The sequence below is a fragment of the Candidatus Desulfolinea nitratireducens genome (genome assembly GCF_982879505.1).
On sequence record NZ_CEYOSI010000001.1, the window covers coordinates 1 to 51,958 of the forward strand.

Annotated in this window: 41 protein-coding genes and 1 tRNA gene; 19 read left to right on the plus strand and 23 right to left on the minus strand. The window is 48.0% G+C overall.

Annotated features, from left to right (window positions below; all coding sequences use genetic code 11):
* Positions 1-13: 13 nt before the first annotated feature.
* From AC3DOM_RS00005 to AC3DOM_RS00040, 8 genes are all read right to left on the minus strand, one after another.
* The gene (locus tag AC3DOM_RS00005; RefSeq protein WP_487916963.1) at positions 14-2,494 is read right to left on the minus strand and encodes a GcvT family protein; all 2,481 of its coding nucleotides are present in this window, start codon (positions 2,492-2,494) and stop codon (positions 14-16) included.
* 1 nt (position 2,495) lies between these two features.
* Positions 2,496-3,962: a trimethylamine methyltransferase family protein gene (locus AC3DOM_RS00010; RefSeq protein ID WP_487916964.1), complete on the minus strand. Its 1,467-nt coding sequence runs from the start codon at positions 3,960-3,962 to the stop codon at positions 2,496-2,498.
* Between the two features lie 87 nt (positions 3,963-4,049).
* Positions 4,050-4,319 carry a B12-binding domain-containing protein gene (locus AC3DOM_RS00015; RefSeq protein ID WP_487916965.1) on the minus strand — a complete coding sequence of 90 codons (270 nt, stop codon included), beginning with the start codon at positions 4,317-4,319 and terminating at the stop codon, positions 4,050-4,052.
* A gap of 44 nt (positions 4,320-4,363) precedes the next feature.
* Entirely contained in the window at positions 4,364-5,833 is a 1,470-nt protein-coding gene (locus AC3DOM_RS00020) for a CoA-acylating methylmalonate-semialdehyde dehydrogenase (RefSeq protein ID WP_487916966.1), read from the minus strand.
* 1 nt (position 5,834) lies between these two features.
* Complete coding sequence (locus AC3DOM_RS00025; protein ID WP_487916967.1) at positions 5,835-7,172, minus strand: aminotransferase class III-fold pyridoxal phosphate-dependent enzyme; 1,338 nt, start codon at positions 7,170-7,172, stop codon at positions 5,835-5,837.
* Positions 7,173-7,241: 69 nt separating this feature from the next.
* Positions 7,242-8,552: a guanitoxin biosynthesis PLP-dependent transaminase GntE gene (gene gntE, locus AC3DOM_RS00030; protein ID WP_487916968.1), complete on the minus strand. Its 1,311-nt coding sequence runs from the start codon at positions 8,550-8,552 to the stop codon at positions 7,242-7,244.
* Positions 8,553-8,703: 151 nt separating this feature from the next.
* Positions 8,704-9,693: an ornithine cyclodeaminase family protein gene (locus AC3DOM_RS00035; RefSeq protein ID WP_487916969.1), complete on the minus strand. Its 990-nt coding sequence runs from the start codon at positions 9,691-9,693 to the stop codon at positions 8,704-8,706.
* Positions 9,694-9,916: 223 nt separating this feature from the next.
* Positions 9,917-10,402 (minus strand): Lrp/AsnC family transcriptional regulator, encoded by a 486-nt coding sequence (locus tag AC3DOM_RS00040; RefSeq protein ID WP_487916970.1) that lies wholly within the window; start codon positions 10,400-10,402, stop codon positions 9,917-9,919.
* Positions 10,403-10,650: 248 nt separating this feature from the next.
* Here AC3DOM_RS00040 and AC3DOM_RS00045 point away from each other — a divergent pair, with 248 nt between their 5' ends.
* The 5 genes from AC3DOM_RS00045 (at position 10,651) to AC3DOM_RS00065 (ending at position 18,744) form a co-directional block, all read left to right on the plus strand.
* Entirely contained in the window at positions 10,651-13,131 is a 2,481-nt protein-coding gene (locus tag AC3DOM_RS00045; RefSeq protein ID WP_487916971.1) for a GcvT family protein, read from the plus strand.
* 80 nt (positions 13,132-13,211) lie between these two features.
* Positions 13,212-14,663 carry a trimethylamine methyltransferase family protein gene (locus AC3DOM_RS00050; protein WP_487916972.1) on the plus strand — a complete coding sequence of 484 codons (1,452 nt, stop codon included), beginning with the start codon at positions 13,212-13,214 and terminating at the stop codon, positions 14,661-14,663.
* A 5-nt stretch (positions 14,664-14,668) separates the two neighbouring features.
* On the plus strand, positions 14,669-16,027 hold the full coding sequence (locus AC3DOM_RS00055; protein ID WP_487916973.1) for an NAD(P)/FAD-dependent oxidoreductase: 1,359 nt from the start codon (positions 14,669-14,671) through the stop codon (positions 16,025-16,027).
* Between the two features lie 5 nt (positions 16,028-16,032).
* On the plus strand, positions 16,033-16,275 hold the full coding sequence (locus AC3DOM_RS00060) for a cysteine-rich CWC family protein (RefSeq protein ID WP_487916974.1): 243 nt from the start codon (positions 16,033-16,035) through the stop codon (positions 16,273-16,275).
* 48 nt (positions 16,276-16,323) lie between these two features.
* Positions 16,324-18,744 (plus strand): GcvT family protein, encoded by a 2,421-nt coding sequence (locus tag AC3DOM_RS00065; protein WP_487916975.1) that lies wholly within the window; start codon positions 16,324-16,326, stop codon positions 18,742-18,744.
* A 10-nt stretch (positions 18,745-18,754) separates the two neighbouring features.
* Here the strand turns inward: AC3DOM_RS00065 and AC3DOM_RS00070 are convergent, their stop codons facing one another.
* The gene (locus tag AC3DOM_RS00070; protein WP_487916976.1) at positions 18,755-21,109 is read right to left on the minus strand and encodes an aminotransferase class III-fold pyridoxal phosphate-dependent enzyme; all 2,355 of its coding nucleotides are present in this window, start codon (positions 21,107-21,109) and stop codon (positions 18,755-18,757) included.
* Positions 21,110-21,338: 229 nt separating this feature from the next.
* On the opposite strand from AC3DOM_RS00070, the gene AC3DOM_RS00075 reads away from it, so the two are divergent.
* Both AC3DOM_RS00075 and AC3DOM_RS00080 read left to right on the plus strand, forming a co-directional pair.
* The gene (locus AC3DOM_RS00075; protein ID WP_487916977.1) at positions 21,339-21,893 is read left to right on the plus strand and encodes a pyridoxamine 5'-phosphate oxidase family protein; all 555 of its coding nucleotides are present in this window, start codon (positions 21,339-21,341) and stop codon (positions 21,891-21,893) included.
* Positions 21,894-21,976: 83 nt separating this feature from the next.
* Positions 21,977-23,140 carry a THUMP domain-containing class I SAM-dependent RNA methyltransferase gene (locus AC3DOM_RS00080; RefSeq protein WP_487916978.1) on the plus strand — a complete coding sequence of 388 codons (1,164 nt, stop codon included), beginning with the start codon at positions 21,977-21,979 and terminating at the stop codon, positions 23,138-23,140.
* Here AC3DOM_RS00080 and mtaB read toward each other — a convergent pair.
* The 5 genes from mtaB to AC3DOM_RS00105 all read right to left on the minus strand — a co-directional run bounded on the left by mtaB (position 23,115) and on the right by AC3DOM_RS00105 (position 29,254).
* A complete protein-coding gene (gene mtaB / locus AC3DOM_RS00085) occupies positions 23,115-24,407 on the minus strand; it encodes a tRNA (N(6)-L-threonylcarbamoyladenosine(37)-C(2))-methylthiotransferase MtaB (RefSeq protein WP_487916979.1) in 1,293 nt (430 codons plus the stop codon). The genes AC3DOM_RS00080 and mtaB overlap by 26 nt on opposite strands.
* 133 nt (positions 24,408-24,540) lie before the next feature.
* The gene (locus AC3DOM_RS00090; RefSeq protein WP_487916980.1) at positions 24,541-26,181 is read right to left on the minus strand and encodes a phytoene desaturase family protein; all 1,641 of its coding nucleotides are present in this window, start codon (positions 26,179-26,181) and stop codon (positions 24,541-24,543) included.
* A 98-nt stretch (positions 26,182-26,279) separates the two neighbouring features.
* Complete coding sequence (locus AC3DOM_RS00095; protein WP_487916981.1) at positions 26,280-26,594, minus strand: DUF6951 family protein; 315 nt, start codon at positions 26,592-26,594, stop codon at positions 26,280-26,282.
* Positions 26,595-26,652: 58 nt separating this feature from the next.
* Positions 26,653-27,873: a mannosyltransferase family protein gene (locus AC3DOM_RS00100; protein WP_487916982.1), complete on the minus strand. Its 1,221-nt coding sequence runs from the start codon at positions 27,871-27,873 to the stop codon at positions 26,653-26,655.
* A gap of 151 nt (positions 27,874-28,024) precedes the next feature.
* Positions 28,025-29,254: a glycosyltransferase family 4 protein gene (locus AC3DOM_RS00105; RefSeq protein WP_487916983.1), complete on the minus strand. Its 1,230-nt coding sequence runs from the start codon at positions 29,252-29,254 to the stop codon at positions 28,025-28,027.
* A gap of 97 nt (positions 29,255-29,351) precedes the next feature.
* Here AC3DOM_RS00105 and AC3DOM_RS00110 point away from each other — a divergent pair, with 97 nt between their 5' ends.
* Positions 29,352-30,014, plus strand: coding sequence for an acetyltransferase (locus tag AC3DOM_RS00110; RefSeq protein WP_487916984.1), 663 nt, complete (start codon positions 29,352-29,354; stop codon positions 30,012-30,014).
* Here AC3DOM_RS00110 and AC3DOM_RS00115 read toward each other — a convergent pair.
* Together AC3DOM_RS00115 and AC3DOM_RS00120 are read right to left on the minus strand one after the other, a co-directional pair.
* Positions 30,011-32,020: an alginate lyase family protein gene (locus AC3DOM_RS00115; protein ID WP_487916985.1), complete on the minus strand. Its 2,010-nt coding sequence runs from the start codon at positions 32,018-32,020 to the stop codon at positions 30,011-30,013. The genes AC3DOM_RS00110 and AC3DOM_RS00115 overlap by 4 nt on opposite strands.
* Positions 32,021-32,148: 128 nt before the next feature.
* A complete protein-coding gene (locus AC3DOM_RS00120; protein ID WP_487916986.1) occupies positions 32,149-34,296 on the minus strand; it encodes a bi-domain-containing oxidoreductase in 2,148 nt (715 codons plus the stop codon).
* Positions 34,297-34,723: 427 nt separating this feature from the next.
* Between AC3DOM_RS00120 and AC3DOM_RS00125 the strand changes: the two genes are divergently transcribed.
* A complete protein-coding gene (locus tag AC3DOM_RS00125) occupies positions 34,724-35,830 on the plus strand; it encodes an aminopeptidase (RefSeq protein WP_487916987.1) in 1,107 nt (368 codons plus the stop codon).
* A gap of 351 nt (positions 35,831-36,181) precedes the next feature.
* On the opposite strand, the gene AC3DOM_RS00130 is transcribed toward AC3DOM_RS00125, so the two are convergent.
* From AC3DOM_RS00130 to glgP, 3 genes are read right to left on the minus strand one after another with little or no spacing between them, the layout of a single operon-like run.
* Positions 36,182-36,529, minus strand: a complete 348-nt coding sequence (locus tag AC3DOM_RS00130; RefSeq protein ID WP_487917003.1) for a rhodanese-like domain-containing protein — start codon at positions 36,527-36,529, stop codon at positions 36,182-36,184.
* Positions 36,526-37,050: a DUF2179 domain-containing protein gene (locus tag AC3DOM_RS00135; protein WP_487916988.1), complete on the minus strand. Its 525-nt coding sequence runs from the start codon at positions 37,048-37,050 to the stop codon at positions 36,526-36,528. The genes AC3DOM_RS00130 and AC3DOM_RS00135 overlap by 4 nt, the downstream gene beginning before the upstream one ends.
* Positions 37,051-37,055: 5 nt before the next feature.
* Entirely contained in the window at positions 37,056-39,194 is a 2,139-nt protein-coding gene (gene glgP / locus AC3DOM_RS00140) for an alpha-glucan family phosphorylase (protein ID WP_487916989.1), read from the minus strand.
* On the opposite strand from glgP, the gene AC3DOM_RS00145 reads away from it, so the two are divergent.
* The 3 genes from AC3DOM_RS00145 to AC3DOM_RS00155 all read left to right on the plus strand — a co-directional run bounded on the left by AC3DOM_RS00145 (position 39,187) and on the right by AC3DOM_RS00155 (position 42,339).
* Positions 39,187-40,056: a (Fe-S)-binding protein gene (locus tag AC3DOM_RS00145; protein WP_487916990.1), complete on the plus strand. Its 870-nt coding sequence runs from the start codon at positions 39,187-39,189 to the stop codon at positions 40,054-40,056. The genes glgP and AC3DOM_RS00145 overlap by 8 nt on opposite strands.
* 95 nt (positions 40,057-40,151) lie before the next feature.
* Positions 40,152-42,233, plus strand: a complete 2,082-nt coding sequence (locus AC3DOM_RS00150; RefSeq protein WP_487916991.1) for an LUD domain-containing protein — start codon at positions 40,152-40,154, stop codon at positions 42,231-42,233.
* Positions 42,234-42,266: 33 nt separating this feature from the next.
* Positions 42,267-42,339, plus strand: a tRNA-Glu gene (locus AC3DOM_RS00155).
* A 263-nt stretch (positions 42,340-42,602) separates the two neighbouring features.
* Here AC3DOM_RS00155 and AC3DOM_RS00160 read toward each other — a convergent pair.
* Together AC3DOM_RS00160 and AC3DOM_RS00165 are read right to left on the minus strand one after the other, a co-directional pair.
* Positions 42,603-43,049: a CBS domain-containing protein gene (locus AC3DOM_RS00160; RefSeq protein ID WP_487916992.1), complete on the minus strand. Its 447-nt coding sequence runs from the start codon at positions 43,047-43,049 to the stop codon at positions 42,603-42,605.
* Between the two features lie 222 nt (positions 43,050-43,271).
* Positions 43,272-44,906: an ABC-F family ATP-binding cassette domain-containing protein gene (locus AC3DOM_RS00165; RefSeq protein WP_487916993.1), complete on the minus strand. Its 1,635-nt coding sequence runs from the start codon at positions 44,904-44,906 to the stop codon at positions 43,272-43,274.
* A 325-nt stretch (positions 44,907-45,231) separates the two neighbouring features.
* On the opposite strand from AC3DOM_RS00165, the gene AC3DOM_RS00170 reads away from it, so the two are divergent.
* The 4 genes from AC3DOM_RS00170 to AC3DOM_RS00185 are packed head-to-tail and all read left to right on the plus strand — an operon-like array spanning position 45,232 to position 47,213.
* Entirely contained in the window at positions 45,232-45,498 is a 267-nt protein-coding gene (locus AC3DOM_RS00170) for an AbrB/MazE/SpoVT family DNA-binding domain-containing protein (protein WP_487916994.1), read from the plus strand.
* Positions 45,479-45,928 carry a PIN domain-containing protein gene (locus tag AC3DOM_RS00175; protein WP_487916995.1) on the plus strand — a complete coding sequence of 150 codons (450 nt, stop codon included), beginning with the start codon at positions 45,479-45,481 and terminating at the stop codon, positions 45,926-45,928. Before AC3DOM_RS00170 ends, AC3DOM_RS00175 begins: the two co-directional genes overlap by 20 nt.
* Positions 45,929-45,933: 5 nt before the next feature.
* Positions 45,934-46,755, plus strand: a complete 822-nt coding sequence (locus AC3DOM_RS00180) for a PD-(D/E)XK nuclease family protein (RefSeq protein WP_487916996.1) — start codon at positions 45,934-45,936, stop codon at positions 46,753-46,755.
* A 44-nt stretch (positions 46,756-46,799) separates the two neighbouring features.
* Positions 46,800-47,213, plus strand: a complete 414-nt coding sequence (locus AC3DOM_RS00185; RefSeq protein WP_487916997.1) for a GxxExxY protein — start codon at positions 46,800-46,802, stop codon at positions 47,211-47,213.
* 95 nt (positions 47,214-47,308) lie between these two features.
* Here AC3DOM_RS00185 and AC3DOM_RS00190 read toward each other — a convergent pair whose 3' ends face one another.
* Both AC3DOM_RS00190 and AC3DOM_RS00195 read right to left on the minus strand, forming a co-directional pair.
* Positions 47,309-48,169, minus strand: coding sequence for a phosphodiester glycosidase family protein (locus AC3DOM_RS00190; protein WP_487916998.1), 861 nt, complete (start codon positions 48,167-48,169; stop codon positions 47,309-47,311).
* A gap of 4 nt (positions 48,170-48,173) precedes the next feature.
* Entirely contained in the window at positions 48,174-48,890 is a 717-nt protein-coding gene (locus AC3DOM_RS00195) for a sulfite exporter TauE/SafE family protein (RefSeq protein ID WP_487916999.1), read from the minus strand.
* Between the two features lie 152 nt (positions 48,891-49,042).
* Here AC3DOM_RS00195 and AC3DOM_RS00200 point away from each other — a divergent pair, with 152 nt between their 5' ends.
* The 3 genes from AC3DOM_RS00200 (at position 49,043) to AC3DOM_RS00210 (ending at position 51,923) form a co-directional block, all read left to right on the plus strand.
* Positions 49,043-49,939, plus strand: coding sequence for a quinate 5-dehydrogenase (locus tag AC3DOM_RS00200; RefSeq protein WP_487917000.1), 897 nt, complete (start codon positions 49,043-49,045; stop codon positions 49,937-49,939).
* A 406-nt stretch (positions 49,940-50,345) separates the two neighbouring features.
* Entirely contained in the window at positions 50,346-51,458 is a 1,113-nt protein-coding gene (locus tag AC3DOM_RS00205) for a polyamine ABC transporter substrate-binding protein (RefSeq protein ID WP_487917001.1), read from the plus strand.
* A 105-nt stretch (positions 51,459-51,563) separates the two neighbouring features.
* Positions 51,564-51,923 (plus strand): hypothetical protein, encoded by a 360-nt coding sequence (locus AC3DOM_RS00210; protein ID WP_487917002.1) that lies wholly within the window; start codon positions 51,564-51,566, stop codon positions 51,921-51,923.
* Positions 51,924-51,958: the final 35 nt, after the last annotated feature.

Here is a 51,958-nt window from a genome sequence, read left to right on the forward strand (position 1 = left end):
AATAAAATATTTTTTAGGTGCGCACCCTCAAAAGTTTGGGGTCATACATTGGCCTGAGAGAGGCCTTTGCAGGATAGCGTACACCTGCAATATCTATTTCATAAGTGCCGCTTTTGATGAAATCAAGGGATACTGTTTCTCCATCATTTTCAACGGGGCCAACCCCAACAGATGCACCTAATGTGTGTCCATAGCCTCCCGACATAATATATCCAACAGGCTTGTCATCCCGGTAAATAATCTCGCCATAATATAGCATTGGCTCAGGATCTTCGAGCAGGAACTGAGGCATGCGGTATCTAAATCCTGTTTCTTTTAGGCGCAAGAGTGCATCCCGACCAATAAATCCTCCGGGTTTATCAAAATCGACAAAGAAACCCAACCCAACTTCCAGGGGAGTATCTGTATTGTCAATATCGCCCCCATAATCACGATATGCCTTTTCCAGCCGGAGATTATTCAAGGCTTGTAATCCTATATGTTTCAAACCAAAATCTGCACCTGCTTCCACCAGGGTATCAAAAACATGCGAAGAAAACTCGGAGGGAATGTATAACTCCCAGCCCAACTCGCCCACATACGTTACGCGGATGGCCCTGACCAGTGCATAGCCGATATCAATTTCCTGTGATGTCAGGAAAGGAAAAGCCTCATTAGACATATCCGCATTTGTGAGTGTGCTCAAAAATTCACGAGATTTTGGTCCCTGAATGTTCAACACGCTGCAGGCAGAAGAAATATTGGTAATCGCTACATGTGCATCCACAGGAATGTGCCGTCTCAACCAGGCTTGCACAGCTGTTAAAGTAGCGTCACCAGATAAAATCAAATATTGATCTTCGGCAAGGCGTGTGACCGTTAGGTCAGCCTCAATTGTGCCGGTTTCGTTACACCATTGGGTATAAACACAGCGGCCGACCGGAACTGCAATGTTATTAGCGCAGATCAGGTTAAGATATTTTTCTGCATCTCGTCCTTGAACAAGAATTTTGCCCATCACAGAATAATCCAGCATGGTCACATTTTCACGGGTGGCCAGATGTTCTGCGGCGCTGTACTCAAACCAATTCTGCCGTCCCCAGGAGTATTCGACTTTTGGCTCAACTCCCTCCGGTGCAAACCAATCCGGATACTCCATTCCGGCATATACTCCAAAATAGGCTCCTGCATCGGCCAGGCGATCATAGAATGCAGATTTGCGCACATTTCGCGCCGTCTTGAATTGCTTATTTGGATAGGTATCTTCAAACATGAAACCGAGAACTTCAACCGCTCGATCCTTCAAATATTTCGGTGTATTCTCAAAAGGCGACATACGAGCGATGTCAATCCCGGTGATGTCAACGTCTGGTACTCCGTCTTTGATCCACTGGGCCATTACTTTCCCGGCTCCGCCTCCTGTTAGAATGCCAAGTGAGTTAAAACCAGCAGCAACGAAAAAATTGTCAAGCTCCGGAGCAAGCCCCATCATGGGTCCCAGATCCGGTGTGAAGCTTTCAGGACCGCAGAAGAATTTGTGGATACCGGCATTTTCAAGGGCCGGGACACGTTTCATCGCTTCTTCAACATAGGGCATCATTCGATCCCAATCAGGATTGATCTCGCCAAAGGTGAAGTCCTTTGGAATGCCATCCAACGCCCAGGGAGCTGAGACCGGCTCGAATATTCCCAGCAAGATGCCCCCCACCTCTTCACGTAAATAGGAATATTTATCAGGGTCCACCAATACAGGCAGATCTGCGTGGATTCCTTCAATCGCATCGGTGATCAAGTAGTAATGTTCGGTCGGCTGCAAAGGTATGTTTACACCTGCAAGTTTTCCAATCTCTCGCGCCCACATTCCCGCACAATTGACTACATATTCTGCCTGGATTTCCCCTCTATTGGTGATGACCCCAGTCACCCGTTGATCTTCCTTGGTGATGCCAGTAACAGCAGTTTCTTCAAAGATTTGAACCCCACCCATACGAGCGCCTTTGGCCAATGCCATAGTCACATCAATGGGATTAACGCGGCCATCATTGAGAGAATAGAATCCCGCCAGGATATCGTCGGTAAACGCCAAGGGCCAGAGTTCTTTGACTTTCTTTGGAGAAATTTCTTCCACTGGAACACCAAATTCGCGATCGAAGGCTGCTATGCGACGTAATTCTTCCAGCCTATCTGGAGTAGAAGCCAGGGTAACCATACCTACATTTTTATAACCTGTCGCCTGGCCGGTTTCTTTCTCCAGCCTGCTATACAATTCCAGCGTGTATCTGGTCATTTCAACTGTAGTTGCATCAAAAAAGCCGCCGGCCTCAATCAACCCGGCTGCATGCCAGGTGGTGCCAGCAGTGAGTTGGGCGCGTTCCAAAAGTACAATATTTTTCCAACCAAGCTTCGCTAAATGATAGGCAGTGCTGCAACCAATTACACCACCGCCTATAATCACAACCTTTGTTTGTTCAGGAAGCTTATCGACTGATTTTTCCGAAGTTTGGTTTTTTGCCACGCTATTCTCCCAATTCTTTTGCTTTACGATCAGCTGCAGCTACTATCTGATCCATCTCCTTTAGAGCGCTATCAGGCAATGGCTCGGGGTTATGTGTATTATATATCTTTTTGAATTCTTCAATTGCCACTTCGCGCGGTTCCCGCAAGCTACCGGCAGCATCCAGTTGGCGAAAAATTGGTGAATAATGAAAATCACGGATATGCTTTCGGGTATGTTTCTCTCGCAGAAAATGACCCTTCGGGCCTACCGCCTTGATTACATCCAGAGAAACATCAAGGTCTTGGAATTCAAACTTTTTGTACATAGTATATACATCCATGGCGACCGCATTATCAAGAATAAGTTGCTCTGGATAAAGGATCATGGAAGAACTCATCAATCCCATATAACCGCAAAGTTCACCACCGGCCAGAGGGATTTGTGAACTGCCAAAGCCCGTTTCAAAGGCAGATTGCCAACCAAGATCAGGAGCATCACTACTAAATGAGCCACCACCCAATGTGGGTACATTCCAGGCATGTGCCAATTCCGCTGCGATAAAATTGACGGGAAGGTTCAGATCCCCAATATAGCCACCTGTACGCGGATTCATGATTGAAGTAATGATCGAGTGAATTACCGGGGCACCAGGATGGGCTAATTGCATCAAGACCATCGCACTGATAACTTCAGCATCACCTTGTACTATTGCCCCAAGTACGGAAGCCGGAGCCGTTGAGCCCATGGTAGGCATGGCCATAAAGCTTTGTGGAATTCCCGCTTCTGCATAGATCAAGGCGGTTTCGATACCATGAGCATCTTGAGTCATAGGCGCAATTGTACAAATATTGGCGCAGACGGGCGGTCTGAGGCGTCTTTCGGCTTCGCTGCCAGATACCACAGTAGCCATCTCCACAATAGCGGGAGCAAGTTCAGGGTGAACGGTCGTTCCGCCACGGACATGCTTCAAGGTGCTTGTCAATCCTGCATGGCATTCATGCAAGGGTGCAGTTTTCCCAAAATCCTGGGCGCTGACCATGGGCCAGAAAAAACTGACCGCGGGTAATGCATCACCAACACGCGCCATCATGGCGACATCGGCCTTTTGGGAGGCGCGTTTTTCACGGGTTTCCGGATCGATGACATGTACCCCGCACCCATCCGTTGTCAGATATGAAACTTTTCCATCCAGAGTGAGATCAAAGCGCTTTTCACGACCTCCAAGTACAAAACTGCGAGGAGCGGTAGCCATCGCTTTTTTTACCAAATCTGGCGGGATACGAACAATCTCATTTTCCCAATCAACATCAGCACCATGCTCAGCAAAAATTGTCAGCGCCTTTTTTGTAGGGAAGGATACACCAACTTCGGATAAGAGCTGCAATGTGCCATTTTTTAGTGTCTCTAGCTCAGAAGGACTGAGCACATTTATTTTTTGGTGTGATGAAATTGAAAAAATATCTGGTGTTTCAGAATAGGTATTCATATGATCTCCTGGTTTAATCCTTTATCACCTTCATTTTACCGAATATTGATTTGCCACCACCATCCATTGTATCGGGCACAACTGGGGCTAAATTTCTCGATTCTCGCTCTTGTTTAAAACTGGCTCCAATATAGTGAGAGCCACTTTGACTGCACTTGCACTATTGAGCAAATCGAGTAAACTGCACCCCCCCTCAGAATGCAGTTTACCGATATGCTGAACCCCCTTTGTTAATTCTGTAATACAAGCGCGTGCATCCAATCCCTTTTCCACTGCTTCCAATGCGAGGGCTTTTGCCCTAACTGGATCCCCATCAATTACTGCCTGAGCTAATTTTTCATGCATCTCAACGGTCATCTTTTTCTCCTGGAGACGCCAGAGGGACGCCGGAAACGGGAGGGTTAAAACTTACGTGACCATTCCTTCGGCCAACGCTCAACAACAACTTTTTTCTGCGTAAAGAACTCAACAGCATCCATTCCCTGGCCATGCATATCACCAAAGAAAGAGTCTTTCCAACCGCTAAAGGGGAAGAAGGCCATCGGTGCAGCCACACCGATATTGATGCCTACGTTTCCGGCTTCCACTTCATAACGGAACTTGCGTGCTGCTGCCCCACTGGAGGTAAATAAGCTCGCCTGATTACCATAGATGTGACTATTTGCCAATTTAATGGCATCTTCAATTGTCTGTACGTGCATCATGCTCAATACCGGGCCAAAGACTTCTGTTTTCCAGATTTCACTGTCGGGTTGTACGTTTGCCAGTACTGTAGGTCGCACAAAGGTTCCGCCTTCATAATTTTTGACAGTTGTTCCTCGCCCGTCCACCAGGGCGGTTGCGCCTTCTTTCGTTCCCAGACCAATTAGTTGCTCAATATTTTCCTTGCTGGTCTGACTGATGACCGGACCCATCTGGATGCCCTCATCAAGACCAAAGCCAACGGTGCGAGATGAAGCGGCATCGCAGATCAATTCTGTGAAACTATTTCGAGCTTCTGCTACAGTTACCGCTAATGACACTGCCAGGCATCGCTGTCCTGCACAACCGAATGCTGAATCCGCAACGATTTGGGTTGTCATTTCCATATCTGCATCTGGCATAATGATGACCGGGTTCTTGGCTCCACCCTGGGCTTGCACCCGTTTGCCATTTTCAGCAGCGCGGCGATAGATATATTTGGCAACATTCGTCGAGCCAACAAATGTGATCGCACGAATATCAGGATGATCGAGAATGCTATCGACCGCATCTTTAGCACCATGAACCATATTGACGACACCCTTTGGGAAGCCAACCTGCTCAATCAGTTCGAAGATGAACTGCATGGTCATCGATACTTTTTCTGAAGGTTTGACAATATATGTGTTGCCGGTTGCCAATGCGTATGGCAGATACCAGAATGTAATCATGCCAGGGAAGTTGAAGGGCGCGATCGTAGCACAGACTCCCAGCGGCTGACGCAGCATAATTTCGTCAATTCCGGGGGCAATATCTTCTGCGATTTCGCCCTTCATCATCATCGGCATACCACAGGCAACTTCCACATTCTCAATGGCACGGACCATCTCAGCTTTAGCTTCGCCAAGGGTCTTGCCACACTCTCTGGTAATTATGCGACCGATCTCATCGTGGTTAGTTTTGAGTAAATCTCGCAGCTTGAAAAGATATTGGATGCGATCCTGGACCGGGGTTTGCCGCCAGGCCGGAAATGCCTCAGAGGCCGCCTTTGTCGCTGCATCCACTTCATCTTTGCCGCATAATGGTGTCTTCGCGATCACCTCACCGGTTGCAGGATTAATAACCTCTGTATATTCGCTTACTTTCGGCTCCACCCACTCATTGTTGATGTAATTCATTATTTTCGTCATGCTATTTCACCTTCCTATCGGCAACTTCCAAAGCTTTCTCAACCAGAGCAAAGCCTTCATCTAATTGTTCCTTTGTAATGCACAGTGGCGGGACTACAAAAATCATTGTCCCAATATCCTTGACCAGTATGAAGGTAAATAAGCCGCTATCCAGCAACGTATTCTTCACTTCAGCCATTACAGCTGCAGGGAAGGGGTCTTTGGTCTCGCGATTTTCCACCAGTTCAATGGTTGAAAATAAACCGATATAACGAACATCACCTACTGACGGGTGACGCTCTTTGATATCTTCCAGCACTTCACCAAGGTAGTTGCCCAAAGTCGCGGCATTTTCAAGCAAGCTGTCTTCTTCGTAAACCTCTATCGTCGCCAACGCAGCAGCACAAGCCAATGCATGACCGCTATAGGTCAGGCCAGCGAAGAGGTAATTATCATCAAAATGATTGGCAATCTCTTCTGTAACGATCACAGCCCCAAGAGGAACATAACCCGAAGTGATGCCTTTTGCCGTTGTGATAATATCTGGTTCCACATCCCAATTATCAACCGCAAACCATTTTCCCGTTCGTCCCCAGCCGCTCATCACTTCGTCTGATATAAGCAGGATGCCATATTTATCGCAAATCTCACGAACTCGTGGCCAGTAATCGTCGGGTGGGACAATCAAGCCATTTGAACCGGTTACGCCTTCCATGATGATGGCCGCGATCTTGTCAGGGCCTTCATATTGAATAATTTCTTCGACGTGAGAAATACACTCCCGCTTGCAGGATTCCACTTTCTGCCCAAAAGGACAGCGATAGCAGTATGGATCGAGAAAATGTGCAGTCCCAGGCATAGCTGGTTCAACCGCATACCGACGATAATCACCCGTCAGGGCAATTGATCCATAAGTGGCACCGTGATACGATCGGTAACGTGCCAAAATTTTGTGGCGTCCTGTGTAAGCGCGTGCGATCTTGATGGCATTTTCGTTTGCTTCTGAGCCACCCAGGGTAAAGAAGGTTTTCTTAAGTTTTCCGGGGGTAACTTCGGCCAGTTTTTTTCCGAGCAAAGCACGGGGTGCGGTTGTGTTCCCGGGGTGGACGCAGCAGAGCTTTGCAGCCTGATCCTGAATGGCTTTTACGACTCTGGGATGTTGGCTTCCAATATTTGTGTTCATTAGCTGTGATGAAAAATCGATATATCTCTTTCCAGTCGCATCCCAGAAATAAACACCATCCGCTTTTTCCACTGGAATGGGGTTGACCTGAGATTGAACTGACCAGGAGAAGAATGTGTATTCTTTGCTTAACTGTACAATCTCATCGGCTGATAATGCCTGATTATCTTGATCCATATAGCCTCACTTATCAGAGATACAATCCTGTCTCGGATAGTATCCCTGTACGAATATTCGGTAAGCTACTTATGCCTTTGCAGCTTTGAGCGCATCGTTGAAAACGTTCAGGGTTTCGCTTACATCTTCTTCGCTGAGCGCAGCACATAAGAACCAGGGTTCACGGGCATCACCGTCAGGCTGTACACCGCGCTTGATCAATTCCAAAGCAAGTTTTTCGTAAAGTTCGCCATCGCCCTGGAAATACTCTCTAAAATCGTGCGGTTCTTCTTCAACACCTAAAACGATACCAAACATGGATGGCACACCCGGGAGTGCATGCGGGATATCTGCTTCGGTCAGAATTTCACCAATCCCGGTCATCAGAGACTCACCGCGCTTAAAGATGGTTTCAATAATTTGTTCAGATTCAAGAATTTCAAGTGTGGCAATTGCTGCTACCGTGCCAACCACATTTCCGGAATAGGTGCCTCCATGAGCCATGAGGCCAGGTTCAATTGTCATCATGACATCTTCTTTTCCGGCGATGGCTGCAATCGGGAAGCCATTCCCCAAGGATTTTGCGTAGGTCACCAGATCAGCCTGGATATTGAAATAGGCCTGTGCCCCACCATTGGCCATTCTGAAGCCTGTTTTGACTTCATCAAAAACCAGCACAATACCGTATTTATCGCATAGCTCCCGCATTTTCTGAAGATAGCCCGGTAGGGGCATAACGCCAGCAGAATTGCCAAGCATTGGCTCAACAAAAATAGCGGCGATATCGCCCCATTGTGCCGTGATGGTTTCTTCCAGGCGCTCAAAATCATTGTAGGGCAGGTTGATCACATATTGATTAATCCCTTTGGGGATTCCGGATGTCGCCGGCACGTTGATCGGGCTGCGTTTGGAACCTAAAGATACGGGATTAGCAGAGGCAGTGCTATACATGAAGTAATCTGCCATGCCGTGATATTGTCCCTCGAATTTGATAAATTTTTCGCGTCCGGTGTATGCCCGTGCAATGCGCAAGGCATGCATGGTAGCTTCGGTGCCGGTATTGGTCAGGCGCACCTTATCCACATTACACATCTTGGTAATCCGCTCACAGAGTTCAATCTCATAAGGTGTTGTCCAGGCAAAAACGGTACCATCTTGAATCGCATCTTGAACTCGCTTTACAACAGCGGGGTGACCATGACCTAAAATGATTGGACCAAATCCCAGGCGATAATCGATATAACGTTTTCCATCTGCATCCCAGATGTATGTACCCTCGCCTCGGGTGGCGATTAGTGTGTCATCCTCACCCCAATAGCGAAAATTCGAATTTACACCGTAAGGCATTACGGCTTTTGCTTTTTGAAAAAGCTCACGGGTTTTTTTCCCTTGAATACTCATTTAATCTCCTTTGAATAATTTAGATTTTTCGGAATCTCCGTGGTAGCTGGCGGATATGAGGGAGTTTTGCAACCCTATGGCGGTTTGCAAAACTCCCTCATATCCGCATTTGGCCCCGGCAATTCCCAGGGAGCCAATGAACCATAAATGGCTAAAAAGGCAGACCCTGCCCCAAGCCCTTTGCTTTTGCACGCCGATAAACTTCTGGCAGGATAGCTGCATACTCGCCCCAAATACCCAGGGCAATGAAGACAATGACTTCGTCCGCGGATTCTCTGCCTGTTGCTTTTCCAGCAACGATATCAGGCCACTCTGCATGGACACTCTCTCGAGTAAATTTTCCTTCTTTAATCAAATCGACTATTTCTGGAATTCTGGGGCTGACGTATTTCCAGCGATCAAAGATAACTTTGTCGGCTTCCAAAATGACGTCATGGTTAACTTCCTGATAGGAACCCAGGCGGGCGATAAATGTCCCTGGCTTCAACCAATCACGATATACAAGTTCCTGGCTGCCCGTAGTTACGGTAAACACAATATCGGATTTTCTTACAACGCTTTCTCTATCATCCAGCGACACTGCTTCGACAGGAAAACCAAGTTCTGCTTGAAGGTCCTTGGCACATTTTTCAGCTGCTTCAGGAATGATATCAATAAAATAGGCCTGAGTAATTTTGAAGCGTTCAACCAATGCCATCAGGTGCAACCGACCCAATGTTCCCGCGCCAAAAATGGTTACTACCTCAGACTCAGGTCGTGCCAAAACGGCTGTTGTTGCAACTGTCGAGGCGGCTGTCTTTAGACCAGTAACCCAGTCGGCTCCCATAAAACAGGCGGGTAATCCGGTTTCGTAGTCAATTAGAATGACTTGTGAGCAAGTGGTTGGGCGATTGTATTTTGTGGGATTACCGGGGAAATAGCTGAAGGATTTTACAAAAGCATACTCTTCCCCGGCAATATAACCAGAGAAAGGTTTGACAAAACCATCATCATTAACATCCATATAAAACTTATCACCTACGACCTTGCCATCTCCATCGGCCCTGATGCCCTTCTCGGCCAGGTCGACAGCTTCGGCTACTGAGATAGTATTCTGAACATCTTTTTCAGTAAGGTAGAGAATTTCATTTGGTAGAGGCATGATATAGATCTCCTTGATGTAATATGGTCATTTGATTAGAGGTAATTTAGTCTTACTAAATGAGCCTGTAATAGGCCAGCCTTGGATGTTTGTTCTTAGAAATTTGACTTGGGGTTAAGGGATATTTCACCTCCAACATATTTCCGTGCTATCTATCTGATAAATTATGTTTATCAGATAAACTCGAGATGCAAGATAAGTGATGGGTATGATTTTCTGGTGATCAACTACCAAGATTTCCAACCCATCCATAGTTTTCTTTTGCAATACTCAAGTACATAAAGGTTTCAGCTTCTTTGACTCCCTCGACAGCATGGAGCTTTTTCGTCAGGAAGTTCAGCAGATGGGTTTTATCTCTGCATACAACTTCAACGTGCAGATCATAGCTCCCTGTAAGTAAGACCAAATAAATAACTTCTTCAAATAATGCAATTTCATTTGCGATTTCTTCCAAACGTTTGACATCTGCCTTGACCCCAATTTGGGCCATTGTTGCAAACCCCATCAATAATGGATTTGTAATGGCCACGATCTGGAGAACACCCTCATCAACAAGGCGGTGATATCGTTGACGTATCATGCCAGTGGAAACCCCTAATTGTTTTGCTATCTGAGCAAATGGGGTTCTGCCATCATCGCTTAACATTTTGATGATTTTTCGATCGACATCATCAATTTTTGCCTGTCCATCAAGATTAACATTCTGCATAGAAATTCTCTCTCTTAATCAATTATTTTTGGCAATATATCACAATCAGGCACAAAAATCAATGGTCTTTATGACAAATCAGAACAATAATCAACAATATTATAACATTATGTCATAATATTGTTGATTATACTGCAATATTAGCATCTATTCGTGGTATACTGCTTTCTAGTAGATTTATGAACCAAAAGATTACCTTTAATCACATCATTTACAAAATATATCTTTCATTGACCCTGGAGGTATCCATGTCCAAAAATCAAAGCCAACCCAATTCTTCGAGTAAACTTCCCTCTCATGCACAAGTTGTGATCGTTGGCGGAGGCGTAATCGGTTGTAGTGTTGCCTATCATCTAACCAAACTTGGTTGGGATGATGTAGTACTCCTGGAGCGAAAAGAACTCACATCAGGTACTACCTGGCATGCAGCTGGATTGGTGGTTACACCGAGTGGAGACGAACTAAGCGTTGAAATTTCAACTTACACGCGTGAGCTAATGAAAACCCTCGAAGCAGAAACAGGACAATCCACTGGATTTAGAGATATTGGGTATCTGCAATTAGCCACAGACCCGGAGTGGCTGGAAGAGCGCCGCCGTATGGCTGTTGCCGCTCGAAGACTTGGAGTCAACTACCAGGAAATTTCCCCCACTGAAGTCAAGAAGATGTGGCCTCTGGCGGAAACGAGCGATATTTTGGCTGGTTTTTATACCGCGGAAGATGGACGCGCAAACCCGGTTGATTTTACGATGGCGCTGGCTAAAGGCGCTCGCATGGGGGGAGTAAAAATTTTTGAGGATACTGAGGTTACTGGAATAAATAAAGAGAACGGACGTGTGACCGGCGTGCTCACAGATAAAGGAGAGATCGAAGCAGAGATCGTTGTCAACTGCGCGGGTTTGTGGGGACGACAATTAGGCAAAATGGCAGGTGTAAATGTTCCCCTTCAGGCAGCTGAACATTATTATTTGCTTACCCAACCGATGGAAGGAGTACACGCAGATCTGCCCATCATTGAAGATTTTGGCGCTTACTCCTATTTCAGGGAAGAGGTGGGCGGTCTGTTGGTCGGATTCTTTGAACCAATCGCCGCTCCCTGGGGGATGGATGGCATCCCGAAGAATTTTGCTTTTGGAGAGATCAATCCCGATTGGGATCGCATGATGCCCTATGTTGAGATCGCCATGGAACGTGTTCCCTCACTCAAAGATGCCGGTATCCATAAATTCTTCTGTGGACCAGAAAGTTTTACACCGGATGGCGGCCCGATCATGGGTGAATCACCTGAACTAAAGAATTTCTTTGTTGCTGCGGGATTAAATTCCCTGGGTATTTTACAGGGCGGCGGAGTTGGGAAAATTATGGCTCAGTGGATTGTCGATGGGTATTGTCCCGTTGATTCACTGCATATCGATATTGCCAGATGCCTCCCATTCCAGGGTAATCAAAAATTCCTGGTTGACAGAACTGTCGAAACACTGGGTTTACAATACCAGCTTATTTGGCCTAATTTCGCAAATAAATCTGCCCGAAACGTTCGCAAAACCGCCATTCATGAACAATTAGCGAAGGCGGGCGCGTTCTTTATCGAAGGCATGGGCTGGGAAATTCCCGATTGGTATGCCCCGGCTGGGGTAGAAGCCAAGGTCGAAAAATACTCCTGGAAACGCCAGAATTGGTTTGAATATCTGGCCGAAGAACACAAAGCTTGCCGCGAAGATGTGATCTTCATGGATGTAACCTCCATGTCGAAATTCCTCGTGCAGGGTCGTGATGCAGAAAAAGTCCTTAATAATATTTGCGCCAATGATGTCGCTGTTCCCGTTGGCCGGGTTGTTTATACCCAATGGCTGAATGAACGGGGTGGCATGTTGGCAGATTTAACCGTCACTCGGATTGCAGAGGATCAATTTTTTATTGTCAGCGCCGGTGATTTTTATACCCACGACCTGATGTGGTTGAAGAAACATATCCCTGACGGGGCGCACGCCTTTGTTACAGATATGACCTCAGCCTACACACTGATGAATATTCAGGGACCAAAATCACGCGATCTGATGCAAAAGATTACCTCAGTGGATGTCTCAAAAGAAGCCTTCCCGTATATGACCTCACAAAATATCGATCTAAATTATGCGCTTGCCCAGGTAATGCGGGTTACCTATGAAGGCGAATTAGGATTTGAGCTTTATGTCCCAGCCGAGTTTTCAGCGCATGTATACGAATCAGTAGTGGAGGCCGGCCAGGGTTTGGGCCTGCGTCACGCTGGCTTCCAGGCATTGAACTCTCTCAGAATCGAGAAGGCTTACCGTGAATACGGCCATGATATGGATAATATGGATACCCCCCTCGAGGCCGGTCTTGGATTTGCTGTGAAATTTGACAAACCTAATGGATTTATAGGCCGAGATGCTCTCTTACGACATAAAGAAAGAGGACCTCTCAAATATCGGATGGTGCAGTTCCTATTGGAAGATCCCGAACCACTTCTTTACGGAAACGAAATTATTTACCGGGATGGAGAGATTGTAGGATACCTTCAAACTGGCACATATGGCTTTACGCTTGGCGGCGCAATGGGAATGGGCTTTGTAGAAAATGAAGAGGGCGCAACTAACGATTTCATCAACAGCGGAAAATACGAGATCGATATTGCTGGTGAACGTTTCCCCGCCAAAGCTTCGCTGCGTCCAATGTATGATCCCAAAGGAACAAGAGTACGTTCCTAGGGTTTCGGTAGAAATATAATCATGACAAGACCGTTGCTCATCAAATGAGGATTGGATTGGATGTAGAGAGAAAATAACCAATGGTCGATATAAAACCTATTCGTCCAAAACTCAAGCTGGATGTGCTGGACAGTGATGAACTTGAATCCATTCAGTCAGCCACCCTGGATCTTCTGGAAACTGTGGGGGTTCGTTTCCCCTCCGATGAAGCCCTGCGCATTTTCGCTGAACACGGCGCCCGGGTTGATGAGGAAAGCCAAATCGTACGAATTCATTCTGATCTGGTGAAAAAAGCGCTCAGCCATGCACCCCGATCATACAAGTTGGCGGGGCGTGTCAAAGAAGCCGATTTGCTGCTGGATGGAAGCCGCAGTTATTTTGGTACGGATGGTGTTGGGGTCGAGACTCTCGATTTTATAACGGGAGCAAGCCGTTCGTCCACGAAAGAAGACGTCGCGAAAATGGCACGGGTGGCAGATGCGCTCTCATCGATTGGGTTTTATTGGCCGATGGTCAGCGCCCAGGATTATGGTCTCACAGCCCCTTTGCATGAAATCGAGGCCAGCTTCAAAAATACGGTCAAGCACGTCCAGACGGTAACATCCGTGAATGAGACTTTGGCAAATTATGCAATTCGGATGGCTGAGATCATTTCCGGAGATAGATCAAGGATGCGGGCAGCGCCTCCCCTTTCAGCTTTAATTTGTACGATCACGCCTTTGGGCCAGGATAAGGAAGCCATTGAAGCAGCGCTGGTTTATGCCAAAGCTGGGATCCCGGTCGGCTTTATGGCCATGCCAACCCTTGGATCAACTGCACCGGCGACAACTGGTGGGGCATTGGTTTTAGGGAATGCCGAATTGGTCAGTGCGATCGTGCTGATGCAATTGGTTGCCCCGGGAGCGCCCGTTTTTTACTCTCTTTGTGCATCCGTGATGGACCCGCAAACGGCGGGCTATATCGTTGGCATTCCCGAAAAATATTTATGCAATACAGCCGGCGTTCAATTGGCCCATGATTGGGGCGTTCCTGTTCTGGCAGGGTCATTTGCAATGGATGCCCCCGAACCAGCGACCTGGCAACTGGGGCGCGATAGTGTTTATACATCCTTGATGGTCGCAATGGCTGGCGCAGACCTCGCGGAAGGACTGGGGATGATCAAATCTTCAACCTTGTTGGTTCCTGAACAGATCATTTTCGATGATGAAATTTACCATACCCATCGCGCTCTGGTTGAAGGAGTTGATACAAGCATTGATGGCCTGGCGATGGATGCAATTAAGAATGTTGGACCTGGAGGACACTTCCTGGCTCAAAAACACACGCGGAAACATTTGCGGAAAATATGGATCCCAGAGTTATCTCATCCGCGTATCTCACAGGGCGAAGCACCCTCAGCGGATATTCGTCAGCGGGCGCGAGATAAATTTGATCTGATTCTGAAAGAACATATGCCTGAACCCCTGGAAGAATCTGTGCAATACGAATTGCAGGCCATTCTTGATGCAGCGAAAAATGAAATAGGAGGATAGGAGCCATGAAATATTTTTCCCGTTCCCATAATCAGAGTCGAAACCTCAGACCGCCTGATCTCTACGAATATTTTGTTGATAATTTCTGGTTCAAATCGGTTGATCTTGAAAACCAAAAAATCAATCAGCCCCTGCGTGGAAGCCACAAAGCAGATGTGGTCATCGTTGGAGGCGGTTTTACTGGTCTATCTGCCGCCTACCATATCAGACAAAAATTCCCAGAAAAGAAGATTGTTCTCCTGGAAGGGGCCTGCTGTGGTTACGGCGCCAGCGGTCGGAATGGTGGTTTCTGTATTGGGACTGATCTGCTCAATAAAACAAGCCCCGCAGACCCTGAAGCCCGGCAGAATAACCTGGATATTTCCTTTTACGGGCTAAATTTCATCAGGAGAATGATCTCAGAGCATGGCGTCGAATGTGACCTGGAAGAGAACGGAATGCTGGAAGTTGCATTTAACGAAAAGCATATCCGCGGTTTGGAAGAATTTCGGGATCATCTTAAATCTTTTGGCCTGGATTCGTCTCTCCTCCGGGGAGATGAACTTGAGACTGAAATCAAATCATCCAGATTTATCGCTGGCCTGAAAAACCCGCATGGTGCCACGCTCAACCCCGCCAAACTGGCTCGTGAGATGAAGAGGGTGGTCGAAGAGGGTGGGGTTGATGTGCGGGAGCGGAGCGTCGTAACCCGCATCACACCCGGAAAAATAAACCGCGTGGACACCGAGTTGGGAGATATTAGCGCCCCCATTATTGTTGTGGCATTGAATGCTTATTCCCACAAACTTGGCTTCTTTAAGAACCGTGTCTTCCCCATCAGCGTTTTCCAGATCGCTACAGAGCCTCTCTCTACTTCACAATTGGAGTCAATTGGGTGGGGTAACCGACAGGGTCTATCCGATATGCGCAGGATGTTCAGTTATTTGATTCTAACCAAGGATAATCGGATTGTTATGGGTGGGGCGGGTGGGATTGCATATTATGACAACGATGCCTTATGCTCCGGGAACGATAAATCATTTACTCAATCCATCACCAAGGATCTCTTCGCCTCATTTCCCCAACTGGAAGGGTTAGGCATTGAGCATACCTGGGGAGGCACAACGGCTTATCTATTAGGCGAACGAAGCCCTTCTGTTGGTGTAATGGGAGATCATCAAAATATCTATTTTGGCGTCGGTTTAAGCGAAGGCGTTCCCACGACACAAACTTTTGGGCGTATTATTGCCGACCTTATGGCTGGTGAGTCAAATGCCTTTACCAACCATAGTGTTGTAAATCATCCTATCCCCTATGCCGGCCCAACAAATCTGCGAGGAATATTTGGCAGAGGCGTCAGGTGGATGTGGGAGAAAGCTGGCTAAATTTTATGAAAACATCAAAAAATATTGGAGAAAATATGGATACTGCGATTTGCCCTCTGTGTGGCAACCCCAATCAATGTGCTGTGGCAGCCGATCCTAATGCAACCGAGTGCTGGTGCGAATCAGTCATCTTCCCCGAAGAGTTGCTTGCAAAAGTTCCTGAAGATGCTGTTCGTAAAACCTGTGTTTGTCAAAACTGTCTTGAAGATTATCAAAAATCTATCCAGACAGCTGATTTATCCACATAATTACTAAAAAATCTTCAATAAATTGATCGCTACTCAGGAGAATGAAATTTGAATACACATGCTCGCGTGGTTATTGTTGGGGGTGGCATTATGGGTGTTGGGCTGCTGTACCATTTAGCCGAAGCCGGTTGGGACGATTGTGTTCTGATCGAAAAGGCCGAATTGACATCCGGTTCAACCTGGCATGCCGCCGGGCAATGCCCTAATTTCACATCCTCCTACAATATTGCCAAGATCCAACATTACAGCAATACCCTCTACCCCAAACTTGAGAAAATGACCGGTCAGGCCACTGGCTGGCATGGTGTCGGCGGGATTCGAATTGCGACCACCAAAGAAGAAGTGGATAACTTTCGGGTGGTTGAGGGCATCGCCAAAAATATCGGATTCCGAATGGAGATCATCAGTCCTGAAGAAATCCGAAGGCTCAATCCCTTTATCAACACCGAGGGCATCCTCGCGGGAGCCTGGACACTCGACGACGGCTATGTCGATCCGGCAGGCGTGACCAATGCGATGGCCATCGGTGCAAAAAAGATGGGGGCCACGATCATTCGGAATAACCGCGTCACTGATATCAATCTACTCCCAAATGGGGAATGGAAAGTAATTAGCCAAGAGGGAACGATCACCTGTGAGCATGTTGTCAATGCCGGGGGCTGCTATGCCGCAAAAATTGGGGCCTGGGTGGGACTTGATCTTCCGATAGTACCGATGAAGCACCAATATCTTGTCACCGAACCTATCAGGGAATTCATTGACCGTGACGAAGAGATCCCGGTCATGCGTGACCCCTATCCCAACGCTTATTATCGCCAGGAGCAAAACGCTGGCCTGATCGGGATTTACGAACGCAGTGGTACCCAGGAGGCCTGGTTTGGGTCTGGGCAGGATTGGGATTCAGAGAGCGAGCTTTTTCCCGCAGATTATGAAACCATCATGCCCGGGCTTGAGCGCGTCATGGAACGGATGCCGATCTTTGCCGAGGCAGGCATCATGCGCGTCGTGAATGGCGCAAATCCGCGTACCCCAGATCATAATCCATTGATCGGGCCGGCAGCTGGGTTAAGAAATTTTTGGCTCAGTTGCGGGCAGAATATGGGGATTGGGCAGGGGGCCGGCGCTGGAAAATACCTGGCCCAATGGATGATGGTTGGGAATGCTGATATCAATATGGTCGGGGTCGATCCGCGCAGATTTGGTCCTTACGCAGACATGGAATATGCCCGCGCAAAATCACATCAGGACTTCACCTTCATGTATCAACTCCACCTGCCAGGGGAAGAACGTCCTGCCGGGCGACCTGCCCGCACCAGCCCCTTATATGAAAAACTAAAAACCAAAGGGGCTGCTTATGCAGAGGGATTTGGATGGGAACGTCCCAAGTGGTTTTCGCTGGATGGCCGGGAGGAAGAAAAGAGCTTTCGGCGGAATAATATTTTCGAGGTCGTCGGCGATGAATGCCTGGCGGTTCGTGAACGGGTGGGTGTGCTGGACCTATCCAGCTTTACCAAACATGAGGTGAGCGGACCCGATGCTGAAACATTCCTTAACCGGGTTTTGGCCAATAAGGTCGCGAGTCGAAAGGGCGGAATTGTGCTGGCACATGGTCTGTCGGATATGGGCCGCATCGAAAGTGAATATACGATCACCCGCCTGGATGATGAGCGATTCTTCCTCCTTTCCGCTGCTGCCGCGAATATTCGCAATAGCGATCAACTCAACCAAAGAAAAAGAGATGATGATGAAGTCACGATCAGGAATATTACGGATAAATTTGGCACCCTGGTATTGGCCGGACCTCGTTGCCGCGAATTGCTTACCAAGATCACAGATACCGATCTGGGTAATGAGAATTTCCCCTGGCTCACCGGGAAGGAAATCGAGGCGGCAGGTGTGATGTTACGCGCCCTTCGGATCAATTACGTGGGCGAGCTCGGTTGGGAACTCCACATGCCTATTGCCCAGCTTGAAACCATTTACGATGCGGTTTGGGCTGCCGGTGAGGAATTCGGCATCGCGGACTTTGGTATGTACGCTTTGACCAGTTTAGGTAAGGAAAAGGCTTATTATGCCTGGGGAGTTGAATTGATCAACGAGATCACGATGATCGAAGCTGGCATGGAGCGGTTCATAAACTTCGATAAAGGTGATTTTATAGGACGTGATGCCCTTCTCCAGCGACAAAAACAAGACCTGGCCTGGAATATTGCCTACGTTGAAGTGGATGTTGAGGATTCTGAAGTACGTGGTGGTGAGTCAGTTCTCGACGGTGATAAGGTTATTGGTGTGACAACATCGGGGGCCTATGGTCATGCGGTCCAAAAAAGCCTGGCCTTTGTCTACGTTCCACCAGAGTACGCCTCCCCCGGAACAACCTTTGATATTGAGATATTAAGTCACCGCTGTCTGGCAAAGGTGCTGGGAGAACCGGCTTATGATCCCAGGAATAAGCGTTTGCGATCCTGACGATATGTCCCTACATATTTATGAGTTCGTCAAGGGCCCTCGTCAAGGCGAGTATCAGTATATCCGCATCTTCCTTCTGGAAAACAATGGGAGGGCGAATTTTAAGGACCGAATAGGGTTGCCCGGTGGTACCAATCAGCACGCCGTTCTCGCGCATATGATTCATAATTTGGACAGCCAATTCAGGGTCAGGCGTGCCATCAGGCTTAAGGATATTGATCCCCTGAAGCAATCCTGAACCATGTAATTCGCCTATCACAGGATAGTTTTCCTGTAAAACTGTCAATTCTTCTCTGAGATATTGTCCAACTTCCAGCGCATTTCGCTGCAATCCTTCCTTTTCAATGACTTCTAGAACCGCCAATCCCGCCGCACAGGATACGGGGTTGCCACCGAAGGTATTAAAGTAACCGGTCTCTCTGGCGAGGGTCTCAGCAATCTCCGGACGGGTCACCACTGCTGCAAGCGGATGTCCATTTCCCATTGGTTTTCCCATGGTCACTATATCAGGAACCACATTATCAAATTGAAAACCCCAGAAATGCTGGCCAAGGCGTCCGAAACCACCCTGGACTTCATCAGCGACACAAAGCCCCCCGGCTGCACTTGTCTTCGCAAAAAGTGTTTCGAGATAACCCTTTGGTGAGGTGTAAATGCCATCACTGACAAAGGATGTGTCCAGGAGTAGCATAGCCGGTAGGTAGTCTTGTTCGCCTAATGCCGTGATCGCATCGCTTATCCCGGAATCTGGCTCTTGATAAGTGGAATCTGAGGTGGGCGCGAATAGCGTTTGCACATACGGTGGCAAGTTCTTGTTAGGTATACTTTCGGGGCTGAATTGCATGGTGGCAGCACTGCTGCCATGATAAGCGAAATCGGTTATTAAAGCGCCGCTATTGCCCGATACCAATTTTGACATCTGCCAGGCCAGCTCGTTGGCCTCAGACCCGGTACACACAAACATGCAGACACTCAGCTGTTCCGGCATTCGATCAGTAATCTGTTCCGCCAACTCAAGGATTAGCCCGTGCATATAGCGTGTGCTGGTATTCAATCTTCGTGACTGCTTGGCAATTGCATTCACCACATGTGGATGACTGTGTCCAACATGAGAGACATTATTATAGGCGTCCAGGTATCGGTTGCCATAAACATCATATAACCAGACACCATCTCCGCGAACAATATGCAGTGGTTTTTCGTAGAACAGGTAAGCGCAGGGGCCCAGCAGGTGATCCCTACGTTTCAGATGGGATTGAAGGGTTTCATTTGCCTTTTTGGGCGATGAATTTACCTCATCCATTTCCCATAAGCCACAGGTTCGGAAAAATTTCCTTGTTATAGCTGCCGGATCCAGTGCGCGCCAAGCTTCCAATGTGCGCCAGATCTCTTCGACCCCACCGGTAATATATTCCCGATTATCCGGGTGGAGTGAAACTCGCCAGGCTGCGATTACGTTTAACATTGTCAAACGTGCAGCTACCAGGTCGTAGAGTACACGCAGCTCTGCATCTTCGAGCGGACTTATTTCATGGTACCCAGCGATAATTTCCGCAGCCACACCAGAAAGATCGGTATGCCCTCGAAGCATTGGCGCGATGGTGGTAGCCAGATCAATGATCAGAAGAGTATGAGTCATATCCCCAAAATCCATAATCCCAACAATGCGTCCGGGATCATTCTCTGCCACCAGGATATTGTCGGGTGTCAAATCATTATGAAGAATCTGCGCCCGTAACTTTGGTAAATGGGGTAGAACATTTTGATCAAAGCGATCCAGGAAATAAGTGGCCAGTTCCTGATGTTTGGTATTAGTAATACAGGGCAAATACTGCCTGAGCCTGGAGGTATGTTTCAAATCCCATAATATTTCGTAATTCGCTATCGGATGAAAAAAACCCCGCAAGGCCCGGGCAAGTCGTGCCAGGCAAACTCCAATTGGGCGAAACAATGCAACCTCAGTGGGGTCATCCTTTGGATAAGCACCCTGCAGGTAAGTCAGGATACGTACACAATGTTTTGAACCATCCGCAGCCTGAATTTCTTCAATAGCCAACCCGTTCCGAGATAGTAAGACCTCAGGTACTGGCAACTCAGGATCAACTTTAGCGATATGTTCCAAAGTCTTGATCTGCATATCAATGATCGCTGGATCCTCAGCACTATTAGCAATTTTTATGATATATTGATCGCCGTTTTCAGTGATGATACAGAAATTCTGATCCCGCTCACTTTCCAGTAGAGAAAGATTACCGGTTAAATTATAAAGTTTGTTGAGGATATCTTTTACTTCTTCAACTGCAAAGGCTGGGGAGTGGGTCTCCAAAAGTTGGTCCAGATAAAACTTATCATTCGCATTAGGCATACCAGAACTCCATATCAGAAATATATTATCAAGCCAATTTTACTGCTAATTTATCATGTGTGAGATTGAAATTAAGAATAAATTTCCCATCTATGCCACCATTAAAAAACTGGCGAGCGGGAAATACCCATCCAAAATTAAGCGAATAGTACGGTGCTTTTCGCAAATAAGCAAGAAAGAAAATAGATTCTTTGATAGAATAAAAAAACAATTAGAGAAAAGAGGAACTATGACAAAAACACAAGCTCCGAATATTACAAAACAACGCCTGCAAGAATACGCCAAAGATGATGAGTGGATACGCTCTTATCTACACCAGGCAGAAATTGGACATATTGCTACACACTGGGAAGAGCAGCCCTTCATTACTCCCAGCACATTTATTTATGATGAAAAAGAACATTGCATCATATTTCATTCAAATATTGTGGGCAGAATACGTTCGAACAGCGAAAAGTATCCAGAGGTTTGTTTTGAAACCAGCCACTACGGTCGTTTTCTCCCTTCGAATATTGCGCTTGAATTCAGCATGCAATATGAATGCGTGATTGCTTTCGGCAAGATCCAAATTATTGAAGACACTGATGAAAAACGAATCGCTTTATATGCTTTACTAAAAAAATATTTTGCCGATAAACAGGCAGGTAAAGACTATCGTCCAATCACCGAGAAGGAACTTAAACGAACATCCGTTTATAAAATCAAGATTGAAAACTGGAGTGGAAAAAGAAACTGGGAGGAGGAAGCTGAACAGAGCGACGAATGGCAACCCCAATCAAATTAATAGTTCGGATTTGATCCTTTCTATATTTTACCTCACCAAGAAATTTTAAAATCTGAAATTCGCAAATCAGTTACAATAATCCCATGAAAAAGATTACCTTAATAGCCACACTGACCTTCGGTTTGGAAGCTGTTGTCAAGCGCGAACTACAAGCCCTCGGCTTTGATGATCTACGCGTCTCAAATGGTAAAGTTGAGTTTGATGCAACTGTTGCCGACATTCCCACCGTCAACCTGTGGCTGCGCTCCGCTGACCGCGTATTGCTCAAGATGGGTGAGTTTGAAGCCAAGGATTTCGATACACTTTACGAGCAGACCTATGCCCTGCCCTGGGAGAATTGGATTACCGAGGAAGGCAAATTCACGGTGACGGGGGCTTCGGTCAAATCTCAACTACAAAGTGTGAGAAGCTGCCAGGCTATCGTCAAAAAAGCGGTCGTTGAGCGGTTAAGCGAAGAATATGATACAGACTGGTTTGAAGAAAGCGGGCCTGATTTTCCGATCAAAGTTTCGGTGCTTAATGATCTTGCAACTCTAACGCTCGATACCTCAGGTTCAGGACTGAACCGTCGTGGTTATCGGAAGCAAGCCGGTAGAGCGGCGATCAAAGAGACATTGGCGGCCGCCCTTGTTCAACTTAGCTTCTGGAATAAAGAGCGCCTGCTGATTGACCCGATGTGTGGCTCCGGGACAATATTGATCGAAGCAGCGATGATCGGGCGGAATATCGCCCCCGGATTGAATCGCGAATTTGCCTCCGAATTTTGGCCGGGTATCCCCGCTAAAGCGTGGAAGCAAGCCCGAAGCCACGCGCGATCCCAAGTCAAATCTGATCTCGAAATGCAGCTTTTTGGCCATGATGTGGATGAGGAGAGCATCTATGCCAGCAAATCCAACGCGAAAGCGGCGGGGGTCGGAAAGGATATCCAGTTTGAGAAGAAGGACGTGCGGGACCTGTGGATCGACCAGGAGCATGGGATCGTGATTTCGAATTTCCCTTACGGCGTCAGAATGGGCAATTTCAAGGAGCTCAACAAGCTTTATATTTCCTTCAACCAGACCTTCAAAAAGAAAAAAGGCTGGTCCATTTATGTGCTGACAGCAGACAAGAAATTCCCCGATTATTTCAAACGGGCGCAACCAGATCGGACGCGTAAATTATTCAACGGGACAATAGAAGTACGCTATTATCAGTACTTTGGGGAGAGACCGGGAAGCCAGGTTAAGGAACAGGAAACCCCAGAATAAGTTCCCCCGCTACTTTTTCCAATCGGATTTGATCGATCTGATTCCAGCGTGGTTCGGGGAGCGTGGCGTGGACGCGGAGATAGTTGCCGGTCAATCCGCTCATCAGCCAACCCGCATCGCTCGCCAGTGAACTTGCCTCCCATAAAACAGAGATCGTCTCGCCGATAAAACGATTCCGGTAAATCCTGCCCATTTCAGCAAAAGCTTCCCGCAATGCAGCATTCCGCGCTTTGCGGGTTTTCTTTTCGAGCTGTCCCTTCATCCGCGCGGCGGGGGTCCCTTCTCGTGGCGAATAGGTAAAAATATGCCCCCCCGCAAAACCGATCTCCCGGACAAATTCTAGGGTTTCGGCGAACTCTTCTTCGGTCTCGCCAGGAAAACCAGCGATGATGTCGGTCGTGATCGCCACATCGGGCATGATCGCGCGGGCGGAGGCAACCAACTCGCGAAATGCATTCCGCGTGGTTTGACGACGCATCCGTTTGAGCACCGAATCGCTACCCGATTGAAGCGGCAGATGAAGATGTGGCATCAGGCGTGGATTTTCCCATAGGGCAAAAAAATCAGGTTCCAAATCCCAGGGTTCGAGAGATGAGAGACGCAGACGTGGAACAGTGGTCATCTCAAGGATGGAATGAATTAGCTCGGAAAGGTGAGATTGCCGCGCTCCGCTCGCAGTGACATAATCCTGCCCCCACGACCCGAGATGAACCCCCGTCAGAACGATCTCTTTTGTCCCGCCATCCAACGCAGATTGAATATCCACGAGAATCTCATCGATGGGTCGAGAATGACCTTTTCCCCGCGCGACAGTCGTAATGCAGAAAGTACAGTCGTTATCGCAGCCATCCTGAACCTTGATGAAGGCACGCGTACGCTGGCGAATTCCTGGCAAAGGGGTTCGTTCGAGGGGTTCGAGATCGAAGGTTTTAGGGGGAAGATTTAAAAAATCAGCAACAAGATTATCTTTTTGATCGTTAAGAACGATAACATTGTAACCCGTCAATTCGGCGGCCTTGTCTGGCTCCATCGTTACCCAACAGCCTGTAGCAATGATCTCCTCGATTCCTGCGCGGGATGCACCCCGGATTTTGGAGCGGGAATCCGCCGCAGCTTCGGAGGTGACCGTACAGGTGTTAACTACGGCCACATCTGCCAGGGATGCCTCGCCGACAATTTCATGCCCCACAGCTCGGAATTGGCGGGCGAACTTTTCAATCTCGGCCTGGTTGAGACGGCAGCCAATGGAGTCAAGGAAGATTTTCATAGGGGTGATTTTATCGCATTTTTATTCTTAACCGTTGAATACATAAACACAAAGGACACAAAGTGTCACGAAGGAAAAAACTTTTTTTCTTTTCCTTTGTGTTTCTTCGTGCCCTTGGTGGTTAAAGATATTTTTATACCCTCTCCATCCCTCGTGCGATCTTCTCCTGCAAATGCTTAGGCCACTTAGAAATATCGTCTGATGGATAAATTTCCATTGGCGGGCCATTTTGCGTCAGTAGGTCAGATATACTGCATCCCAGTATATTGGCGGCAGCTGCCATCCCCGAACGTGTCGCACCCGCAACCCCATGGCTGAGCGTGCTTGCCCCACACATATATAAACCCTCGATCTCGGTCTTGATCGGGAAAGCACCCGGTCCCACTTGCCTGCGACTCTTGGAAATCCCATACAGGTTACCACGTGTGGCATTGATGTAATGGTCATTCGTCAGTGGGGTTGCCAAGCTCCAATAAACAATGTGTTTGTTAATACCGGGCACGTGTCTTTCAAGCTTTCTAAAAAGCTTTTCTGCCAATTCTTCCTTCTCTGCTTCGTAGCCAGCAGGCCGTTCGCCTTTTTTCGAATCAGACCACTTTTCAAAGGCGTCGTAACCGACAAAAGCAAAGGCTTCGCAGGTATGGTGTCCATCGTGCATTTTTGAGGGGTCTTTGAGGGTGGTCACTGTCAAGAACATCATCGGCGGCTCATCGGCGGTCAGGGTGTGGTCGGTCAGCCCGAGCTTGTACTGCCCGTCCACGTCCTCGTTGTCGTAGAACCAGAAATTACCGGAATCCAGCCCGGCTTCACGCAGATCCATATCCACCACAAAGAACAAGCTCAGGGCCGAGACCGAATACGTGACTCTATCCAGCTTATTGACCAGTTTTTTACTCAGAGAATCGCGTCCTATCATTTTGCCAAAGGTAACTTCAGGATCCGCATTAGAGACAACGTTTTTTGCGTGAATGACTTCCCCATCCACCAAACGGACACCGGTCACTTTTCCATCTTCAAGCAGGATCTTTTCTACAGGCGTTTTGAGACGGATCTCACCCTCGGCTTGCTTCAGCTCCCGAAGAAATGCGCGGGGGATGGCAAAAGCCCCTCCAAGCGGATAATATCCACCGTTAAAATAATGGTTCAGAATGCCCGCCTGCACAAAAGCCGACACTTCCGAAGGCGGCATTCCATGGTCACCAGCCTGCCCGCCGAGAATACCGCGCAAAATAGGATCGGTGATGAAATGCTCGATAAAATCCTGCCCTGATCGCGTGGCCCAACGCATAATAGATACCGCTCCACCTGCTGCCTTCACCGCACTGGCTGGATTTTTAACCTTGCCCAAATTTCCCATCGACTGGATCATTTTTTCGGCTGTGTCGATATATCCATCAATACCTTCGGCTTCGTGCGGGAAGTATTCTTTTAGTTTCGCAGCAAGGTTTTCTTTTCCTTTTGGGAAATCGTATTGCTTATCACCAATAACGATATGGTCATAACCATCGGGGTTGAGTTCGCAAAATTGGATATGCTCAGAAACGCCCAAGCCACGATACGTGCGTTCAAGAGAGCCGCCCTCCCCGATCCCGCCGATATAATGCACGCCTGGGCTAAATCTGTAGCCATTTAGTGTGAAGGAATGTGTCCAGCCACCAGGTTTGCCGTGCTGCTCGCAAACCAACACTTTTTGCCCAGCCTGCGCGAGTGCAACGGCGGCGGTCAGCCCGCCCGCTCCCGATCCGATCACGATGATGTCGTAGGTTTTGGTCATTTTTTTCCTTTTTAGAGAAAGTCAGAAACCAAGATTTTTTAAATATCGGAAGAAGATATGCACCAGTTGTCCTTACCTTAGTGAGAATCAATTTCTTTCTACGTCTTCGATAACTTGATGGTTACATCCGTGGGCAGGGCCAGTTTAGCCTCAATCTCGACTGCCTTAACGATACCGGACGGCACTGGACAGGCAGCATGCGTACAATATTTTATTCCCGCTTCATGGATTTTGGGCATGGCACGCTTGAATGATATTTCCTGATAAGGGTCAACTTCCGTCAAATCCTCAGCCATTCTGGAAATAGCATCACATTCGCTGGTTATACTCAGCTTGCAAACTTTCCCGTCCATCGTTGCTTCAACTTCAGTATTGAATCCGCAGTTCCCTGCGAAAATTTCTGCTCTGGCCATTAGGCAACTCCTATATCAATTTAATGGGCATATTATACCTTTCATCGGTGTAATATATTTAACCGACCCAACCCCAAAGCCAGAATTGTGCGCTGAAATATAAGGCCAGCGGAAATGATAGATAAACGATCGCTCGATTGACCCAACTTTTTTCTCCCCATTTTCCAAGCAAAATAAAAGCAGGAAAAATTACCAGAACATAGCGCAGCATACTGACAAATGGTTGTCCCGGATTTAGGCGAAATAATGATGATATAAACATCGCGATTGAATACATGCCAAGTTCAAGTGGCATTTTCCGCCAAATGATAAGACAAAGAACGCCAAATAGAATAGTAACGAGTGTGTTAAATATGTCAATTGACGACACAAGATGATTTGTGATTAGCAATCCTAATTCGCTAAAATGTTCCCAAGGAAAAACTAGACGAGGATGCCACTGGCCTGGGAGTAGTGAGGACTGCAAAGTAGGAAAGAGGTATATTCCCGTCCCAACTGGAATTAACAGAAAAGCGAATGCATTCCGCCAACGACGCGGCCTATCCTGAACCCACCACATATAAAGCAACGGGACAAAGATCGTAAAGCCTACAATCCGAGTAAGCGCCGCTAATAGTCCAAAGACAGCAGCCAGGATCCATTTTTCACGGCGAGCACAGAATATCGATACAAGTATAAATAGAAGAAAGATCGCTTCTGTATAACTTGCAAAAAGGAAAAAAGCCGTCGGAAAAATCAACCAATAGATGACTGCACGACTAGCCACGGTTTGATCAGTATACTCAGTGGCAATCCTATGAAACAAACCTAAGGATGCAATCAATGCCAGTATAGTAACAAGGCGTGATGCTAAAACCATATCCCTAACAACAAAAGCAAAAAGACGGACTAAATAAGGATATATAGGAAAAAAGGCAGTACTGCCATCGTCGCTATAACCTCTTTCTGCGATTTTCAAATACCAATTTGTGTCAAAGCGCTGCCAGATTGCAATCCATGAGCTTTGATGAGGATTCACACCATGATAAGGGAAGATTTCTTCAGCAGAAATTGACGATTTTTTTAGAACTTCCCCTTCCAAAGGACCCTCAACCGCCAGGCCGCTGGCCAAATCCCATTGGCTGCCAGACTGTGCGTCAACTATTGTAGAAAAACCATTGGCACGAAAAGACAAAAGATTATCATCTACAGTACGGTTATAAAGAAATATCTCGCTAGTCTGCAAATTGAAAACCGAGACAATAGGCTCTCCGCCAAGAAAAGAATTATCAATTGCCAAAGGAATATTCTGCAAAATTACCAAAGACCATAATCCCAGCAAAAAACCAGCGATCAAAACCCCACCCAAAGCCCATCGCCATGAAGAATCTAAATTTTGCCAGCCTCCTGAGAACAATTCTCGCATTTTTTTTAGAATAACCATATTTCTCCTATTCTGACATTTCCTCCAAGATTCCAGTCAATTGCTCGGCGAGTTCAGCACGGTCAAGGTGTTCTTCTATATAGCGCCGTCCAGCCAACCCCATTTTCTGACTACGCGCAGGATCAGCTGCCAGGGTTTTGATCGCTTCAGCCAACGCGATGGCATCACCCGGCTCGGAAAAGATTCCGCATCCAGCTGCTTCAACCACCTCACGGATCACGCCATCAATTGCCAGCACCACCGGTCGCCCCGCCGCCATATAATCGAAAACCTTATTTGGATAGGTGGTCTTATACATGTCGATCGGTTTCAAAATCGCGATACAGGCATCTGCGGCGGCCAAGGCCACTGCCATCTCAGACTTTGGCACTGACGAGATAAAGCTCAGATTTTTTAAGCCCATCTCAGCGGCCTGTACCTGCAAATTCAATTTTTCCTTGCCGTCACCAAGTAGCACGATCTGGATCGATGCCGATGAATCCGTTCCCTCTATGGGAACGGATTCATTTTGCAAAATCTTCGCCGCTTCCAAAACAACACCAAGGTCATTTGACATCCCGTGCGCCCCGGCATAAAGGACGACAAATTTAGATTTAATGGAATGAGTTTCCCGGAAGGATGCACCCTTTTTAGCGGGATCAAACATCCCGGCGTCTGCACCATTGGGAACAAGTTCAACGCGTTTCGCTCCCAGTCCCCGAACGTGCTCGACGTACCCCGGGCTGTTAACCATGACCCGATCTGCGCCTCGATAAAGGAAACGCTCCAGCCATTCGGAGGCACGGATCAGGATCCCATTCTTCAGGACTCCTACTGAAATAGCGAAAGCAGGCCACAGATCACGGACTTCAAAGAGGAAGGGAATCCCTTTCAAACTGGACAAGGCCCATGCCGTAAATCCCTGGAAAATTGGCGGCGAGGTCCCCCAGATCAAATCCACATTTTTTACGCGTAGTCCCATAATAAAGGAGGAGGCCATGAAGGAAACGAAGGCAAAAACACGGTGAACGAAAGATTTGTGATGTGCCTGATATACATAGGCGCGGATAATGGTGATGTCATCATCCTGTTTTTCGGTGAGATTGGGCGGTGCGCTTCCAGTAATATAGCTGACAGAGCTGGCGATGATGGTAACACGATGCCCACGCTGAACAAGGTACCGCGCGAGTTCGTGATGTCGGGTGCCGCCTGGTTCATTGACAGCGGCGAAGGCCTGGTGGATGAGAAGAATATGCATTCGTTTGTAGGTTGGGTAGTTTTATTTGGATATGATACACTCAATTTGAAATATCGGAAATGATGTTAATTGAACAAAAAAATCAGGTAAAAAAGCTATGGAAAATATCCTCATTATTGGCTCTGGTGGTCATGCTAAAGTCATCATTGATATTGTGGAAAAAGAAGGCCTATACAATATTGTCGGCTTGCTAAATAAGCAACCTAACACAAATGAGAAAATCTTAGGCTATGATCTTTTAGGCAGAGAAGAAGATTTACCAAAACTTGTCAAGGTCCACGCCATTCAGGGCATTATTATCGCAGTTGGGGATAATTTTACGCGGGAAAAAGTTGTTTCGATTGCCAAAGAAAAATGCCCGGAACTAAAATTTTTCTCTGCCATTCATCCACAAGCCTCCATTGCATCTGATGCATCCATTGGACAAGGGACCGTAATTATGGCCGGTGTTTCTGTTAATCCAACCTCATCCATTGGGGAGTTTTGCATTTTGAACACAAATTCATCTCTAGATCACGATTCGCAGATGGGTGATTTTACCAGTCTCGCTCCTGGTGTTATTGTGGGAGGAGAATGTCAGATAGGTGAATTTAGCGCAATAAATATCGGGGCGATCTTAATCCCGAGAATAACAATCGGGAAACATAGTGTAGTTGGAGCTGGATCGCTGGTCAATAAGTCGGTTGCCTCCTTTGAGGTCGTCTATGGAAGTCCTGCAAAAAAGATCCGTGAACGAACAGCGGGAGAGAGGTATCTTTAGATCGGGGAGAATTCAAATTCAGAGATAAATTCTACTGTATCAGAAGAAGTTACGTCGAGGGCCAGTGATAGCGCGGGGATTTTAACGCCATAAGTCGGCGAATACCAGCCACGTGTGGGAAAGGTATCGCCATTACCCTTAATCAACTCACCTGCACGTACTAGAGAAAAGTTTTGTTTTGAGATTTCTGAAGCGTGAAGAGTGAGCTTCAAAAAGCCCTGTGGGAATATTAGACTAATTTCTATCCTCTCTTCTCTATTTTCCAGCGCCCATTCCCAATCAGGGAGTAACCAGTGTAGACAATATTTTCGAGATAATTGAGGTTCAGAGATCAGATTATCTTCCACCAGCCAGGTGTTTTCCGCAAAGGTGACCGCGCGCTGGTGTGTGACACCCAATTTACGATAGCCATCATGCTCGGCAACGATCTTCTGCGAAGATTGCTCTACAATCCGTCCATGCGCCCAATCGAGAACCATGAAGCGGCTGGCACGGGTCATCTGGTCAAGACCGTTGACAGTGACCGAATTATGATATTCTGTTGCAGGAAAAGGATTATCCCAGGGCGATGCCGCATTGTAAAGATAGGTACCGGGATCAAGCGTGATATTCTCTCCCCGCCACCAAAGATCGAGATGAAGTTGGTCAGCGTGGGCAAGGCGGAGGTTTCCATCCACGACGCGAAGATAAGCCCAATTTGAGTTTGAAGGTTTTAAAGTCGAAAGTTGAAAGGTTGGAAGGTTTGGGGAGTAGTAAGTTTGAAGGTTTAAAGGTTTGAAGGGTGAAAACCATAAACTCATTTCGTCAGCAGGGAAAGGTTCTTCGGTGAGAAAAACACGCGAGGCGGCTCTGATGACAGGGCGAAAATCTCGAAAGTCTCCATTGGCGAGAGGAAAGATATATGCGCCATCATTTGAACCAAGATTGGGTGTATTCCCAGAAATAGGATCCGTCAACTCTGCCAACCAACGAGTCGCCAGGGAAAGATTTTCCAGAGACCTTTTGGTTAAACACAAAGGTCTCAAAGGTTCACTAAGGTTTGTTTTTTCCTCCTCTTTGTGCACCTTCGTGTCTTTGGTGTTTAAAGCACTTACCCATAACCCGATCTGCAACACCAGCCTTTGATAATTCACGCTATGCTGGACATATGCTCCGTTATCATCGATCTGATTTTCAAAGCTCCAGTTCAACCACTTGATGCCCAGCTTGCGCCATTTATTGGCTTGGGGATGCTCTGGTAAAGCAAGTCCTGCTGTGTACAGTCCCGCCGCCTCGCTGGTGAGATGATTATTATTCTGCGCTCGTGCATAAAGCAATGTGGAGGGGATTCGATCAGCATGCTCCACAACCGATTGCGCCAAGCGTTCTTTTCGCTGACTCGTTGACTCTCCCGAATCAAAGAAGACCTGCGCAGCCCAGACAAAAACCATCAAGCGGAGCGCGATTTCCTGTCCATTCATCCAGTGGGGTCCCATGTTGACGGGATTACCAGTATCGAAAATTTCAAAATGTCGCCAAAAGGCTTCAGCGTACTTTTCGTCGCCGCTCACGCGATAGGCGCGACCGAGGGTGAATGCCCAGCCAAAGCGGGCGGGTTCCCAGATCAGTTTAAGATCGAAGGTTGAAGGGGGAAGGTTTAAAGCGGGTATTCGGTATTCTGATTTCGGTATTTTCCCTTTGCCAGTTTCGTAATCAACCCAGTGAGAAAGGGGATGATTAAAGTCTAGTTTTATTTCTGCGAGTTCACTGCCAAAGATGCGGAACTGTCCGTCCACGATGTGGTCTGCTTCGGTGAGGAGAGTTTCTATACCTTCAGGGCCAAGGATTTTTTTGAGGTCATCAGGGGAAGGAAGGGAGAAGAGATATTCGAGGTTCGATACTCGGAAATTGGAAATTGGGATTCGTTTATAGTAACCGCTTGTCAAGCCAATTTTGTACAAGGCAAAGAGAGCGACTTGAGTGAATCCCAATTGGTAGATTGTTTTGAGAAGATACTTTAAACGCACTTTTGCCTTCTGACCATCTCCGCACGGCCGTGAACACACCGTGCTACGTGAACAAAGACGATGAAAGTCGTCTAGTCCGCTTTAGCGGGCTTTGAAAAACAAGCACGGTGGATTTATCCCCGTGCGGTCTATATTTTGACCTTTTCCCCACTCCGCAGCGATTCAACCGCCGCGAAACTGGCTTGGGTCACCCCGATCAACTGCTCATAGGGGATTGGCGGCACACCTGATTTCACAGCATTCGCTAAGGCAAGCATCTCATCCTTCCAACCCTTATCCTGGCCCAAGCGATTATTGATCTTTTTACGGCGTCCATTAGAGATCATCTCAAGCGAGCGATAATCGTTCAATGTAGCGACTTTGCCGCCGCCAAAGACCTCGACGCGCTCTTTGGGGAGGGATTTATCGCCATTAGCAAGATAATCCACTACGCCGATCGAACCATCTGGAAAGGTAAAGGTCATGCTGACATTATCTTCGTGGTATTTACCATGATCAGGCAATGCGTGAGCGCTTACGCTGATCGGAGATTCCCCAACTAAATAGGTCACAAAGTCAATAAAATGACAGCCCTCGCCGATGATCCGTCCGCCTCCCTGAGCGGGGTCATGCACCCAATGATTGAGCGGAATATAGCCAGCGTTGACGCGGTAATGGATGTAGAGGGGTTCAACCCTGTCGGCATAAAAATCTCCTAATTGGCGAGCAAGAGGAGCATATCTGCGATTGAAACCTGCGGTGATGAGTGAGGAGTGATGGGATTCCAAAAACTCACTGAGCACTTCTAGCTCTTCACGATTCACAGCCAAAGGTTTCTCAACAAAGACATTTTTTGCCGCTTGCAAGCCTTTGATCACTAAATCGGCGTGGGTATCGTGGCGAGTGAGAATGGCAATTGTATTGATATTCTCGTCGTTGATGATCTCTTCCGCGCTCGAGGTTGCGTAGCCAAAACCAAATTTCTTCGCGGAGTGTTGGGCTTTCAGCCCACCTGAAGAAGCAATTCCGACCAACTCAATATCTGTTTTCTTTATTGCTGGCAAAAGTGTGGCATTGGCAAATAAGCCCGCGCCGATGACACCGAGTTTGCATGTTTGAAGGTTTGAAGGTTTGAAGGTTTTAAACTTGACAACTTGCAAACCTTCCAACTTTTCAACAGCTTCAGGATAAGTCAGCAAAACACCTATAAAGGCTTCTTCCCTCTTCCCCGTGATAATCTCATACGCTTCATCAGCACGCTCAATCGGCAGCCGATGCGTAATTAAACTTTCAACCTGCAACTTTCCACCTGCCAATAAATCCACGACAGCTTCGAGATTGCGTCCCTCGGTCCAGCGGACGAAACCGATCGGGTAATCTGCACCGCCCTCTTCATAGGAGGCGTCATAACGTCCCGGCCCATAGGAACGCGAGTTGATGAAGGAAAGTTCTTTTTCAAAATAGATCTTTCGCGGGAAGTCCAAACCTACAGCCCCCGTTGCGACGATATTGGCCCGATCGCGCGCGATTTGACCTGCCAGCGTTACCGGATCATTGGATGGCGTATCCGCACAGATGATGACCGAATCGGCGCCCCGATTGGCGGTAAAAGCCTGAACGGCAGCCTCCGCCTGGTCACGGGAGCAAGCTGAAATCCCGAATTGTTCCGCCAACTTCACCCGTTTGGGATCAATATCAATCCCGATCACCCGGCATCCTGCCGCAGCGGCGATCTGCATCGTCATCAATCCCAATAAACCAATTCCGATCACGGCGACATTCTCTCCCAAATTCGGTTCCGCCAGACGAAAACCATGCAGGGCAATCGCACCGAGGGTGGCAAAGGCGGCGCTCTCAAAATCAAGCTCATCAGGGATGAGAGCGAGAAGATTGCGCGGCACAACCGCATATTCCGCGTGGACAGCGTAACCACCGCCCGCACAGGCAACCCGCTGCCCGACGTGGAAACCATCCATTTTTTCACCGAGTTCCACGATGGTCCCCGCCGAGGAATAGCCCAGGGCCATCGGCTCATCGAGTTTGTTGAAGGCAGCCTGCGCTGTATTTAGCAACCCTTCACGGAGAGCCTTATCAATGACTTGCTTGACAAGGTCAGGACGTGAGCGAGCTTTGCCAACCAGATTCTTCTCAGCAAATTCGACCACCATCCGCTCAGTTCCCGCAGAAACGAGGGAGGCAGCGGTTTTGATAAGCGCCATCCCTGCGCGCGGGCTGGGAACGGGAACCTCTTCGACAATGGCTTTTCCGGTCTTCAGGTTTTGGAGGAGTTGTTTCATTTTTTTCTCGGGTTTAAAGTTTGAAGGTTGGAAGGTTAATGAGCTGGAATATTGATCTGACTAATCTAATTGTCGAACCGAGTATACCGCAAGTTCAAAGAGTAAAAAATGGGAAGATTCCGCAATTATCTCCGCACGGAAGTAAACCTCCGTGCTACATAGCGGAAACCGACTGAAGTCGGCTCATTTCCCAGAAAAGCGAGCCCGCTTCAGCGGGCTTCCTAAAACTAGCGTGGGGATTAATCCTCATGCGATGACAATAAATAAATCTTTCGATCTACATGCACATATTCCACGCTTTTACTTGTGCCCAAAAGGGTATTCGCTCCAATCGTTAAATTCGTGACATTTGTGTTTAAAATAACCTTGGAACCAGAAACACCAGTTATAATTGCATCATCTAATTCACTCAACAAGGAGAATTCCCTTGACAGATCCCCGTGTACAAAAATTTGCAGAAATTCTGGTCAACCACTCGGCCCGCATCGCCAAAGGCGACCGTGTGCTCATCGAAGCCACCCAGGCCGCAAACCCCCTGATCCGTGAACTGTACAAACAGATTCTTGAAAAAGAAGCCTACCCGGTCCCGATGATTCGGGATTTTGACGAGCAGGATATTAACTACCTAAAATACGCTTCTGATGAACAGTTGGACTACGTTCCTCCCCTGCGTAAGATGGCCTATGAAGAATTCGAATCCCGCATCCGTATTTCTTCATTAACTAATACTCGCGCATTGAGCAAAATGGATACAAAACGCATCCAACGTCGCGGAAAAGCGCTGGGGCAGATCACCGCCACCCAAATGAGGCGCGGGGCAGCGGGCAAATTCAAGTGGGTCAGTACCCTTTTTCCCACCGAGGCCTACGCCCAGGATGCCGAAATGAGTCTGAGCGATTATGAAGATTTTGTATACCGTGCCTGCCACGCCAATGAAGATGACCCGATCACCTTTTGGAATGGCGTCAGAGAAAAACAGCAAGCTGCTGTGGACAATATCCAGGGGCACGATCAGGTTGTCCTGCAGGGCCCCAACGTGGATTTGTCTCTCTCGATCAAAGATCGCATCTTTCTGAATTCGGCCGGCGTCTACAATATGCCCGATGGAGAAATTTATACGGGGCCCGTTGAAAAATCGGTCAACGGCTGGGTCAAATTCACATATCCGGCCATTTATAAAGGGAATGTTGTAGAAGGTGCAGAACTGACCTTTAGCAACGGAAAAGTTTCCTCTGCTAAAGCCGATAAAAACCAGGATTTTCTCCTGCAAATGCTCGATACCGATGAAGGCTCCCGTTACCTGGGCGAATTCGCAATTGGCACCAATTTCGAGATCGATAAATTCACCGGTCAAATTCTTTTCGATGAGAAGATCGGCGGCTCCTTCCACATGGCACTCGGCGCGAGCTACCCTGAAACTGGGGGAATGAATAAAAGCGCTATCCACTGGGATATGATCTGCGACATGCGCAAGGATTCCCAAATTTTGGTCGATGGCGAACTTTATTACAAAGATGGCAACTTCGTCTTTTAAATCAGTTAGAAGGTTTAAAAGTTGAAAGGTTGGAGATTTATGCTTCCAACCTTTTTTGAATCAAGCAGAAATAATCTAACGACAAGACAATTTCTGACTCTGATGTCAGAGTATCACGCAAAGGCGCAAAGTTTTTCTTAGCGGTTTTGCGTCTTTGCGTGAGCTTTAAATAAAAGGTTCCCTCGTGTCATGTGGCGAGGAAACAATTTGAGTTTCTCCCATTTAAACCCCAAACCGCGTTTCAGGCGGCCCGGCCCTTGCGCGGTTCGTATTGAGGAGAATGTATATTCATTATTATATGGATTAGGTTAAGAGCAGCCTGAGAAGAACTTAACAATCAGATTAGAGATTTTAGTATTTGCCAACTGTTGGATCAATCTGAATGGCATAGGCATCGATTCCCCCGCGCAAACTGACCACCTCCGTCCAGCCCTGTTGCAATAGCCATCCTGTCACATTGGCACTCCGAATACCATGATGACAAGCCACAATAATCTTCGAATTCTGATCCTGGGCTTCAGAGGGCAGGAGACTGACACCCTGCTGGGATAATTGGCTTAGTGGAGCCAATCGCAAACGAAAATCTGTCCAGGTTGCACGGGCCAACTCCCAGGGCTCACGGACATCCAGCAACACGAACTCTTGTTCAGATTTGAGTAATGTCTCAAATTCCTGAACATCGATCTCGGGAATATTCACGCTCGCCAAAAGCCACGCCGGATAGCACGCATTTCTTCGGTTGTGATAAAGGCGTCTTCGTCAACTTCCTGGATGATCTTCTCAGCCAGAGATACTCTTTTTCGCAAGACAGCTACATTTAACAAACTCACCATCCCATCCTTGCCGCGCGCGGAAACTTCGGTTACGGCAAATCCCTCTGCCCGGAGCCTCTCGGCCAATTCTGCACCACGCTTGGAACTAATAGCTTGTAAGCGGAGGTAACCGATCGCCAGCCATTCTTCGATCCATATGCCGATAACGTTACCCGTTGCAAAACCACCCGCGTATGCTGCAATATAGATCGGATTCTCTAAGTTGGTCAATACCGAGTTGAACACCAATATATAGATAACTGACTCAACGAAGCCCAACCCCCAAGCGGTGGTTTTGCGTCCACGCATCACAAAAAGAACACGTAATGTGTCCAAGGTCATGTTGAGCACGCGCATTGCGAATATAAGCAGTGCACCACTCCAAGCAGCAATTGAGAAATATTCCATGAGATTTACTTTCCTGCGGGCAAATAATATTGCTCGAAGTATTCCTTGACCATACGGCGCATACTGAACTGAGGGGTTACTGTGCGAAGAGAATCCTTCATTAACTCGATCCATTTTACAGGGAGATTATCCCCATCACGATCATAATACAGGGGAATAATCTCATTCTCCAGGGTTGCATATAGGCTTTGGATATCATTTTCATCCTGTGACTCGGTGTCTGGCGCAATATCATCGCCAATTGCCCAGCCATTATGACCATTATAGGCCTCGCGCCACCAACCATCGAGGACTGAGAAATTCAGCGCCCCATTCATGGCAGCCTTCATTCCCGATGTACCAGATGCCTCGTTGGGGCGACGTGGGGTATTAAGCCAGACATCCACGCCCTGGACGAGATACCGCGCCACATTCATATCATAATCTTCGAGAAAAACGAGACGCCCGCCGTTTTCAGCTTTTTTCACCGCCCGATACACTTCCTGGATCAATTGCTTGCCCGGTTCATCCGCCGGATGGGCTTTGCCTGCAAAGATGATCTGGACAGGTCGATTAGGCTGATTGACCAGATCCAGGATACGGTCCAGATCGCTAAGAATAAGTGAGGCTCTTTTATAGGTCGCAAAGCGGCGAGCAAAACCGATCGTCAACACATAAGGATCAAGCAACGCACCTGAGGCAATCACCTGTACTGGATGGAATCCACCCTGTGTCCAACGGCGACGGGTGCGCTCCATCATATAAAAAACCAATTTGCGTTTGAGATGGTTTCGCACCTCCCATAACCTTGCGTCGGGAATATTTTCAATCTGATCCCAGAGTGTGTGGTCATCATGACGATCAAGCCAATCGGTGCCAAGATACTCATTATAGAGCATGCCCAAACGGCGATCCAGCCAGGTGGGTGTGTGCACACCGTTGGTCACATAGCTGATCGGGACCTCGTCCTCAGCAACTTCGGGCCAGAGAAAATTCCACATCCCCCGCGCCACGCGTCCATGGAGTTCGGATACGCCATTCCTTCCATCTGAATGACGCAGGGCCAACACACCCATGCTGAATGTCTCACCCCAGGATTGCTGGTTCCGTGCTAGATCCACAAATTCATCCCGGCTCAGGCCAAGTTCGGGCCAATAGGATGAAAGATATTTGTCAATCATCCATAAGGGGAATTCATCATTCCCAGCCGAGACTGGGGTGTGGGTGGTGAAAATATTGTTAACGCGCGTCTCTTCGATAGCTTCAGCGAAGGGTCTCCCCTCAGCCACCAACTCGCGGGCGCGCTCTAAAATCTGAAAAGCAGCATGACCTTCGTTCATATGCCATACGCCAGGATTATGCCCCAGGGCGCGCATTGCACGAACACCGCCAACGCCCAGCAGAATCTCCTGCGAAATCCGGAGGTTGATGTCACTCCAATACAAACGGGCTGTCAATTTACGGTCTTCGGGGGTATTTGTGGGAAGATTCGAATCCATCAGATAAAGCGGAATCCGCCCCACTCGTACTTCCCAAAGGCGCGCTGCCACTGAACGATCCGGAAATTCCACGTGGATAGAAAAAGGCTCGCCATCTTCCTTCATTATTGGTACAAGCGGCAGCTCGTCAAAATTGAGGGGCTGGTTAATTGAATCCTGCCAGCCATTTTCCGAGATTCTCTGAGAGAAATATCCTTCAGCGTATAGAAAACCGATCCCCAAAAGTGGCAGACCCAGATCAGAGGCTTCTTTAAGATGGTCACCTGCCAGCACCCCCAAACCACCGGAGTAAATTGGCATAGTTTCATGTAAGCCAAATTCCATCGAAAAATAGGCCACTGATTTCTTACGAAAGTCAGCGTGGTTTTGTCCACACCAGGTGTCTTCATGCGCCATGTAAGCATCAAAAGCAGTGAAAACCTGGTCGTAATTTTCAAGATAGGCTCTTTTTTGTGCTGATTCATTGACACTCGTACGTCCCACTTGCCGCAAAAAACGAATCGGGTTATGCGCCAAGCGCTCCCAAAGTTCATTATCTATATGTGAAAACAAGCGTTGCGCCTCTGGCTGCCAGGTCCACCACAGGTTATATGCCAATTCGCCCAGGCGATTGATTCGGCGCGGTAGATCAAAATGATTGGGAACACGGGTTCTAAAAATGGTCATTTATATTCTCCTGTCTACCCTCACCCCCAACCCCTATCCCGTGGAACGGGAGAGGGGAGTCCGAGCGAAGCAAGGACGGGTGAGGGTAAATCGCCGCTATCATACCATCCTTTTAGGGGTTTCAGGTACAATCAATGACATGACCATCCAACTATTCATTACCTGTTTGGTAGATACATTTTTCCCAAAAACGGGAGAGGCAATGGTCGAGGTCCTGTCTCGCCTTGGTGTGGAGGTGGAATTCTCCGCCGGCCAGACCTGCTGCGGACAACCCGCTTTCAACGCGGGCCTTTGGCCTGATGCCCGTAAAATGGCAGAACATACCATTCAGGTTTTTGAGGCCTCCCCAAACGAGATCGTTGCCCCATCCGGCTCCTGCGTGGGGATGATCCGTCATGGCTACCTCGAACTCTTTGCCGATGATCCCGATTGGCTAACACGGGCCGAAGCACTCGCCGCCCGCACCTTCGAATTTACCGAATACCTCGTTGACGTGCTTGGCGTGAGCGATGTTGGCGCGCGCTGGGAGGGTCTCCTCTCCTATCATCCCTCCTGCCACCTGCTGCGTGGTCTTGGTGTTGATCGCCAACCGCGGGAATTGCTCGCAAATGTTCATGGGGCTACTCTCATTGAGCTGCCCCATGCTGAAGAGTGCTGTGGCTTTGGAGGGGTATTCTCGGTAGAGCATCCTGAGATCAGTGCCGAGATGCTCAAACGCAAGATATTAAATCTCGAAGCTAGCGAAGCGCCGACACTTGTCCTCGCCGATACAGGCTGCCGGATGCATATCGCTGGTGGGTTGCATAAAGAGAATAAATCTCAGCGGGTGGTGCATATCGCGGAAGTGCTGGCAAATCGATGAGTAACCCCCCTCACCCCAGCCCTCTCCCAAAACGGGAGAGGGGGCTTATAAAATATTCGCGTTATTCTTCGCGATATTTGCGTTAAAGAAACATAATGACATCTTTCCGGAAACGGATTCGCGCCTCCATAGAAAATAAAAATCTGCAAAAAGCCCTGGATGCCAACACCCAGCGGCGGGTGGAGGGGAGTGTTGCGGCCTTCGCCTCTCTGCCCGATCACCAGGATCGCCGTCAGCGTGCACATAGGATCCGTGAAAATGTCATCGCCAATCTGGATGAGGTCGCTGCAAAATTCCTCGCCAAAGTCGAAGCAAATGGCTTTATCGTTCATCCCGCCAAAGATTCAGCCGAAGCCGTAAAGATTGCCTTGGAAATCATAGAAACTCAAACACAAAGGACACAAAGAAACACTAAGGGGGAAGGAAGAAAAGAAAAACCTTGGCCTTCTTCGCGTCTTGGCGGTTCAAAATTAATCGCAAAATCCAAATCAATGGTCACCGAAGAGATCGAGCTAAATGAAGCCCTCGAGTCTGCTGGCCATCGTGTTGTTGAAACTGATCTGGGCGAGTATATCGTTCAGCTTCGAAATGAAAAACCGAGTCATATCATCACCCCCGCTGTCCATCTGCGCCGGCAGGAAGTGGCCCAACTCTTTCATGATGAACTCGGTATTCCTTATACCGAAGATATTCCCACCCTCACAGAAGCTGCCCGTCAAACCCTCCGCGAAGTTTTCCTCTCTGCCGATGTGGGCGTGAGCGGAGTCAATTTTGGGATCGCCGAAAGCGGCAGCCTGTGCATCGTCACCAACGAGGGGAACGGACGGATGGTCACCACCCTGCCCTCCACCCATATCGCGGTGATGGGGATGGAGCGCCTCCTCCCCACAATGGATGATCTGGCCCTGATGCTCTCCCTGCTGCCACGCTCGGCGACCACCCAAAAGATCAGCGTATATACGCAATTTATCCAGCGGCCGCTTGATGGGCAGGAACGCCATCTCATTTTTCTTGATAATGGCCGATCCAATTTGCGCAAGAGCCCGATCAATGACAGCCTGATGTGTATCCGTTGCGGGGCCTGCCTGAACGCCTGCCCCATCTTTCGTGAGATTGGCGGGCATGCCTACGCCAGCGTTTACCCCGGGCCAATCGGATCGGTCATTTCAGCAGGGCTTTTTGGGCCCGAACATGCCCCCCTTGCTCAAGCCTGTACCGTCTGTGGTGCCTGCAAAGAGGCCTGCCCGGTCGATATTGATCTGCCAAAAATGCTCCTTCGTGTTCGTGCTGGACAATTCCCCTCTCCCTCAGGGACACGTGCCCGGAAGGGTAGAGGGGCGAGGGGTGAGGGCGGTGCTGGAATTCCTTTGGTAGTCAAACTCGGATTAAATACCTATCGCCGAATCGCCCTCCACCCACGTTTGTTTGGCGTTGTCCAAAAATGGATCGGAAGATTAGCAAGCACCACCAAATCTGCTTCGACGGGTTTTCTCCCCTTCCCTGCGTGGACTGGCTGGGGTTATAGCAAAGATTTTCCCCGCCCTGCCAAGACTCCTTTTAGGGAGAGAATTAATCATCATACAACAGGCATGCCTCGCAAAGATATTCCAAAAAATAGCATGGAGAAAAAGAAGCAAATAGGTACGGATGATACGCTCACACTTATCCCCCAATCCACCATTGATTTTCTGGCATCCCGTTTTTCGATGGAGTTGAAAGAACTCAGCGGAGAGATCGTCTCGGTTTCTGCCAAAGAGCTTCCCAAAAAATTGATTGCTTATCTACAGGAGCGCGGCGTGACTCGCGTCCAAACGGATGCCGCTTCAGTGGGATATTTTCAAAATCAGGAATTCGCCCATCAAATGGGAGCAGACCCAAATATCGAGGTCGGGATCACGGCAGCGGTCGCCGCTGTCGCCGAAACAGGCAGTCTCTTGATCACAGGTGAAAACCGTAACCAGCTTTGCGCATCCCTATTACCAGAAATCCATATTGCCATTTTACAGGCAAGGGATATACACAAAAGTCTTGAGGAAGTATTGGCCCTTCCTGAAATAAGAAATGCCCCTGCTGCCTCCCTGATCTCGGGACCCTCTCGTACAGCCGACATTGAAATGACATTAACCATTGGCGTACACGGCCCTCGTGAGTTGATCGTCTTTTTGGTTGACGGTTAAAGAAGCCCTGTGATAAAATTCGCCCGCTAGTGCGCCCCCATCGTCTAGTGGCCCAGGACATGGCCCTCTCAAGGCTAAAACGGGGGTTCGAGTCCCCCTGGGGGCACAGCCAAACCGCTCAATAAAATTGAGCGGTTTTTGTATTAATTTAAATTTGTTTCAAAGGAAATCAGGGAAATTACCAAAAAGAATTTTGGATATTTATTTTTTTTGTGGTTTCCCACCGCCTTCTTCACCCATCTTCAAGCCGCTCTTGATTGTCATACCATAAAAAAAGCGAGGCAGCTCATGATGGTCAATAGACGCATATCAATTTTTCCCTATCTTATGCATCTAAATCATGACCTGTCTTTTCAAGAATATTAATTCTTACGAAGCGAAACCTGAGCCGAGAATATAGTTCTCCAACCCGATGATGGTGCTCTCCCGATCAGATATGAGCATTTCTGCCACGTCTCGCAAGGAGACCATGCCAACCATGGTGTCCTTTTCGATCACCGGTAAGTGGCGGATATGGTATTCCTTCATTAACTTCATACATTGATCTATCGATGTATCCTGGGTGACCGTCCGCATTTGAGCGGTCATCAGGTCCCGTACTAGCACATCTTTAGCGGAAAGCCCTTTGAGATCGCATTTGCGTGCATAATCACGCTCGGTGAAAATGCCAACTATTTTTTTATTTTCAGTCACCATGACAGAGCTGATATTGGCTTCGGCCATAATTTCCAGCGCTTTCAGTACAGTATCAGTATCCGCCACGGTATGATTAGTGCCGGTACCTTTCGCAGTTATCAGTCCTTTTACAGTTGCCATAATACGTCTCCTGGAATCTTTTGTTTTGAACCATGGGATTAAATCAAATCAATCCATTTTAGTGTTCGATCTCATTTAGCCCTATTATACAACTGTTTTGTACTTTATCCCACAAAAATGCGCTCTGGAACGATCCAGAGCGCATTTTCTATCAAAATCAGATAAACTCCTCGATCTCTGAAACAGAAGATCAATGGTAATTGCAGAGGAGACGCTATGTAATTAGCTATACCCGATCTTCTCCAGGTATTCGCTATAGCCTCCCAAATACCCAACCAGATCACGATCATCGATGACCAGTAATCGTTCCACTGTCCGGTCCAGGAAATAGCGGTCGTGCGAGATGATCAGCACCGTTCCGACGAAATCCTCGAGGGCCATCTCCAAAGTTTCTGCCGAAGCGATATCGAGGTTGTTGGTCGGCTCATCAAGCAGCAGAAAGTTCGCCCCGGATAGTACGACCAGGGCCAACTGCAAACGGCTGCGTTCCCCACCTGAAAGGGTACCGATCTTCTGCGTAGCCTGCTCGTAAGTAAAGAGATATTTCACCAGCAATGCCATCGCTCTGGAATCGCTCATATTCCCAGTCAGGCGGACCGCGTCAATTAACGTTTGCTCAAAATCGAGGGTTTCATGTTCCTGGGCATAATATCCAACGGTCACACTCGGGCCTAGTTTGATCTCACCTAGATCAGGCAGCTCCCCACCCAGGATCATGCGGATGAGGACCGACTTCCCTGCCCCGTTTGGGCCGATCAAACCCACTCTCTCACCATGCCAAATCGTTTCCTCGAGGCTATCGAAAATACGATGCTCACCAAAAGACTTTTGCACATCGACCAATTCCAAGACCTTATTCGAGCCTCTATAACCACGCAGCTTTAGATCCATTTTTCGGCGGTCGGTGATCGGTTTGTCGATCTTATCCATCTTATCGAGTCGTTTCTGCATCGAGCGGGCCTTGATCGCAAATTTCTCATTATCATAAACTTTAGCCCAAATTGCAAAACGCATAATCGAAGCTTCCAGCCGGCCCACCTCGCGCTGCTGCACCTTGAACATCTCAGCCTGGCGAGCCAGCCGTCTCTCTTTATCCAGCGAAAATGTCGAGTAATCACCCGCAAAGACGGTTATCTTTCCATCTTCGAGTTCGGCGATATGTGTCACGACCGCATCCAGCATGTAGCGGTCATGCGAGACGATGACGACTGTTCCCTCATATTCGCGGATCAGCTTTTCGAGATAGATTTTGCCAGGCAGATCAAGATGATTATCCGGTTCGTCGAGCAGGAGCAGGTCTGGACGCAGAAGCAGCAGCCGCGCCAACCCGACCAGTTTCTTCTGCCCGCCACTCAACGTGGAAAGAGGCTTGCTGAGGTCTCCCAAGGGAAGTCCCAGCCCTAGCAGCATCTCTTCAACCCGCGCCGGATAAGTATCGCCGCCGAGGGCATCATATTCATCGAGCAGAGATTGCTGTTTATCGACAGCACGCCCAAGTCGGCGGTTGTTTTCGTAAATCTTGGGGTCACCCAAACTGGCTTCCACACGCACCAACTCATCCCGCACCTCTTCCACACGGGAATTACCATCCAAAGCGGATTCAAGCGCCGTCTGCGACAGATCCAATTCCGGGGTCTGTGCCAAATATCCGACGGTCAATCCGCGTGAACGCGTTAGAGAGCCTCCCTGCTCGGCTTCATACTCGCCAATAATAAGTTTATATAGCGATGATTTCCCGGCGCCATTGGCACCGATCAGACCGATCTTTTGCCCGTGCTGGATCTCCCAGCTCAGATCGTCGAAAATATGTGTTGCACCCAAAACAAGGGTGAGGTTTGAAAGTTGAAGTTGTATCATGAGGTATTCTCAAAAGTAGGCGTAGTAGCGACTTTAGTCGCAATCTTCACAAAAATGGACTAAAGTCCTCACTACGATTTACATACAAAAAACGCCGCAGGAGAGACCTGCGGCGCATAAAAAATAAAAGAAAAAACCTAGCGTTTTCTGCGTACAGGCGCGATTCGAGGAGGCCCCGCGGAAATGGAACCACGCATATTTGTAAAGAGAGGAGGCTGCCCGAGGCAGAAAGCGTAAAACATGGCGCTATTATACCAAGAGTTTTTAGGGTATTGTGATAGAATATAGGAAGAATTTCCGATTTTCCGACATCCAGGAGCAGAATATGAGTACAACAACTCTCCAAATCCGCAAAAAGGGGACAATAACCTTGCCCGCCGATTTGCGACGCAAATATAATCTCGCAGAAGGCGAGGCTTTGACATTAATTGATTTAGGTGATGGCTCATTTCTGCTATCTCCGCGACAATTACAGGTGGATAAAATTGCAAATCAGATCAGCACTCAACTGGAGGAGCGTGGTGAAACACTAGAATCAATGCTATTAACCCTACGTGAAGTGCGTGAAGACTATGCAACAAAGAAAACCTGAAATCTTTCTGGACACCAGCGTAATCATCGCGGCTTTATTCTCGGAAACTGGCGGCGCAAGAATGTTATTCCGCCTTGGGGAGGCTGGCGTGGTGACGCTCGTCGTTGGAAAGATCACTCTGCAAGAAGCAGATCAGGTTTTGCTCCGAAAAGCGCCAGATTTACGCGTATTATTGGCACAATTGTTAGATACCGCCCAAGTAAAAATCGGGGATCTACCCACAAAAAAATATCTTGCCCAAGCCAACGCATTCCTGGATTACGCGCCCGATGCCCAGGTTCTTGCAGAGGCAATGCAAGCTGCCCCTGATTGGTTTGTGTCGCATGATTGCGAGCATTTTCTTGACAACCCCGGTTTAGCAAAACTTCCCTTTCAGATTGGCTCTCCAGGTGATATATTGGCTTGGTTTAGAACACAACTTTGGATCTGAGACTTATGGATACTCTTCCCTCCCCATTCACCTTTTCACAATCATCTTTACAAGACTATAACGATTGTCCGCGCCGCTTTCAATTGCGGTATATCGAGCAATTGGCCTGGCCCGCGGTTGAAACCGAACCAACACAGGCATACGAACGCCACCAACAGGAGGGATCTCTTTTTCATCGGATGGTACAGCAACATCTAATCGGTTTGCCCGCAGAAAAACTGGGGGCACAAGCAAAAAGTGAGAGTCTGAACCGGTGGTGGGAGGCTTATCAGCAACAGGCACCGGCTCTTGATGGTTATGCGCTGTATCCTGAGTATACGCTTTCTGCACCGATTGGGGAGCATCGCCTCGTCGCCAAATACGACTTGATCGCGATCAAACCCGGCGAGAAAGTGATCATCTACGACTGGAAAACCTACCGAAAGCGCCCGCGTGATGAATATCTTGCTGCCCGCTGGCAAACGCGGCTCTACTCCGCGCTGCTGGTGCAGGCTGGCCGTCATTTGAACGGTGGAACGCCGATCCTCCCCGAGAAAATCGAGATGATCTATTGGTTTGCCAACTTCCCCAATGAGCCGGCACGATACGTTTATACCGATTCCAAATTTCAACGCGATTGGGAGTTGATCGAGAAAATCGTCAAGGAGATCAACGAGGCAAAGGAATTTCCGCTGGCCGAAGATGAGCATCCCTGCCGCTTTTGCACCTACCGCTCCTATTGCGACCGCGGCGTTAAAGCGGGTGATTGGGACGAGGTCGAGGGTGAAACTGAGATGGAAGAAGGTTTCGAGATCGATTTTGAACAGATCGGGGAGATTGCGTTTTAGATTAACTGCGAAGGTACGAAGGACGCGAAGATAGAAGAGGAAAGATGAGCAAAAACATTGAGTCCGTTGCTACTGACATTGTTGATTGTGCGATTAAGGTTCATAAAGAACTTGGGCCTGGGTTGTTGGAATCTGCATATCAGCATTGCATAGCATTTGAATTACGAAAACGCGATCGAAAAGTTCTCACGGAATTAAGGCTTCCAATCATTTATGGTGGACAACGCATAGATGCCGGGTATCGTATCGATATGCTCATAGACGATCTTGTCATTATCGAGAATAAAACTGTCGAGGCAATTCTTCCAATACATATGGCTCAATTGCTCACATATCTTAAATTACATAGGAGCAATATCGGCTTTCTGCTAAATTGGAATGTGAAATTAATGAAACACGGCATCAATCGAGTCGTTCATAATCTTTCGTCTCCATCGCCCTACCCGTCCAAAAAATAAATAAAGCGCAATGGGATGAAGAACACGAAGAAAAACAAAATCTAAATAGCTCCTTAAAAACTTCGTGCTCTTTGCTTCTTCGCGGTTCCCTCTCTCTATTGCTCCACATAAACCCCAAGATGATTGGCAACGGGCCGTTCACGCCCAGGGATATAGCTATTTATCGGCGAGTTGAGCACCTTTGCTTTCCCGCTCTCATCTTCGATCACTAAAGTAGAAGAGCCACCTCCATCCATGTTGATCGCAGTATAAACCCCATAATCGATCATCAGATCAGCAAGTTGAGTGAGCGTTGCGCCTTCACTGTAGAAGGGTTGACGCCCATCGACCACGACGATGACAAGGCGATCCGGGCCAAAATCCACGCCATAAGCGGTGCGGGGTGCGGGGATTTCAGAATCAAGCCCCTCTACATGTTCGCCCTCGACGATCAACATATGGCTGCCTGAAATCGCGTTATAGACTTTTCCACGCGGAGGCTCGAATTGAGCCACATTATCTTTTGCAATATATAAGGTTGGGCGGTTGCCTTCTGTATAGCGTTTGCCACGTGAGGCAGTAAACCCTGTCGGGGTGACAGGGTCTCCCATATGAGGGTAATAATCCAAAAAGGAATTGGAATGCCATGGCGTAAATTCACTCCCATTGACCGCGATCTGCAAATTATATTTCTCCAAAAATCGGGAGGTCGTTCGCGCCCTGAGGGGATGTTCGTCATCCTTCTCGGTAAAATCAGGAGGTGTAACGATAAAATTAATCCCCTCGGTATGCAAATCAATGGTGATGATATGTGCGATCCACAGACGTGGTTCATAGTGAACCTTGCGTCTGTAGACAATTCCATCATATAGCTCTTCTTTAACCTCAATCGGCAAGGGGCGGCCTGACAGATACAGTCCTATCAAAATAAGGAGGAAGAGGAGTAAACCAAGGTAGATCAAACGCTTTTTTTTCATCATCTCAAAAAATCAAACGAATTCCCATCACCACAAGTAAAATCAAAATGACTTTGCGAAAAAGTTCAGGATTAATCCAGCGATCCATGCTCAAGCCGGCAAGCATCCCCGCCAAAAGCCAGGGGAGACCGCGCCAAAAAAGGGCCCAAATATCAGCGGTGAAGTTACCGCTCAACCAATGCCCTATCAATACAATGACGCTGTTTTGCAGGAAAAAAGATTGGAGATTTCCTTTAAATACTTTTGGCGGCCATTTTTTACAACTTGCATACATGATGATCGGAGGTCCGGGGGTATTATACGCCCCTCCCAGCAAGCCGCCAATAAAACCCGCCCCATATGCCCAGGCACGCCCCTTTAGTTCGGGAAGACGTAATCCTGAAAGAGCGTAGAGGGCGTATCCGGCAAGGATACCTCCCAGGATTGCAAGGGTGATGCCTTCATCGAGGCGACGGAGAACGATAATGCCAATCGGGACACCGATAAAAGAGGCCAATATCAGGGGCAAGATTTTTTGAAATTGTAAGGAACGCCAATAGCGGATTAAAACGCCAAGGTCCACAACAAAGCCAACCAACGCCACCAGGGCAATCGAAGCTCTGATCCCGATCAAGCCCGGAAGCAAGGCCATCGAAACCAATGCAACCCCAAACCCGGAAAGCCCCTGCGTGAATGCAGAGAGAAAAATTACGCCACCGACCAAAAGAAAGGATGCGTCCATATAGCTCCTATAATTGTTTTGAAGGCTCCATTATACCCACGCACCAGATTCAGGTAAAATAGAGAAAAGAAGGAAATTCAAATAATCACCCCCACCCAGCCTCCCCCAAATTTAATTAGCGAAAATTAGGGGAGGAGCTCAGGAGGATGAAAATGAAATATGCTCTCAGCATCAGCTTGGGGAGTTCCAGCCGCGATAAAAAGGTAGAGGTCAAATTCAAGGATGAGACCGTCGTCATTGAGCGAATCGGCCTGGATGGGGATGTGGCAAGGGCCAAAGAGATGTACGAAGAACTGGACGGAAAAGTGGATGCCTTTGGGATGGGCGGTCTGGATTTATATCTCCGGCTGGAGGGGAAAGAGTATCCGCTCAGGGCTGCGCTCAAACTCATAGAAAATGTGAAGCAAACCCCGGTCGTGGATGGTCGCGGGCTCAAGCATACCCTCGAGCGGCGCATCTTTGAATTAGCCGCACCAGCGCTTGGAGGTATGCCCAAATTTCACCAGGCTTTCATCCCACTTGCGATTGATCGGATCGGTTTGGCAACGGCAATCAGCGAAATCACAGAGCAGGTTATCTTTGGCGATCTGATGGTAGCACTGGGCCTTCCGCTCCCTGTTTATGGGTTGAAAAACTTCAAGCGCGTTGCAAAAATAATGCTGCCATTTGTGAGCTACTTCCCGATGAGCTTGCTTTTCTACGGCAGCGATGGCGCCGAACAGGAACCAAAATATGAAAAATACTGGGAGGCATGCGATCTGATCGCCGGGGATTTCCTCTTCATGCGAAAATATATGCCCCAAAATATCAGCGGCAAAACGATTATCACCAATACGACTACGGATGAAAATGTCGCTCTGTGCAAGGAACGCGGTGTGCAAAAGGTGATCACATCCACCCCCCGCTATGATGGGCGCTCCTTCGGAACAAATATGATGGAGGCCGCTCTGACGGCTTATGCAGGCCTGGGAAGACAATTGACAGATGCCGAACTAAATGCCCTGATCGATGAACTGGATATCCGTCCACAGGTACAGATTCTAAATTAACCCGGAACCGCACCTGAAATTTGAGGCGGCCAGCATTCTAAAGGGCATTTTTACCCAACAAGATGCTTCTTTTTTAACAAAAGTTTTCATAAAATGGGGAATGGCATGTCTTTGAAGGGAACACATTTCCTCCATAAATAATACCCACTAATAATTCGATATTTTTGGCCGAAAACCCCGTATTTATAGCCGAATATGAATTCCTTCTCTAGAAATTTTCACTTTTTGTTGTAAGGTGTTTGAAATGTAGCTTATAGAAAATGTGCAATATAATATTTTTGCTACACCCTTGACGATAAGATTACTGAGAATTAAGAGTTGCACAGTTGATCACTTTGGCAGAGCGGATACACAGATATCAATTAACAACAATATTTCAGCCGATTTCAAGAATAGGAGAATCGAAATGAACCATAAAATGAAAGTCATATCAAAGTTTTTTCAATTTGCACCAATATTACTCCTTGTGCTGGTCTCGGCCTGCGCCCCTGCGGCTACCCCCACTGCAGAGCCAGCAACCGAAGTTGCCCCGGTTCCACAGGACAACGTGGTTAATGTCTACAACTGGAGCGATTATATGGACGAATCCATATTGACCGACTTTGAAGAAAAGTTCGGCGTGACGGTCAACTACACCGAATACGGGGGCATGGAAGAGTTGATCGAAGTGCTGGAGGCAGGCCCTGTTGATTATGACCTGGTCGTTCCTGCGGACTACGCTGTCGAGTATTTGCGTAACGAATCCATGTTTGGAGCGCCTGATAGGGCGAATATCCCCAATTTTGAAAATATCGCCCCAACCTTTATCAACCCATACTTTGACCCTGGGAACCGCTACTGCATTCCCTACCAATGGGGTACTACGGGGATTGGATATAACATCCAGGCCACTGGCAAAGAAATCAATGGCTGGGGTGATGTGTTTGATCTGGCTGTCGAGGGGCAAGTGCGATTATCGCTGCTTGCCGATCCTCGGGAATCGCTCGGCGCCATATTGCTCTTTCTGGGATACAGCCCCAATTCTACCAACCCAGTCGAAATAAACGAAGCGGCCGAGTTTTTGAAGGCGCATGCTGATCAAATTGCCTCCTATGCCCCTGACACGGGGAGCGAACTCTTGGCCGCCGGTGAGCTTGATATCGCCCATGATTATAGTGGTGATATCTTCCAGCTCATGGAAAACAACCCGGATATCCGCTATGTGATTCCCAGTGAAGGCGCTATTATCTGGTCTGATAACTTTTGCCTGCTCGCCAACGCGCCGCATAAGGAAAATGCCGAACTGTTCATGAACTACCTCCTGGAACCTGAGGTAGGTGCAGCTTTGTCTAACTATCTCCGCTATGCGACCCCGAATCAGGCTGCCCTGCCTCTGATCAATGAATCTGATCGCAATGACCCGGGATTGTATCCCTCGGAGGATGTGCTTTCCAAGTTGTTCTTTTTGACAGATGTTGGAGAGGCAACCCAGGTCTATGACGACGCCTGGAGCGAAATTCTGGCTAATCATGGTGAATAATTCGGAAAGATTATTCTAAACCATAGTGGGGGATGGGAATTACATCCTGTCCCCCACCATGGAACCCGGTTTACGGAAAGCTAGAAATATTAAAAGGTTTGAACTATGACATTATCCGGAACCCCATCAAGACCTAATCGAATATTTGGCTCTATTCGATCGCAACTCGTGTTAGGGTTTGGGTTGATCCTGATTTTAGCCCTGGTTATTGCGATTATCGGCTATCAGAGTCTGCAAAGCCTGCGCACCAGTGTTCAGACCACACTAGAAGAAGCCAGTCAAATTCGTGAGTTGAGTCTGGAAATCGAGAACGTATTTTTGCAAGCCCGCCAGGACGAATCAGGTTTCCTGGCAACATGGCGTTCACTGGGGTTTGAAGCGGCTCAGGTCGAATATGTCTCTGAGAATGAATTACACCTGGAACAAGCCCGCAGCAAGTTTAATGAACTCATGTTACGCACCTAAAGGTAGAACCGGGAACTGAGCTTGTAATTTGCGTA

Coding starts and splice junctions, on each gene's coding strand:
- glgP (WP_487916989.1), bottom strand. CDS start 39,194: ATGACCATTTTTAGAACCCGTGTTCCCAATCATTTTGATCTACCGCGC.
- AC3DOM_RS00025 (WP_487916967.1), bottom strand. CDS start 7,172: ATGGATCAAGATAATCAGGCATTATCAGCCGATGAGATTGTACAGTTA.
- AC3DOM_RS00165 (WP_487916993.1), bottom strand. CDS start 44,906: ATGATACAACTTCAACTTTCAAACCTCACCCTTGTTTTGGGTGCAACA.
- AC3DOM_RS00145 (WP_487916990.1), top strand. CDS start 39,187: ATGGTCATTTATATTCTCCTGTCTACCCTCACCCCCAACCCCTATCCC.
- AC3DOM_RS00190 (WP_487916998.1), bottom strand. CDS start 48,169: ATGAAAAAAAAGCGTTTGATCTACCTTGGTTTACTCCTCTTCCTCCTT.
- AC3DOM_RS00070 (WP_487916976.1), bottom strand. CDS start 21,109: ATGCCTAATGCGAATGATAAGTTTTATCTGGACCAACTTTTGGAGACC.
- gntE (WP_487916968.1), bottom strand. CDS start 8,552: ATGAGTATTCAAGGGAAAAAAACCCGTGAGCTTTTTCAAAAAGCAAAA.
- AC3DOM_RS00170 (WP_487916994.1), top strand. CDS start 45,232: ATGAGTACAACAACTCTCCAAATCCGCAAAAAGGGGACAATAACCTTG.
- AC3DOM_RS00095 (WP_487916981.1), bottom strand. CDS start 26,594: ATGGCCAGAGCAGAAATTTTCGCAGGGAACTGCGGATTCAATACTGAA.
- AC3DOM_RS00075 (WP_487916977.1), top strand. CDS start 21,339: ATGACAAAAACACAAGCTCCGAATATTACAAAACAACGCCTGCAAGAA.
- AC3DOM_RS00210 (WP_487917002.1), top strand. CDS start 51,564: ATGACATTATCCGGAACCCCATCAAGACCTAATCGAATATTTGGCTCT.
- AC3DOM_RS00090 (WP_487916980.1), bottom strand. CDS start 26,181: ATGACCAAAACCTACGACATCATCGTGATCGGATCGGGAGCGGGCGGG.
- mtaB (WP_487916979.1), bottom strand. CDS start 24,407: ATGAAAATCTTCCTTGACTCCATTGGCTGCCGTCTCAACCAGGCCGAG.
- AC3DOM_RS00200 (WP_487917000.1), top strand. CDS start 49,043: ATGAAATATGCTCTCAGCATCAGCTTGGGGAGTTCCAGCCGCGATAAA.
- AC3DOM_RS00055 (WP_487916973.1), top strand. CDS start 14,669: ATGAAATATTTTTCCCGTTCCCATAATCAGAGTCGAAACCTCAGACCG.
- AC3DOM_RS00175 (WP_487916995.1), top strand. CDS start 45,479: ATGCAACAAAGAAAACCTGAAATCTTTCTGGACACCAGCGTAATCATC.
- AC3DOM_RS00185 (WP_487916997.1), top strand. CDS start 46,800: ATGAGCAAAAACATTGAGTCCGTTGCTACTGACATTGTTGATTGTGCG.
- AC3DOM_RS00035 (WP_487916969.1), bottom strand. CDS start 9,693: ATGCCTCTACCAAATGAAATTCTCTACCTTACTGAAAAAGATGTTCAG.
- AC3DOM_RS00205 (WP_487917001.1), top strand. CDS start 50,346: ATGAACCATAAAATGAAAGTCATATCAAAGTTTTTTCAATTTGCACCA.
- AC3DOM_RS00060 (WP_487916974.1), top strand. CDS start 16,033: ATGAAAACATCAAAAAATATTGGAGAAAATATGGATACTGCGATTTGC.
- AC3DOM_RS00195 (WP_487916999.1), bottom strand. CDS start 48,890: ATGGACGCATCCTTTCTTTTGGTCGGTGGCGTAATTTTTCTCTCTGCA.
- AC3DOM_RS00105 (WP_487916983.1), bottom strand. CDS start 29,254: ATGCATATTCTTCTCATCCACCAGGCCTTCGCCGCTGTCAATGAACCA.
- AC3DOM_RS00135 (WP_487916988.1), bottom strand. CDS start 37,050: ATGGAATATTTCTCAATTGCTGCTTGGAGTGGTGCACTGCTTATATTC.
- AC3DOM_RS00015 (WP_487916965.1), bottom strand. CDS start 4,319: ATGACCGTTGAGATGCATGAAAAATTAGCTCAGGCAGTAATTGATGGG.
- AC3DOM_RS00040 (WP_487916970.1), bottom strand. CDS start 10,402: ATGCAGAATGTTAATCTTGATGGACAGGCAAAAATTGATGATGTCGAT.
- AC3DOM_RS00150 (WP_487916991.1), top strand. CDS start 40,152: ATGACATCTTTCCGGAAACGGATTCGCGCCTCCATAGAAAATAAAAAT.
- AC3DOM_RS00160 (WP_487916992.1), bottom strand. CDS start 43,049: ATGGCAACTGTAAAAGGACTGATAACTGCGAAAGGTACCGGCACTAAT.
- AC3DOM_RS00010 (WP_487916964.1), bottom strand. CDS start 3,962: ATGAATACCTATTCTGAAACACCAGATATTTTTTCAATTTCATCACAC.
- AC3DOM_RS00045 (WP_487916971.1), top strand. CDS start 10,651: ATGTCCAAAAATCAAAGCCAACCCAATTCTTCGAGTAAACTTCCCTCT.
- AC3DOM_RS00050 (WP_487916972.1), top strand. CDS start 13,212: ATGGTCGATATAAAACCTATTCGTCCAAAACTCAAGCTGGATGTGCTG.
- AC3DOM_RS00080 (WP_487916978.1), top strand. CDS start 21,977: ATGAAAAAGATTACCTTAATAGCCACACTGACCTTCGGTTTGGAAGCT.
- AC3DOM_RS00180 (WP_487916996.1), top strand. CDS start 45,934: ATGGATACTCTTCCCTCCCCATTCACCTTTTCACAATCATCTTTACAA.
- AC3DOM_RS00120 (WP_487916986.1), bottom strand. CDS start 34,296: ATGAAACAACTCCTCCAAAACCTGAAGACCGGAAAAGCCATTGTCGAA.
- AC3DOM_RS00110 (WP_487916984.1), top strand. CDS start 29,352: ATGGAAAATATCCTCATTATTGGCTCTGGTGGTCATGCTAAAGTCATC.
- AC3DOM_RS00020 (WP_487916966.1), bottom strand. CDS start 5,833: ATGACGAAAATAATGAATTACATCAACAATGAGTGGGTGGAGCCGAAA.